Origin of the sequence: Serratia sp. LACPHL-BACT-2024-00286 (assembly GCF_043109535.1) — a bacterium.
In the GTDB taxonomy this organism is placed as follows: domain Bacteria; phylum Pseudomonadota; class Gammaproteobacteria; order Enterobacterales; family Enterobacteriaceae; genus Serratia; species Serratia sarumanii.
In genome coordinates this window covers 1-50,718 of record NZ_JBICNA010000014.1, presented here as the reverse complement: position 1 = coordinate 50,718, position 50,718 = coordinate 1, and the positions used below count along the sequence as shown (strand labels likewise).

Here is a 50,718-nt window from a genome sequence, read left to right as displayed (position 1 = left end):
CTCTGATTCGGGGTCATCCGAGTCGAGAGAGCGCCTGAAAGGAAAAACTATGGAATGGTATGTTTTGCAATTCACCACTACGAGATTTGCAGCAGTTTTTGCTCATCTCGAACGCCTGAACTTCTCTTACTTCTGTCCTATGGAGACTGAAAGGTATCGTCGCCCGGATAAGATAATTTCATATCGAGAAAGACGTTTGCCGCTTTTTCCCGGTTATCTTTTTATCCAGGCAGATTTTGAAGAGGTTCATTCCACTACAATAACTGCTATCCCTTACGTACAACGCTTTATCTCATTTGGCGGTGAGCCTTTACCTGTACCAGAAGATGTGATGGCGGAGCTTTTGTACAGACAATCACATACAACAGCTCAGGCAAATCTTTTAAGGAAATCAATTCCACACGATTTTGCTGAAATTCTACTCATGGATAATCCGCAGCAAAGAAGTATGGCTTTCATCCACTACATCACAGAGAGAAGCTTAACCCACAAAATGAAACGGAAGAAAAATGACTGCTACCCGAAAAAAAACCGCAACGAGACGCAAGCCCCAACGTAATACACTCTACCTGCCCTCAGCTTCTCGTGAGGAACTGGATAAAATTGCTCTGGAGATTGGCTATCGCAGGGGGCGACGTATTTCAAGCTCTGGTGTTGTCCAGTACCTCATAAAAAAATATTCCAGCCAGGCTATTGAGGAGCTGATAAACGAAGACGATGAAGACGATGACGACTTCGATGACTAACCATTCAGTCTAAACTTTCCGCGCTGTTCTGGCCGGGAGAAAATCATGTTATCTACTACTGCTTTTGCGGCGCTTGCTTTGCAATGCGCGGCCAGCGTTCATCCCGATACTGCGCATGAAGTTGCAAGGGTTGAATCTGGTTTTAACCCATATGCTATTGCCGAGATAATACCGAAGGTTGAACGTAAGCCCGGTGACAAAGGCGTAGTGTCCTACTTTCCCAAAACTAAGGAGGCTGCACTCCAGATCGTAAATCAAATTGAATCACGAAATCATCGTTACTCAGTCGGTCTTATGCAAATAACGAGTACGAATTTTGCAAACTTCAATACAACCGCTGAGAAAATGTTTGACCCCTGCGAAAATCTCAAGGTTTCAGAGCAAATTTTGGTGGATTGTTATAAACGTGGTGGCGATATTTTACGTGGCCTGAGTTGCTATTATTCCGGCAATCCAGAAACAGGAACTAAACCTGAATCAGATTTTAATAACACCAGTTATATACAGCGCATAGGGTTTAATCCGCCTGATAACAAAAAAAACTGGGTGGTTCCTTCAGTTAAAGATGCAATCAGAAAGGAGAATGTAACACAGAGTATCAAACCTAAAGAAGTTACCGTATATCCCCAATATGCCATGCGTGGCACTGTTTTAGATGAAAAGGAAACAAACGATGTTAAAACTCAATAAACGTTATTTAACTCTTTCTGTATTTATGGCTGCATTGATGCTTTGTGTAGCAGAACCCGCCTTTGCTGATGATGTATCCACTAAAACAACTGGCTTCTTGCAGAAGATTATCGATTTTCTGACGGATATCCGTAAGCCAGCAATCACCATCATTGCGCTGGTAATTGGTTATATCGCTATCTTCTCACGCCAGCATGCAGCGTGGATTACGCCTTTAATTATCGGGATTATCATCTTTATTGTTGCGCCATATCTGCCTGACTGGTTAGCGTAATATGTAATAAAAGGGGGCGTAAAAATGAGTACCGTTTTTAAAGGGCTGACACGCCCCGCTTTGATTAGGGGGCTGGGCGTTCCGCTCTACCCCTTTCTTGGAATGTGCGTTATCTGCGTTTTGCTTGGTGTCTGGATTCATGAGGCTATGTATGCCCTCATCCTCCCTGGCTGGTATGCCATCAAGCGAGTTACGAAGATAGATGAACGCTTTTTTGACCTGCTTTATCTGCGAATGCAAATCAAAGGTAATCCTCTGGCAAACAAGCGCTTCAATGCCGTCCATTATGCGGGGAGTTCGTACGACGCAGTCGATATATCGAAAGTGGACAATTTTATGAAGCTTAAAGACCAGTCTTCTCTTGAAGAGTTAATCCCGTATTCATCACACATCACTGATAACCTCATTGTTACCAGAAACCATGATCTACTGGCGACCTGGCAGATTGACGGAGCTTATTTTGAATGTGTAGATGAAGCGGATCTAGCCTTGCTTACTGACCAGCTCAATACGCTGATACGTAGTTTTGATGGGAAACCCGTTACCTTTTATACGCATCGTATTCGGGTTAGAAAAGAAGTGCGACCTGTATTTGACAGCAAGATCCCATTCGTCAACAGAGTGATGAACGATTATTACGAATCGCTTTCGGCGGCTGAGTATTTTGAAAACAAATTATACTTAACCGTATGCTATAAACCGTTCAGCGCTGAAGATAAAGTGACGCATTTTCTTTCAAGGAAAAAGGGTAATAAAAATATCTTCGAAGAACCCATTAATGATATGAATGAAATATGTGGCAGATTGAGCACCTATCTCTCCCGGTTTCATTCCCGTCGTCTTGGGTTATATGAAGAAAATAATATAGTTTATTCAGAACAGCTTACGCTGTTCCAGAAACTGCTATCCGGGCGCTGGCAGAAAGTCAGAGTCACCAATAGTCCGTTTTATACATACCTGGGTGGTAAAGACCTGTTCTTTGGTAACGATGCTGGACAAATCACTGCCTCTGACCATGCCCGGTACTTTCGTTGCATCGAGATCAAGGACTACTTTCAGGAAACGGATGCCGGAATTTTTGATGCACTGATGTATCTCCCGGTTGAGTATGTACAGACTTCCTCTTTTACTCCGATAGACAAGCAGTCTGCAATCAAGGCGCTGGATGATCAGATCGACAAACTCGAAATGACCGATGATGCCGCTAAATCCTTGCTCGCTGATTTGAAAGTTGGTCTCGATATGGTCTCCAGCGGCTATATTTCTTTCGGGAAAAGTCACCAGACACTGATTGTTTACGCAGATTCGCCGGAGCGTCTGGTGAAGGACACCAATATTGTAACGACGACCCTGGAGGATTTAGGGCTGATCGTAACCTATTCAACCTTGAGTCTTGGCGCAGCGTATTTTGCTCAGTTACCTGGTAACTACACGTTACGGCCACGCCTGAGTTCTATCAGCAGTCTGAACTTTGCCGAAATGGAAAGCTTCCATAATTTCTTTACGGGCAAGGAGAAAGGAAATACCTGGGGTAACAACCTTATCACCCTGGGCGGCTCAGGAAATGATATTTATAACCTGAACTATCACATGACTACCGAGCATCAAAATTACTTCGGTAAAAACCCCACGCTGGGGCATACCGAAATTCTTGGTACGTCAAACGTGGGTAAAACGGTAGTGATGATGACTAAGGCTTTCGCCGCCCAGCAGTTCGGAACGCCGGAGTCTTTTCCACCTGAGAGGAAATTAAAGAAGTTAACTACAGTATTTTTCGACAAAGATCGGGCAGCGGAACCCGGTATACGTTCAATGGGAGGTGCTTACTTTCGGGTGAAAGAAGGAGAGCCGACTGGCTGGAACCCTGCGGCTTTGCCACCAACCAAACGAAATATTTCCTTTATGAAAGACCTGGTGAGGCTACTTTGTACGCTTAACAGTGAGCCGCTTGATGATTACCAGAACCGCCTGATTTCTGATGCCGTTGAGCGCCTGATGCAGAGGTCAAACCGCTCTTATCCGATCAGTAAGTTGCGACCACTCATTCTGGAGCCTGATGATACTGAAACCCGGCGGCATGGGCTTAAAGCACGCCTGAATGCCTGGGTGCAGGGAGGGGAATTTGGCTGGGTGTTTGATAACCCGGACGATACGTTTGATGTGGACAACCTGGACGTTTTCGGTATAGACGGAACGGAGTTTCTGGATAACAAAGTACTTTCCAGCGCCGCTTCATTCTATCTCATCTACCGTGTCACCATGCTGGCTGATGGCCGCCGACTCCTTATCTACATGGATGAGTTCTGGCAATGGATTAACAACGAAGCGTTCAGAGATTTTGTTTATAACAAACTCAAAACCGCGCGTAAGCTGGATATGGTGCTTGTCGTAGCGACACAATCGCCGGATGAACTAATTAAATCACCTATCGCGGCTGCCGTTCGTGAGCAGTGCGCAACACATATTTATCTGGCGAACCCCAAAGCGAAACGTAGTGAGTACGTAGACGAGTTGGAAGTGAGAGAACTTTATTTTGACAAAATTAAAGCCATTGACCCGTTATCTCGTCAGTTCCTGGTCGTCAAAAACCCACAGAGGAAGGGGGAAAGTGATGATTTTGCGGCTTTCGCAAGACTGGATTTGGGAAAAGCGGCGTATTACCTACCGGTTCTCAGCGCATCGAAACCCCAGCTTGAACTGTTCGATGAAATCTGGAAAGAGGGTATGAAGCCGGAAGAGTGGCTTGATACCTATCTGGAACGTGCAAACCTGATTTAAGGAATCCCTATGAAAAAGCATATCGTTGCGGCACTTATCGCCTCTGTTACGGTTATTTCTGGTGCTCAGGCTGGTGTTCCCGTTGCCATTGATGCAAACCCTGAATGGGCTGTCGAAGCGCAGCGCTGGACAGAACGCCTCAAACAGTGGCAGGACACCGTGAACCACTACCAGAAACAGATTAATGCCTATAAGCAGGAGCTGCTGACCAAAACGGGCATTCGTGATGTTCAGGGACTGGTGCAGTCTGCGCAATCTGTCAGTAAGGAGCTGGAGAATATTTACGACCAGGGGAACTCCTTCATTGATGATTACATTAAGAACCCGGAAGCCACCCTGTCTGAGCAAGCCAGATCACTACTGGCCGATTATAAGGTGACAAACACCTGTAAGGGGCTGGGATATACGGGCGACCTGGTGCGGGGCTGTGAAGCCTCGTTCCTGTCCCAACTGGCGGGGATCGAGTACGGCAATAAGCTGGAAAGTAAACTGCGTGAAGATAATCAGGAAATGGCCGACCTTATCGACCAGGTGAAGAACGCCCAGGACACGAAAGCCACGCAGGACGCGACAAACGCTGTATCTCTGGCAAGCCTGAAATTTAACAAGCTCAAATTTCAGTATGAAATGTATCGCGATAAGCAGCGCGATCTTGCAGAATACAAGGAGAAAATGTTACAGGCTGCTTTCCAGGAGAAACAATTAGGGGCTGTTAATAAAGAAACTCCAGTTGTTGATTATAAGGCAGCATTTGAGCAGCAGAGTTATGAAATGAACTGAGGGGGCATTTTGAAAAAATATGGATTAGTTGCGGCGTTGGGGCTTACATTCTTTCTTACCGGGTGTGAAGAGGTTAAATCTGTAGACTGGTGGCAGTCTCACGTAGACGATGCAACGAAAAAAGTAGCTGAATGCAAAAAGTCTGGGAGTGATAGCGAAAATTGTAAAAACGCTAAGGAAGGTTTGTTTAGGTATAAGCAATTACATCCTAAGCATGTTGACTATAAAGATGCATTCAAAAATGTATTGGGTAAAGATGGAAGTTAAAAGGAGCCACTATGGCAACTTCTAGGTATTTCCAGGCCGCTCATGACGTTATTGTTAAAACTCTTGACCAGTCTTTGACTGGTCAGTTAGATAACTTTTCTTCAATAGCGTCTCAGTTGGGTAAGTATGGTATTTCCATTTATATATTGTGGTATGCTTATACCACAATAGTTGGGAAGCAAAAAACCGCAGTGCAGGATTTTTTATGGAATCTATGTCGATTCTGGTTAATTCTTGTTTTTGTCAAAAATATGGGGGGGTGGTTAGATAGTGCAACTCAGGCCATTGATGGGCTGAAGGAAACATTTGCAGGAGGTGATCCTTGGAAATGGGTTGACGAGCTTTGGGAGAAAGTTCAGCAGGTAGCTGCATATCTTATGTCCAAAGATACTTCGAAGTATGTGAAAACAGATGGGGCAATCGCATCTTTATTAACATATGCTGGAGGGATAATTGCATTATTGCTAACTTCAATAGTTTATCTCGCCGCCGAAGTTACTATTAAGATACTTACTATTACCGCGCCGTTGTTTATTATTTGTCTTTCATTTGGTTTTTTAAGGCAGATGTTTAATAGCTGGCTTCAGTTAATATTTAGCTCATGCTTCATATTCTTGTTTTGTGGACTGGCAATTAAAGCGGGAATGACGTTCCTTAATGGCATTCTGACAATCTCGATAGCTAACGCAGATGAATTAAATCTGATATCAACAGGTGCTCAGGCCGGGGTTGCAGGTGCATTTATGGCCTGGATTATCTGGCAAGCCAAAACCTATGCTTCCCAGCTCGCAGGGGTAGGTGTTGAAGGCGCGATGCAAGGGGCAGCCGCAATGGGGATTGGTGCTGGCGTGTTCGGCGCTTCCCGTATGGGGCGTAATCTGCTTGGTATGGGTAAAAATGCAGGGATTGGCGCATGGAAAGGCGTTCGCCGTCAGGATGGAGGGTTCAACCAGTCTCCTGGTGTATCCGGTAAGTTGGGGAATCTGACCGGGCAGGGCGTTAATATTGGCGCTAAGAGGCTTCGCCAGGCTGCGATAGATGCGGCGAAAAAGAAATATGGAGGTTAACCGATTTATTATTTAAATCTGTCAACTCTGAGTATTCCGCAGTAAATATTCACTCCTCTATTTAGGTTCTCACATTATGAAACTACTTATCACGGCTATCGTGACGCTTTGCCTTGTCGGATGCCAGGCGTCACATAAACAACCTCCGGTATCCGGAAAAAGCGAACCTGTTAATTCAGCAGAGGTAATGCGCAATGGGGTTTAAACTCTCAGGATTAAAACTTCCCGGTTTTAACAAGAAAAAAGAAGTAACAGACTCTTCAACTACTTTTGAAGAGAAAAATGTATTGATGCAGGAGAAAATGAACCGCATTTATAAATTCGGTGGTATTGCAGGAATTGCCGTAGGTGTGTTGTCTCTGCTGGCACTGAATGGAGCGCTACCGTTAAAGAGTACGGTTGTCGAAGCTTATCTTATTAATGGTGTCACTGGCGTTGCTGAAAGACTGACTTCTGTTAAAAAAGAAAACCTCTCTGAAAATGAAGCGCTGGCGAAATACTTCATTACTCAGTATGTGAAGCGTCGTGAAGGGTATAACTATTTCAGTCTCCAGCATGATTATGATTATGTTCTGTTATACAGCGCTGAGAATGTGGCGACGGATTACAACGCTTTAATCAACGGCAACCAGTCACCAAAGGTTATTTATAATAAAGCGGAAAAAACCGCATCTGTTCAGGATAATCCGTCCGTGATTATCAGTCCGTCATCCCGGCGCGATGATAAGGATATGGGAGCATATATCCGGTTTAAATTAACCATTCGAAATGTCGCGACAGGCCAGGATGATTATGAATACTGGAACGTCCGGTTGACCTACCGTATTGAACCACAGGTCGAAATGGCATCGGGTGACCGAAACAATAACCCGCTTAAATTCGTTGTAACGAGCTATGTACGCGATAAAGAAGTGAAAGGGTGAAAACTATGAAAATGAATAAAGGAGCGCTAATTGTGGCGCTTCTGTTGGTGTCGCACGTCTGCCATGCAGCCGTTACGCCAGCAGCCAGCCGTTTTGATCCCCGTAATCAGATTGTCAGTTATAACCCGCAAAACACGACAGTCATAAACAGTGCGGTTGGCTATACAACCACACTGGTATTTGACGAGGATGAAACGGTCATCAGTGCCAGAACCGGCTTTCCCCAGGGCTGGGAAGTGAACAAAGAAGATAACCTGGTGTATCTCGAAGTGAAGCCCGTCAAACAGACCGTACAGAAGAACAGTACCGATGACAATGGCAACCAGTCTTCAGAGGTGGTCAGTGTAGCCCTTGATCCTGAAAACGACCTGGAACGCTGGCGAACAAACCTGTTTGTTCGCACAACAAAACGTAATTACAGCATGGAGCTGAACGCCCGAACGTTCCGGCAGCCGGATAAGATCGCGTTTGTTGTTAATTACCAGTACCCGCAGGAACGCCGGAAGGAGCAAGCCGAAATCGAGAAGAAACGGATTGAGGCTCTTAACAAGCGGCAGGAGGAGCAGGCAATCAACCGTTCTCTTGAAAATGCGAAGTCGCCCAAGAACTGGGATTACTGGAAGCGGGTAGCTGACGGCAGCCAGTCAATCAGCCCGGATTATGCGTATGACGATGGCCGCTATACCTGGTTTGGCTTCAGCCCCCTGAAGAAAATCCCCAGCGTCTTTGTTATGAGCGGCGAACAGGAAACGCTGACTAACCCGGTAGTCAAAAACAGCGGTAGTTTCACCGTTGTTGGTGTTCCTGTAGACCAGCGCTTTGTTTTGCGTATGGGAAATCAGGTTGTTGGGGTTGAAAACCGGGGCTTTGGCAAAGTCCGTCTTCCGGCAGGAGATACCGTTTCCCCGAACGTTGAGAAAGAGGTGATCCAGTGAGCGAACAGGAAAATAAAATCCCGACCGCTGTAGAAATTGAACAGGCACTACGGGAACGGCATCAGAAAGAAATTGAGCAAAACGATAAAACGGATAAGGGAGATGAAGATGACGGTAAATCAGTAAAACGCCTGGGTATCGAGAAGCTTAAAAAATCGCGTAAGGGGCTGGTGATTATTGTGGCCGCTTTCCTTCTGCTGGCCGCCGGGGTGTCTGTCTACTATATCCCGTCGATTATTCGTGCAATGTCCAGCGGTGATGATAAGCCTGCCAGTAATGCGGTATCTACTGGTTCAGTAAAACGCGCGACAGGACTCAGCGATGATGTTGATCCATTCAACACCAGGGAAGAACCGGCTAAGACGGAAGAACGGAAGGAAAGCAGCGGCAAAGCGGAAACGCCACCGGAAAAAGTACAACAAAACTTCAGTCGTGCGCTGGATGTGGCCTATGGGGGGAGCAGCTCTGCTTCCTCAAATTCCGGTGGTAGCTCATCAACGGCCAGCAATACCAGGAACGAGGGGGACGGCAGTGACAAACAGGCAGAGGTTCAGCCTGTTAATGCAGGGCAACCCGCGCAGCTTTCTAAAATTACGCGCGTTCCTTATGACCCTAACCTTTTCATTCCTGAAAATACCGCGATTAAGTGCTCGCTGGACAGACGATTTATTTCTGATCTGGCTGGCAAGCTGGTCTGTACGATTAATGAGGACGTATACAGTGCAAACAGGAATGTAAAGCTAATTGAAAAGGGAACAGCCGCATATCTGATGTATAAAACGGGCACGTTCAATCATGGTCAGGGAGCCGTGTTTATCGCTGCTACGAAGCTTAGAACACGTAAGGAACCTTTCATTGATATTCCGCTGATTGATACACAGGCGGCGGGAGCGCTGGGTGAGGCCGGGGCTTCAGGCTGGATTGACACACATTTTGCAGATCGCTTTATGGGCGCGATGATGGTTGGCATGATCCCCGATGTGGCACAGGCCGCAAGTGGAGCGGCTAAAAGTAATAAAGACAATCAGACCGACTATACAGCTAACAGTCGCCAGGCTTTTGCTGATATAGCACGCGAAGCGTTTGCAAACAGCGTAAATATCCCTCCAACGCTTTATAAAAACCAGGGGGAAATCATTACTCTGATCGTTGGTCAGGATTTGGATTTCTCCAGCATCTACAAATTAAAAATGGTGGGTACCCGGAGGTAATTTGATAACGCTGGATATCAAAGAGTTTTCAATGCTGTTAGGAATAAGGGAAAGCGAAATATACCATCATATTCGTAAGGGCATACCAATAAATGGCGTTCCTTTCCCCAAACCACTGAAACAAATCAAAACGCATCGATTTAATTACGAAGAAGTCATGCGTTTTATTGAAGATCTTAAAGGAAAAGGTGAATTATGAAGGATGCAGAGAACAGACATATTGTTTATGAAATAATAGATGAATACTTCCACCACTGGCTTAATGAAGTCGATGGTTTAACTGAAATCGCGGTAAATCGGCCTGATGAACTGTTTGTTAAAGTGAGTGGGAAATGGCAGCAGCATGAATTAAAAATGGATTTTAAAGATTGTATGTCATTTGCAGGGGCAATTTCTGATTATCATGATGGTGGGTCGGTTACGCCAGAATATCCCTTACGTTCTGTTACGCTCCCCGGAGGGGAGCGTGTACAAATAGTTATTCCCCCGGCAACGGAACGGGAAACGGTGTCTATTACAATCCGTAAGCCGTCCAGTGTGTTTATCGACCATGATACCTTTGTTAAACAAGGGTTTTACTCAAGGCTAAATCAAGGGGGGAAATTCAGGGATAAAGAAGATGAATTATCTTCAATGTTTAAAGATAATTGTTTTGAACAATTTGTCCCTGAATGCCTGGTTAAGGGTAAAACGATGGTATTTTGTGCCGGAACGGGGGCGGGTAAAACCACCTTTGCAAATGCCTGTCTTCAGTACATACCCCATCATTTACGATGTATTTCAATTGAAGATACAGATGAAGCAAAGTTCAGGTTCCACAAAAATCATGTGAAATTGTATTACCCGTCAGAAGGGGAAAGTAGCACTGTCAGTTCCGCTTCTCTTTTACGTTCTGGTTTTCGTATGAACCCGGACAGAATCCTCATGACTGAGGTTCGCGGCGCGGAAGCCTGGGATTTTCTCAAAGGCTCAAGTTCCGGCCATGCAGGGAACCTTACAACCGTCCATGAGAGCACCCCTGAAGATGCTGTGCTTGGACTGGTTCAACGGTGCTATATGAACCCTGAATGTCAGAATTTGCCTTATAACATTATATTGCGGAGGGTGTTAAGCAACGTCGATGTGATTATGAGTATTAAGTACATCGATGAGGAAGATAACCGATTTGCATCGGGTATTTACTATCGTGATATTCATTTTCAGGAATACTTTGAAAAGCTGAAGGAGTGATTATGTCTCTGAAACTACCCGATAAAGGCCAGTGGGCTTTTATCGGTCTGGTTATGTGTCTTGTGACGTATTATACTGGCTCAGTTGCTGTTTACTTCCTGAACGGAAAAACGCCGCTTTATATATGGAAGAATTTTGATTCCATGCTGCTGTGGCGGATAATAACAGAGAGTAATATACGGACAGATATCAGGTTAACCGCAATCCCCTCTCTTTTATCAGGTATGGTTTCGTCTCTCATTGTGCCTGTTTTTATTATCTGGCAACTGAATAAAACGGATGTTGCTCTTTATGGTGACGCGAAGTTTGCCAGTGATAATGATTTAAGAAAATCGAAACTTCTGAAATGGGAGAAAGAAAACGATACTGATATTCTTGTAGGTGCATATAAAGGTAAATACCTGTGGTATACCGCACCAGATTTTGTATCACTTGGCGCAGGAACCCGCGCAGGTAAAGGGGCTGCAATAGGTATTCCAAACCTGCTGGTCAGGAAACATTCCCTGATTGCATTAGATCCAAAACAGGAACTGTGGAAAATCACCAGTAAGGTACGTGAAAAACTGCTGGGTAATAAGGTCTATCTTCTTGACCCTTTCAACAGTAAAACGCATCAGTTTAACCCGCTTTTCTATATTGATTTAAAAGAAGAGAGCGGGGCTAAAGACCTGCTGAAGCTGATTGAGATCCTGTTCCCGTCTTACGGTCTGACCGGAGCGGAAGCACACTTTAATAACCTCGCGGGGCAGTACTGGACGGGGCTGGCAAAATTGCTTCATTTCTTTATTAACTACGACCCCTCCTGGCTTGGTGAGTTCGGGCTTAAACCTGTTTTCTCAATTGGTTCTGTAGTCGATTTGTACAGCAACATCGACCGGGAGCTGATACTCAGTAAGCGAGAAGACCTGGAGGGAACAAAAGGACTTGATGAAAACGCGCTGTATCATCTGCGCGATGCCCTGACCAAAATCAGGGAGTATCACGAAACCGAAGACGAACAACGTTCGAGTATTGATGGTTCGTTTCGTAAGAAAATGAGTCTGTTTTATCTTCCGACTGTTCGCAAATGTACAGACGGCAATGATTTCGACCTTCGCCAGTTGCGCCGGGAAGATATCACTGTTTATGTTGGCGTTAATGCTGAAGATATGTCCCTGGCCTATGACTTCCTCAACCTGTTCTTTAACTTCGTTGTGGAAGTCACGTTACGAGAAAACCCTGACTTTGACCCGACACTGAAACATGACTGTCTGATGTTCCTGGATGAGTTTCCGTCTATTGGTTACATGCCAATCATTAAAAAAGGTTCGGGTTATATTGCCGGGTTTAAACTCAAACTTCTGACGATTTACCAGAATATCAGTCAGCTTAATGAAATCTATGGTGTTGAAGGTGCCAAAACGCTGATGAGTGCGCATCCCTGCCGGATTATCTACGCTGTCAGTGAAGAAGATGACGCTAAAAAGATTTCGGAAAAGCTGGGCTATATCACCACCAAATCGACAGGTTCAAGCAAGACAAGCGGACGCTCAACGTCGAAAAGCAGTTCAGAAAGTGAGGCGCAGCGCGCCCTTGTGCTCCCGCAGGAGCTGGGAACGCTGGATTTTAAAGAAGAATTTATCATTCTTAAAGGTGAAAACCCGGTTAAAGCTGAGAAAGCCCTCTACTTCCTCGACCCGTATTTTATGGACAGGCTGATGATGGTAAGCCCCAAACTTACCGAGTTAACCGCCTCTCTGAATAAGACTAAAAAAGTATTGGGTGTTAAAGGGCTTAAATATCCTTCTAAAGAAAAAATGCTCTCCGTCGGTGAGCTGGAGTCAGAGGTTTTACTATGAAAAAAATGTTAATGGTCAGTGTCCTTTTTCTCTCTGCCTGTTCCTCTCCGCCTGAACCACCACAGGTTGACTGGGAACAGAATCCTGAAACGGTGAATACACAATTAATGGACTGGCAACCGACATACTCAGTTATTAAATCAGACAAGGTTAATTCATCGTGGGTTAAGGTTATCCATAATTTCAGGCCTGAAAACCGCCTTTACGATGATGCTGTTTTTTATTCTGTTGCACATTCTGATTCAGTGATTGTTGAAACCAGTAACGGAACAGACTTTTTCACAGCTAAAAACTGGTTGAGGGCGAACGGTGCAAACGGTGTCATACAGTATCGTTATAAAATGAACTGTTTTTCTTGCCGGACTACCAGTGTTTATTTATCACGATAACGCCGGATTAATAAAATTCTTGTAATTTTATTGAGCCGGGGTTGAACAACCGCAGGGCGTTAGTTGCCCGTTATCCATGAGGTGTATATGAAAAAGACCGTAACCACGGCAGTGCTGCTTTGTGCGTTCGCTGCCGGAACTGCTCATGCTGAGGAAAAGGCCGACCCGAACGATCCATGTGCAATGGTGTTATGCCTTGCCGGAAAACTTGACGGAAGTAGTCCGGCAGAATGTGACCCGATGTATAAAAGTTTTATGTCAATCAGGAAAAAGAATAAACATGGTTTTTTACCCGATCACACGGCAGATGCCAGAAAGAAAAAACTAAATGAATGTCCTGCGGCTGATGCAGGTACAGTAAGTAAAATTATTTCAAGCTTTGGCCGATTGAAAAACTTTTAATTCTGTTTGATTTAATTCTGATGTGAATACGCAAGTTTCAGGTTTGAGACTGGAACTTGCGAACATTTTTTACAGGGGTGGGAGGATGAAAATTATTAACGTACCTGATGCAAGAAGTGTGAGAATTGCCGGAATTGAAATTATCGATAGTGTCAAATCGGTCGCTTCTGTTTTTACTGAAATTTTGTTGTTTATGGTCTGGTTTCCGGCAATTGTCTATGGGCTTTATCGTTTTGTTATCGTTTTGTGGGATGCTTCCTTAAAGCCGCAATCGCTCATTGAGTTTATTAATTTCATGGTTGAGTTATACAGCTATGTACTTCCTTCGTTGGCTGTTATCGCAGTGGCTTTAGTCGTCGTTTTATCCATTTTTAAAAGACTCTCAGCAATATGGGAGGGAAGAAAGCAATGAGACATTTTTTTAATGTTCTTTCCTTTGCTGTTGCCCTGTTGCCAGCTACATTGTGTGCTGCTCAGATTCAGGGGAAAGTTATTCGCGTTCTCGATGGAGATACCATCGAAGTTAAAACACTACCCGCGAAAATTGTTGTGTATGAAGTTCCGATTCGAGTCCGATTGATAAATATCGATGCACCGGAAAAAAAACAACCCTTTGGTCGCTGGTCAACCAATCAACTTAAAGCCCTGCTGGCAGGGCAATCAGTTACCGTCTCTTATACGCAAACAGATCGCTACGGGCGAGTCCTGGGACGAGTGGTGACAGCGAACGGCACTGAGGCTAACCGCCAGCAAGTGCTAAAAGGGGCTGCATGGGTTTATGACAGGTACAACACCGATAACTCATTACCGGCTCTGCAACGGGAAGCTCAGACACAGAAGCGCGGCCTGTGGGCTGACAGTAATCCCGTTCCTCCGTGGGAGTGGCGTCATAAACAAAACTGACGCGCTTCGCTTGTCCAACCCCTCCTCTGCCTGAAGAAAATCTTCAGGCAACGTCACGGTTTTTAATATACATGGTGCGCATATGGGTAAATTAACTCTGGTAGAGCAGGCTTTACGGCTCCATAAAGAATATTACGGTGAAGATAATTTTGGTACTGTCGTAAAGGATTGTGATTACTATCCTAAAGTGGCAGAGATTTTTATAAACAGAAAGAATCGTAAAATTTATTCGAATCTTGATATCGAACCCGTTGCTTCAACCGTCGTTCATACGGGAAGTAGCCCTGTTATGGCTAAAGCCGGGAGGATTAAAAAGCTTATGTTTAAAGATGGTTCGGGAGCATACCGGATTCATCTTGGTCAAAATGAAGTGGTTCATATTATTCGCTTCATTCTTAACTCTAAAGTCAGAATGGAGTACGCAGTTGGCACAACCAAAAGTATGTCGATGCTTCATAATCTTTGCGAAGCTGGACGCGCTAAATTAAACCGCTCTTTACCCCGTAAAGGTATCTGGAAAATCGGGTGTTACGACGGCGTTTATTATCACGGTAAGGCAAGGAAGGAAGAAATAGAAAACGCTTTACGTTTTTCTGTTCATCCAAAGTTTAATGAGCTGGAGAATGACTTTAATCAGTTCTTTTCGGATATTGATTTCTACACCCGTTATGGTCAGTCAGGAATGCGAAAAGTGCTTTTTACTGGTCCTCCGGGCACAGGGAAAACGACTATCGCAAAAGCTTTGGGGGCAAAATATCAGGATAAATATGTATTTGTTTATGCTGATGATTACTTTAAAGATGTTTGCTATGCCGCAGCTCAAAAGAAAATACCCGTTATCATAATAGCTGAAGAGGTTGATGAACTTTATCGGGCTGATGCCGGAACGTTAAGTTTTCTTGATGGGGCTGATACACCGCGAAATCTTGCCGGGACATATGTTATTTTTTCAACGAACTATCCTAACCGGATTGATCCGCGCATCAGAAAACGCCCTGGCAGAATTGACAGAATCATATCTGTAGGTGCTTTTCGGACTAAAGCCGCTGCCGCTTGTGCCAAAATGTACTTACCAGACGATATAAATATTGACCTTAAAGAACTTGGCGCGGTGCTGGACAGAACGACTCCTGCTGAAATAAAGGAGATAATAAATATTGCTATTGGCATGATTCGCGGAACAAAAAACGAATTAACAGTAGATGTAATCAAGAATGCGCGTGCCTTTTTGAAAGGAACCCTTGACCTTAGTGTGCAGGAGGCAGAAGAAGACATAGAGGAAAGGGAAGAAATCTTTAAAAAGAATGGTGCGCAGCCTGACTATTCAAGTTACCTTGAGGATTGATTAATGAGACTTTTTATTGCAGAAAAACCGTCTTTAGCAAAGGCTATTTTTGAAGGACTGGGCGGAAATCCCAATACAGAAAAGAAAAACGGCTATTTTGAACACGGTTCTGATGTCGTTACCTGGTGTTATGGTCATATGCTGGAGCTTTACGACCCACAGGATTATGACGACAAATATTCCAACTGGCGTTATAGTGATTTACCCATTAAAGCGGTTTATCCGCCAAAATATAAAATCAAGCCTGAATCAGAAGCACAGACCCGCATTATTTTGTCTCTTATCGATAAAGCCGACAGCATCGTTCATTCAGGCGACCCCGATGATGAAGGATGTTTGCTGGTTGATGAGATTCTGGGTTATGCCGGAAACAAGAAACCCGTCCAGCGACTGCTTGTTGCCGACCTCAACCTTGCGCCAGTGCAAAAATCACTGTCGAATTTACAACCTAACGATAAATTTCGCGGTATGACGTTAAGCGCCCTGGCGCGTTCCCTGTGCGATCAGGGTTTTGGCTATAACATGACGCGGGGATGTACATTAAAAGGCCGTGAGAAGGGCTATGACGGCGTTCTGAACGTTGGCCGGGTACAAAGTGCCGTTCTTGGTCTGGTGAACATGCGCACGCTGGCGAACCAGAATCACACAGAAAGCTTTTATTACGATGTATTCGCCAGTCTGTCGATGAACGGGCATCAGATTAAGGCGAAATATCAGACAACAGACGACGATCAGATAGACGAGAAAAAACGCCTGATCTCCGAAGCTCAGGCCGCGCATATTGCCGGACGTGTTACGGGTAAGGATGCTATTGTTACTATCGCGACGACAAAGCCGGAAAATAGCAAGCCTCCGCTTCCGCTTAACCTTTCCACGCTTCAGCAGCTCTGCGCAAAGCGATTTGGTTATTCTGCAAAAGATACGCTCGATGTGATGCAGGGGCTGTATGAAACTCACAAGCTTCTGACCTATCCACGTTCTGACAATCGCTATCTTTCAGATGAGCATTATTACCAGGCCGGAGATATTGCCACTGCTATAGCGGCCACCGTACCCGAACTGGCGTCTGCGATCGTAGATATGGATAAAGGCCAGAAACACAAAGCCTTTAATGCCAGTAAGATTGAGGCGCACCACGCCATCATCCCGACGACAAAAAGCGGAGCCGGTATTCAGCTTAATGAAAAAGAGCGGAACGTTTATAACCTGGTGTCCGTCTACTTTATCGGGCTGTTCTACCCGGATGCGATCCGCAACAAGACGAAAATCCACTTTGATATTAAGGGGGATACCTTTACGGCCACACAGAGCGTTCTGGTACAAAAGGGCTGGGAAGCGCTGGGTAAGGATAGTGATGACGAGGACGAAACCGAAGATGCCGGAACGGACGGTTTTGACCTTTCATTGCTGAAATTTAATGACAGCGGCCTGTGTGAATCGGCAGACGTGGACAAGAAAAAGACTACACCACCTCGCTATTTCACAGAGTCAACGTTACTGGCCGCCATGACGAGTGCGGCAAAATTCATTGATGATCCGGCTCTCAGAAAGGCGCTGGAAGCGAAAGACGAGGGCAGCAGTGATCGTGGCAGTATCGGAACGGAAGCCACCCGCGCGGGTATTCTTGAGAAACTGGCGGCAAATACCGGGCTTATCTCCATCGAAAAAGAAAAGGGGTATTCGGAGCTGGTATGGAAAACCACAAAACAAGGCCAGGAGTTTTGCGCTGCACTGCCTCCTGAAATCACTAAACCGGATATCTCCGCTCTGTGGGCTGAAAAGCAGTCTCAGATCAAAGCCGGAGAGCTGACAGTTGAGGAGTTTATTAAGGAAAATGATGAGTACGTCCAGGGGTTAATCGACGAGCTGGACAGGAACGGAATTTCGATTTCTTCAAATGCCACGCCCTGCCCGGTTTGTAACAACGGTTTCCTGCGTAAGCGTAAGGGGCAAAATGGCTTTTTCTGGGGATGCTCCTGCTACCCTGAATGCAAGACAACATTCCCGGACAAAGACGGCAAACCGGATATGGAAGCAAAATCCAGATCAGAAGGTTCCATGTCCCGGCTCGAAGCCCCCTGCCCTTCATGCAGTAAAGAAATTATTATCCGGCCTAAAGGCTTTTTCTGTTCCGGGTGCGAGTTTAAAATCTGGTCTGAAGTGTCAGGAAAAAAACTGACACAAAATCAGGTTGAGACATTAATCAAAAAAGGTAAAACCGGAGAGATTAAAGGCTTTACCAGTAATAAAACCGGGAAAAAGTTTGACGCTGCAATTGTTTTGCAGGATAAAACTACGGGTAAACTTGGGTTTCAGTTCAGTAAAAAATAAGGATTAACTCGATGAGTGAAAATGAAACGTTTGACGCAACAAAAAAGCTACTCCTGAATATTCGCTCTGTTCGTGTTTTTGCGCGAGAAACCAGCTTTGAACAACTGCTGGAAATGCAGGAAAAGCTTAACGCCGTGATCGAAGAACGTCGTGAAGAAGCAGAGCGTGAGGCAGCAGAACGCGCAGAGCGCGAAAGAAAGCGCCAGGAACTGCTCCAGTTGATTGCCGGAGAAGGTTTTTCACCGGAAGAACTGCTTGGCCTGTCCGAAGATGCGCAAAAAATACGCAAAAAGACGTTGCCAAAAGCGCCGCCTAAATATCAGTTTGATGAAAACGGCGAAACGAAATACTGGTCTGGTCGTGGCCGGACACCAAAACCAATCGACGAAGCGTTAAAAGCTGGCCGTTCTCTTGATGAGTTTCTCATCAAAAAAGATGCTTCCAGCACTGCTGGTGACGAACAGTAATCTAACAAGCCTCTGACACTGCGTCAGAGGCTTTTTTTTAGCAAAAAGGGCGCGGGGGGTTATGGTGAAGAAATCTTTGGATATCTTCGCGGGGATAAGGGAAGTAGTCTCTGATATCTTTGGTTTCTAACTTACCAGTGCAGTGATACGTCTGAAAATAGATCCACTCTGCTATTGTTTTGTAGATGTGATTTCCCATGTTCGCGCTTTGAGAACCATACTGCATGACTTGTGCATCCAGGTCATTACACATCTCCGGCGGAGTGAGTACATGATATGTCCTGCATAACAGCGGGCGGTAATTGTAGATTGAGCATGTTCCCTTCTCAGACAAAAACGGACATTTTGACTCATGCCCGGTCGTAAGCGGGTTGTCTCTGGCAGTAAGTTTACTTGCTTGTGCAATATGTGTTGCCTCAAGCGCGGTTAAATGAACATCCATTTTACAGCACGAAGAGCACCCCTTTTGACAGGAGGTAAACGTGCTCACAAATTCTTTGTTAAAACGATCCAAAAAGGCGTACATCTGTTTTAACTTGAGGTAAATATTACCGGATTGAGTATTGAGTTTATTTATGAGTGCCTTTAACTCATCGAAATACTTATCAGGTACGGGTTTCAGATTGGTATAGCCGGGTAATGTTTCGCCTGGCTCCAGGTGGATCACTGAGTTAGGTTTGATATCCATTGCTTTTGCTTCCTATATTCTTCTCGCGCTGGTTGTTCATTTGACACTAAAACAAGCGTCATACAATGGCAAGGTGTCAAGCCCAGCAGTAAATCACGCTTGCCAGCAAACCAGTTTCCTGCAGCCGGTTTGGCCGTTGATTTTTGCCAGCAATATTACCCGCTCGATGCCCGCCCTGGGCGTGAAATTGCCAGCAAAAAAGATTGCCGCTATCAAAGGTGTGGTTTATATTATCTGTATCGTACGATACAGATAATGGAGAAGCTTAATAGATGACTGAAAAAATCACTGACGAGGAACTGGCAGATTTGTTGGAGGCGCTCAAAAGAGCACATGGTATGGGCGTTTGTTCAAAGGCGGTTAAGCTGGCACAGCGTTGCGCTGATGTGTTCCCTGCTATTGTTGCAGAGTTACAGGAATATCGGAACGCCGCTAAGCGAACTTCAGCATGACAAGAGCCACGGAACGCGCTTACAGCGAGCTACAACAGGCGTTTGATTTCTATAACCAGCGCCTTTTTGACGGCGAACTCCCTGACTGTCTGATTACGTTCCAGCGCGGCAAGAACACAATGGGCTATTTCAGTTACAGGCGCTTTGTTGCTGCTGACGGCAGCGGCAGGATGATTGATGAAATCGCCCTCAATCCTGAATACTTCCCGGTGTACCCGCTTATTGAAGTCATGCAAACGCTGGTTCATGAGCAGTGCCATATGTGGCAGTACCACTACGGCAACCCGTCGCGTAAGACGTACCACAATGCGCAGTGGGCGGCAAAAATGGAAAGTATCGGACTTATGCCCTCCTCCACCGGGAGACCTGGTGGTGCGAAAGTCGGCCAGAAGATTAATGACTATCCGATCCCTGGTGGCCGCTTCCAGCGCGTCACACTGGAACTGTTCCAGGGGCAATTTGCTTTGAGCTGGTTTGATCGCTTCCCTGTCCAGGTCGAACAACAAAAAGATATGACCGCCGTAATAGAGCAATGGCGCGAAACGCTTGCTCTGGCGCATCAAAATGCTGAGGCCGGGATTGATATAGAAGCGGTGCTTTCTATGGCTCTGCTGCCGTCAGTGTCACCGCAGAACGGGAGCCATTCAGATGATATGGCCGGGAGCAATGACAATGATTTGTCAGTTGCAGCATTTGAGGACAAGCCAAAACGAAATAAAGTTAAATATCAGTGTCGCGGGTGTGGCGCTGCCGTGTGGGGCAAAGCCGGACTGAATATTGAATGCGGCGATTGCGAGCTGGCTTTCATCGAAAATTAATTGCCAGCAAATTTTCCCGGTCACATCTGTTGGCCAGTGTTTTTTGCCAGCAAAGTTTCTTCCCGGGTTCGCGCCGGCAGCGCAAAAATGACAGCAAAAGAGGGGTATCATGGGGCATTACACAATCAGAACGAATGACGACGAAGATCAGGCCATTAAAAAGGCGCAGGAAGCGACCGGACAGGCATCAGCCAGCAAAACCTTTATGACGGCTATCCTTGAGCTTCAGCGTAACAGAGACGAGATGGCGCAGCTACGGCGTGAACTGGCGCAGGAAAAAGCGCGGAGTCAGGAGCTGGTATCATCGGTAAAACAATTCCGTTCCAGCCTGAACAATCTGTTTGATCTGGCTGACAACCCTTAAATAACAAGGAGCGAAACGTGCATACCACAAATGCGATTATCCTGTGCCTGGTGTCATATCCCTGCATCGTTGCATGGGTTATCTATAAAAACAGATTTGTCGATTACTTGTTTTTAACTCTGCTTGCTTGTTTGGGGAGCATTTTTTCAGTCGTATTGTATAAACAGCCCGACTACTCATTGACCATATATCAGGCCGTTGCTGTCGGCTATGCTGCCGTGATCATGCCAACGGTGTTAGTTTTGAGTGTCGTTAATATCTTCATGGGAAAAGCAGAGAGAACGTGCAAATGAATACACTGGCTGCACTGGAAAATACGTTTCGTGATATGAGAAAGCATGGCTGCCAAACAGTCATGGTCACGCAGTCTTTAGCTGATTTTGGCCGCTACAGCTATAAACCGCGCCCTGCATTTCAGGACTGGATCGAACGGCTGAAGACTGGCGAACGTCTGCCGCGAGGCCGTTACTTTGTTGGCAAGAAGCCTGGTGGCCGCCTGGTGCTCATTGATGAATTGGGGGGAACATGGACAGAAAAAGTAACAGTGATTCATACCAACGCTGGATGATAGAGAAGGCTGACAAAAGGGAAAGGACGCAAATCAGTATGTCGTTCGTAAAGATGAAGGACGTACTTTTTAACGTGCTGGCTATCGGTACTGTTTTAGCAGCCCTGGTGGTGATCTTTTATGAAGTGCAAAGCAGCTTATAAATTGATGGCCGTTGACAATGAATGTCATACTACCTGACCGGGCAATGCCGGAAGATTTCTTTCACGGGTGATGGTTTGTGATCCCGGCATTGTTCCGGCGCTCTCTCGTAAATTCTCGCGCCCAATCCCCCTCGCAAAACCTCAGAATTCACGTAACGCACCGCGATTTCGGCAACCATCAACCCTAACGTCCTTATGTTGTTGGGTTTGCCGCAGAACAATTTATTCATTTAAAATAGATTTAAACGAAGCGGGAAACCGCAGACGTAAAAAAACCGACTGGTGAGGTCGGCTTTTTTACGGTTCCGGTGCGAGCTGGTAACTCAGCCCGGAAGGGAAACTCTCTACAACTGACAATAGTATGATAATCCGTGAAGCCTGATTATGCAATATGACGGGCAGTGACTGTGCGTTAACGGTTTGCCTGAACGTTAGATAAACGTATAATCAGAGGGTTAGCTCTGTGGTGAGTCTCTCCCTGCATTCCGCTAAATGCGGCATGAACAGGTTCAAAGTCCTGACAGGTAATACAGGTGGTGCTGGTTATCTGTGCTCTGGCAGGAGTGAGACTCTCTACAACTGACAAGACGAAGAGAAGCCGTGGTGACAGGCAGTGTAAGAGCAAGCCACGGTGTCTTTACTCCATTTATGGAGAAAACGGATGATTAACCTGTTAATCATCGTTCTGAGGGCGGTAGCGGCGCTTGCAAACGCGCTGATTGCCATTCTGGAACTGATCCGCCAGTTCATCGACTAATGAACACGGAAACGTAATTAAGGCCGGAGGAACACCACCTCCGGCCTTTAATAAAAATATAGTTTAGTTACAACATTCACTAGTCTGTACTAACCACCACACACCTGACCTTCTGCGCACAAGTTACCTTTAATCACTCCTAAACAGGCATTTCATGAAACTCCCCTGTTCTTGCATCGGTAACAGGGGTCTGACGCTCAGTGGAACGAAAACTCACGTTAAGCAACGTTTTCTGCCTCTGACGCCTCTTTTAATGGTCTCAGATGTCCTTTGGTCACCAGTTCTGCCAGCGTGAAGGAATAATGGCCGAGCATATTGATATGTCCGTGGCAAAGCGGGGAGAGGCGTGCGATATCTTCATCATTCAGTGTTTCACCCTGCGCCCGGAGATGATCCAGGGCTGCCTGCATATAAATAGTGTTCCATAACACGACGGCGTTAGTGACCAGCCCCAGTGTGCCCAGTTGATCTTCCTGACCGTCGGTATATCGTTTTCTTATCTCACCTTTTTGACCGTGACAGATGGCTCTGGCAACGGCATGGCGACTTTCTCCCCGATTAAGCTGGGTCAGAATGCGCCGGCGGTAATCTTCATCATCAATATAATTAAGCAGATACAGCGTTTTGTTGATGCGCCCCACTTCAATGATTGCCTGAGTCAGTCCGGAAGGACGTTCACTTTTCAGCAATGAACGGACCAGCACTGAAACCTGTACTTTGCCCAGCTTCAGGGAGCCAGCGGTCCGGATCATTTCGTCCCACTGAGGGGTTCTAGGGATTTTCCGTCCAAAAACGACAAAGTGCTCTGGAGGCCCCGCCGTCTGTGGCCTCCAGAGGGGTATTACTTTTTTCGAGATCCCTATTTGGGCTCTGTTTGAGTAAGATTTAGTCTTTTTGGGCTAAATCCATGGCATTCGAAGAACGTGTCCAAATCTTGTCCGAGGCAGAACAAGATGAGTTATATGGACCCCCCGCTTTCACCTCCGCCGACCAACGCTTCTTTTTCTCGCTGAACGATAAGGAACTGGCGATCGCTAAAAGCCTCCGTCATCGGGGCCAGCGTTACATGCTGGTGGTACTGCTGGGCTATTTCAAAGCCAAGCCGGTGGTGCTGAATCCCGGCTTTCATCAGATCAAGCAGGACCTCAAATACGTTTATCAAACCGTTCTACCAGGCCCAGGCTGTAGACCCTTTAATCTCACGCCAAAAGAGAACGAACGGATTTACCAACGTGTTTTCCAGCTCTGCAACTACCAGCGCTGGAATGTCAAAGACCATGGAGCGGCGTTGAGAGATTACTTATCCCAGCAAGCCAGAGCCTGGACAGCGCCTAGGCACCTCTTCGATGCGGCCAATGAATATTGTTCGGGGCAGAAGATCGCAATCCCTGCCTACAGCACGCTGCAAAAGATCATCAGTCAGGTGGTGGGAGACGAACAGGAACACATGGCCGCGCACCTTGAGCGTGCAATGTCACGCGGTCTTAAGCAAGCACTGGCGGAGCTCGTGAACGGCACAGGTCCACTGCCGTTCCGACAGTTGCGACAATCGGCTCGTAACTTCACCGGAACCGAGTTGGAGAAAGAACTGATTGTCTATCGCCATATCCAGCATTGGATGCCGGAAGTGGATCTGCTGTTGAGCACGCTATCACTGTCGCAGAAAAATCTGCAACACCTGGCAGAGAAAGTCGACTACTACGGTGCCAAACTGAAACGTCAAACCGTAGGCAGCCAATGGCTGTATTTATTGTGCTATCTTCAAACGCGATGGCAGCAAGCGCTGGAACGTATTGCCGATGGCTTTGTGCATCATGTCAGACAGACCAAACAGAAGGCAAAGGATTATGCGCAGGAAGCGGTGTTTAAGGATTGGCAAAAAGCAGCTAAAAATGTCAGCAAGGCAGCTGAAGTACTGCACCTGTTCATTGATGACAGCATTGATCTGCAACTACCGTTTGCAACAGTAAGACAGCAAGCACTGAGCCTGCTGACCAAAAGGGATCTGGAATCTGTATGTCTCTTCCTGAACGAGCAGCGACGATCGGTCGATGAAGCCATGTGGCAGTACTGCGACGAGAAAGAAAGTCTGCGGAAAGGTTTGCTGCGAGAGTTGTTCCTATGTCTGCGCTTCGAAGGCTGCGACGGCACCCAGCACTTAGCGGCCGCCTTGGCGAAAACACAAAACGAACTCAACGGCCAGGACGCTCAGTTGCAAACTGCCGACACCAGACTCCTTTCCAAAAAATCACGTGAATTCCTGCTGGATGGTGAAGGGAATATCCTGATCGATCGTTATGAGTGGTTCCTCTATCAACAGATTCCTGATCGCCTGAATGGCCAGCTGACGCTGCCTGATATCACTAAATACCGGGCACTCGACGCCGACCTGATCGACGGGGAACATTGGCGAAAAAACAAATATACGCTGCTTCAACAGAGCCATTTTACAAAATTAGCGGAGGAGCCTGAAAAGCTGATCAAACAGATGGCCATGGAATTGGATACCCGTTTGTACGAAGTCGGCGAATATCTTGAACAGGAAGACAACCGGAATATCATCTTGCGTAATCCGCAGGGTAAACGCTTCTGGCGCCTGCCTTCGGCCAGCAAACATCATCTGGTCAACAATCCCTTCTTCCAGCAAATTGGGGGGGTAAGCGGGAACCCCAGAAAATTCCGCCATTCCGCATTGTGGAATTTTTTGGGGGGGTGGTCCGCGGCATGACGACCCGCCAAAGGCTACCGCATCTATCTGAGGCGCTGTGGCGCGACGCTGAAACCCCGGGGAATTCCGCTACTCCAGTTCCAGGTCCGCAATAGTTCGTCCAGGTCGGGTGGCGTACGCCGGAAACGCCGATTTTTCCGCAACCGTTTCTGCGTTGTCGGCAAGGTGGTCTCAGAGAGCGCTCAAGAAGCGGTTTTTCTCGTATGTTTAGCTACGGTGGCCTAGGAGCCTGCGCGGCAGAAGCCAAATCGGCGGAAGATCGAGGACGATACGGGGATGGCTGCCAGTTACCTTCCTTACCGACCCGACCAATCCTATCTGCTGCCCCCTTCTCTGGGAGAGTGGCTACCTGAAGGGCATCTTGCCTACTTCATCAGCGAGACTGTCGATACGCTGGACTTGAGCGCATTCCACGCCCGGTATGCCGGCGGTGGTCCGGGCAATCAGCCGTTTCATCCGGCGATGATGGTCAAAGTGCTGATCTATGGTTACGCGAGCGGCGTCTTCTCTTCGCGCAAACTAGCCAGGAAGCTGTACGAGGATGTCGCGTTGCGTGTGCTGGCCGCTGGAAACTTCCCGGCCCACCGCACGCTGAGTGACTTCCGTGCCCTACACCTGACCGAGCTTGAGAATTTGTTCGTTCAGGTGGTGCAACTGGCGCGCGAATGTGGGCTGGTGAAGCTTGGCACGATCGCGGTCGACGGCACCAAGGTAAAAGCCAACGCCAGCCGCCACAAGGCGATGAGCTATAAGCGCATGAAGCCGGCCGAGGACGAATTGCATTGCGAGATCAAGGCGCTGCTTGATCGCGCCAAGGCTACCGACGACCAGGAGCGTAACGAGCCGGAGCTGGACATTCCTGCCGAGATTTCTCGCCGCGAGAAGCGCCTGGAGGCGATCCAGGCGGCAAAGGCGCGCCTGGAAGCGCGCCAGCGTGAAGCGGACCAGGCCCGGGGGCGCAGCGAAGACGATGGCCGCCGGCCTCGCCATCCGGATGGCTCGGACAAGGGCGGTGGCTCGTACAAACGCGAGTTTGGTGTGCCGGATGACCGTGATCAGGAAAGCTTCACCGATCCGGACAGCCGGATCATGAAACACGCCGGTGGTGGCTCCGAGCAGAGCTACAACGGGTACACAGCGGTCGATGCCGAGCACCAGATCATCGTGGCGGCGGAGTTGACCAACTGCGCCGCGGACAGTCAGGCGCTGCTGGGCATGCTGGCAGCAGTTCAGGCCAACACCGGAGAAATGCCGGCCCAGACGCTGGCGGATGCGGGATTCCGTAGTGAGGCTGTTCTGGCAAAGGTCGCCGATCACCACGGCGATGTCATCGTTGCCCTCGGCCGCGAGGGACGTGAAGATGCCAAGGTCAATGCCAAGACCCATCCGCATACGGCGGCGATTGCGGCGAAATTGAAAACGGAGCAAGGCGATGCAGCTTACCGCCGGCGCAAGTCGATCGTGGAGGCTCCGAATGGTTGGATCAAGGCGGTGATGGGATTGCGTCAGTTCAGCATGAGGGGCCTGGACAAGGTGCAAGCCGAGTGGAAGCTCGTCTGCATGGCGCTAAATCTGAGGCGAATGGCGTATCTGTGAGGGCGAAGGTTAAATGGGGCGGCTCAAATGCACCCCAGTCGTCATAACACGCCGCGCGCCGCAAGATTGGTATCCTTGGCGCCGACGCCTTGCCAATTGCAGAGAGCGCCGCCGCCATCGTCAGTGCTCTACAGAAAACCGGTCACACGGCTCTGCCGCGCAGACTCCTAGCCTAAATGTGACAGTGGTTGGTAATCCATGCCGCCCGCAAGGGCGGCGGTGGTGGGCCAATAGATGATTTTCAGAGCCTTACTGCCCGTTGACGCCCAATCCCTCGAGCGCGAGTCTAGCCGCAGCGGCGATGACGGCCTCGCTGTACTTGTCATCCTTGTTAGGCGCCCGGGTGTAGACGGCCAACACAATAGGTGCGCGCCCAGTGGGCCAGACGACGGCATAGTCATTTGCCGTGCCATACACTCCGCAGGTTCCGGTTTTGTCTCCGACTGCCCAGTCTGCCGGCACCGCCGCGCGGATGCGGTGGTTGCCGGTCGTGTTTCCCTTTAGCCAATCAACAAACTGCTGCCGCTGCGGCGCAGCCAGTGCAGAGCCCAGTGTCAGTTTTTGTAAGCTTTCCGTCACGGCGCGCGGCGATGAGGTATCGCGCGCATCGCCTGGGATGGCGGAGTTCAGCTCCAGCTCCCAGCGGTCCAGACGGAACGTGGTATCGCCGATAGAGCGCATGAAGGCCGTCAGCCCGGCCGGGCCGCCCAACTCCTTCAGCAACAAATTGGCGGCGGCGTTATCACTGTATTGCACGGCGGCCGCGGACAGCTCCGCCACCGTCATGCCTGTTGTCAGATATTTTTCCGAGATGGGTGACCACGGAACCAGCGCATTTTTGCCGTAACGGATGGGTGTGTCCAGCAAGCCGGCCTGCTGCTGGCTGCGAGCCAGCACAGCGGCAGCAAGAAAGCCCTTGAATGAGCTGCACAGTGGGAAGCGCTCCTCAGCGCGGTAACTTACAGTTGCGCCTGAGCCGGTATCCATCGCGTACACACCGATGGAGCCGCCAAAGTCCTGTTCGAGTTTAGCGAATGGTTCCGCGACGAGGTTGGTCAGCGCGGTGGCAGAAAAGCCAGCCAGCGGCCATGAGAGACAAGACAGCAGAACTAGACGGCGATACAGTGACATCAACGATATTCCTTGTTTGAAGGTGGAGCTAGGTGTAGCGGCCGGATGTAATCAGGCCGCTACAGCTGGGATTATCACCGAGCGGCAAGCCGCTCCCTCTCCAGAGGCTGTAACGGCTGTAACTGCCCCGGATGGGCACACATCGGGTTGGTAAGTCCCTGGCACCACAACGTCCAGCGCTATTGAAAAACGAATCAGGTCGGCGTTCATGGGTCGGCCACCTCGCCTGACCTCGGCATCCACGTTACGGACGGCCTCAGGAAGTCCTGGCCAAGCCCCGACTATTGGGGCGCGAAGATAGCACCGAGGGTACGCCGGTGTCAACACCAACTGAAAACTGACCCACTTTACCCCTGAATCACCAAAGTAATACTGACCCACCTGGATCATTCGGGTTTGGAATTTTTCCTGACCACTCCCGCCTTCCTCTTGTCCTTCAAGCGGTAGCTTTCGCCGCTCAGGGTCAGGATATGGGCATGGTGCAGCAGCCGATCCAGCATCGCGGCTGTCAGGGTGGTATCGCCGGCAAACGCGTCGGCCCACTGGCTGAACGGCAGGTTCGAGGTCAGGATCATCGCCCCTTTCTCATAGCGCTTCGCCACCACCTGAAAGAACAGGTTCGCTTCCTCGCGTCCGAAAGGCAGGTAGCCGATCTCATCGATCACCAGCAGCCGTGGACCGAGGATGGCGCGGTTGAAGTATTCCTTCAGCCGCCCTTGTCGCTGCGCCGTGCTCAGTTGCAGCATCAGGTCGGCTGCCGTGATGAAGCGTGTCTTGACCCCGGCTTGCGCGGCCTTGTAACCCAAGGCGATGGCGAGGTGGGTCTTGCCGATGCCAGAGGGTCCGATCAGCACCACGTTCTCGGCCCGTTCGACAAACGCCAGACTGCCCAGCTCCTGCACCAGTGCCTTGGGCACGCCGGGGTTGAAGCTGAAGTCATAGTCCTCCAGGGTCTTGATGCCCGGGAAGCAAGCCATCCGCGTCAGCAGTTCGCGGCTGCGCTGCTGGCGACACCCCGCTTCATGCCGCAACAGGTGTTCCAGGAAGTCGGTGAAGCTGAAGTCCTCGCGCACCGCCTGCTGCGCCAGGACGGGGTAATGCGTTGCCACCCGTTCGAGTTTGAGTTGCTGGCACAGGGCGTCGATCCGCTCATGCTGGAGGTTCATCGGCAGGCCTCCCCAATTGCGTCATAGACAGACAGTGGGTGCTGGAGAGATTCCAGTGGTACCGGGCGGAGACTGTTATCCAGCAGGGGGGCCTCGTCGCGCCGCACACGGGATGGCAAGGGTTGCAGGTGTTCCCGCTCCTGCCGCCAACGGTCGATGGGGCGCTCGTTCAGGGTGGCGTGGACCCGCACATTCGCCTCGTCTGCCAACCAGTCACGGACGCGTCGGTTGGCAGCAGCACAATCGAGCAGCAGCCCCGTGCCCTTCATCCGGGTCAGCAACGGGTTGTAGAAGCTCTCGCGGAAGTAGCGATTGAAGCGCTCGACCTTGCCTTTGGTCTGGGCCCGATACGGGCGACACAGCCGGATCCGGAACCCCAGGTCATCGGCCAGTTGAAGCAAGCCGGGGTGAAAACGGTGCTTGCCGTCACCGTAGGCATCGCGTTCCAGCACCACGGTCTTCATGTTGTCGAACAACACCTCGCGGGGCACACCGCCCAGATAGTCAAAAGCCAGCAACAGGGAGTCCCGCACGGACTCGAAGGATTCGTCCGGTACGAAGGTGACAAACGTCATGCGGCTGTATCCCAGCGTGGCGACGAAGGCCGACATGGGGGATCTGGCCCGGCGCAAGACCACGAAATCAGCCTGCAACTGCCGTCCGGGCTCGGTCTCGAAACGGACGGCCGGACCTGCTTCGCGGCGGGCGGGCTTGAGCGTGGCGAGGAAGGCGCGCAATAACGAGAGACCGCCGCCATACCCTTGAGCGCGGATTTCCCGATTCAGGACGGTGGCAGGCAGCCAGATGGGGTGGGCCTGCTCGACCCGTTGCCGCAGATAAGATTCAAATGGCCCCAGTTTGGTGGGGCGTGGTTCACGGGGCTGGTATCGCGCTACCGACGGATCGCGGAGGTAGCGGCGCACGGTATTGCGCGAGACCCCCAACGTGCGGGCGATGTGCCGGATGGAGTGGCCCTGTCGGGCAAGAACTCTGATTTCCACGGTTTGCTCCTGGGTCAACATCGACGGCCTCGAAAAGGCCGCCAAACTAGCCCAGGTGGATCAGTTTTACTTCGCTGGGGTGGGTCAGTTTTACACTGCTGCTAACACGGAACCGCTGAAAATTCCGTCACTCCAGTTCCAGGCCTGCGACGATCGCATCGAGATCGATCGTCTTGCCGCTGCTTTGAAAGGTGTAGTGCCCGTTGAGCAGGATGTGCCGCCATGCCGCAGGCGAAATTTTTGTGATGAGTGCCAGCGCCTTGCTGTTGCCGGCCGCCTCGTACTTGGTCACCAGCCGCGACAAGATTGCCGAGTTGTAGAAAATGATCGTGTTGGCGATCAGCCGTGCGCACTGGTTGCTGATCTCGATTTCAATGTCGGTGCGACCGGTCAGTTCCTTCTTACCGCCGACCTGGGCAATGGCCGAGCGTAGCTGATGGTAGGACTCGAGGCGATTTTGCGAGCGGTGCACGTTGCGTTCCAGTTGCGGATCGCGCAGGTAGCGAAGCGTGTAGATGCTGCGGATGAGCTTGTCGAACTCGAAGATCGCGCGCCGCGTCGGGTTCGTCGTGGTGTAGGTGCACAGCTTGCGGATCAGCGTGCCCTGCGTCATTTCCTTCAGCCCGAGTGTGGCGACGATCCGGTCGATGTTCGGCTTCTCGCGATGGATGAGATCGCAGTCGATTTTCCCGACTGGCCGAATCAGGCACGCCTGATACTGTGCTGGATCGTCAGCGCAGTAGAGTTCTTTCAATTGCGCGTTGAGGTCGGTGAAGCGCGGCTCGAACCGCCGGCCAAACCAATGCAGGATGGCGAAGTTGGCCTTGTTGACGCTGTGCATGTCGCCGGTGATCGCGGTCGGCATGATGTCCGACGTGTTGCGATACCAGATGTCGAACACGTGGTGGGCCTCGTAGTCGTGCGCGCCGATCAGGTAGCCGTTGAGCGGGATGTGGTTGCACAGCAGCGTGTAGGCGACCACGCCCTTGCCGCGCCCGAAGTACTTGCGCGAATAGCGCGCCTTCACGGTCGGCCGTTCGACGCTGAATTTCTGCCCGTCGACGGCACCGTACAGCGTTTCGAGGTCGAACGAGTAGTATGGGAAGATCGGTAGCGTGGCGATGGCGTTGCTGATGCAGTCGTTGGCCGCGTGCAGCGTTGCCTGGCGCAGGTACTGCTGGTAGCCGCTATCCAGCACGTGGTACGGGATGTCGCTGGTGCGCGCCATGACGTGGTTGCCGTGGTTCATCGCTTGCGCGATGATGACCGCCATCAGGCTGTCAGCGTCGGCGACCTTCTTCGCGTAGCGCGGCTGCATGGGCGTGAACGCCGACAGAAACTTGCACTCGTCGTTGACGAAGCGAAACACGTCGGCCACGTCGCAGAACGGAAGCTTCTCGTAGAATGCCTTTTCGCGCGCTTTCTCATTCTCGCTCTTGGGCTTGCGCCAGGTCAGTTTCTGCGTGTCCTTGTTGTATTCGAGGTGCGTCAGCTTGCCCTGTTTCAGCTCGCGGTTGAACGCCAGCCACTGCGTGCGCAGTTCGGCAGTCAGCGCATCGAGTTGGGCATGGACGGGTTGCTGCAGGAAGGGGATCTCCATTTTTGCGAGCACATCGATCTTCCTGTCCATCTCAACCAGTTCATCTGAGAAGTGCCGGTGTTGCAGGCTGTCGTCGAGGTAGAGTTCACCCGATTGGAGACGCTTCCTGATCTGGCGGTACAGCCAGAACTCGTAGCGGTCAGCGTGCAGGCCGGTTGGTTTACCGTCGGCGTCGAAGGTCAGCAGGTACGGCCGCAAGCGTTTCGGAAGTGTCGCCGCGGGCCACTCGTCGAGTGGCCGTTGCGACAGCCGCTGCTGCTTGGCAAAAACACCTTTGGCCCAGGCCAGCGCGGCAAGCCATGGACTGTCTGGATTGGAGCCGGAGAGGTCGAGCGCAACGTACAGTGGACGAAGATGGCGGCGCATGCGGTCGGCCAGCCCGTCCACCGCCTGCCACTGCAAGGCCAGCTTGCTCGCCGGCTTCACGCTCATACGCTGCGCCGTGGTTTGCAGCGTATCGCGAGGCATGATCTTGTAGGCGCGCTGCCGCACCTCGCCGAAGGGCGTGGGATCGGCCACGCTATCATCAACGTAGAGTGACAGCAGGCGGCCTACCCGCGGCGTTTCCTGCTGACGGCGCACCTGCTCGTCGGCAAAGGATTGTTTGGCACCAGCGCTGCTTTCGTCCTCCAACTGCTTCATGTGGTACGCCATCGCATCGACCAGGTTGTCGGAGAGCTGCCGGTAGCGTACCCAGGCATAGCACAGCAGGTAGAGTTGGGTCTGATCGGCCTTCAGATTGCGCAGGTCGTGGACGGTGTAGAAGTTTGCCAGGCTCGCGTAGTACAGCAGGTTCTGCTGCGAGACGTCGAGTTTAGGCAGCAGTGTCTTGGCGATTGCGTGCAGCGGCTCCAGCGTGGCGCGCTTTTCGCGCTCGCGGACCATCTGGCGCCAGCCGAAATTCTTGGCGTCCTGCTTGAGCGCCGCCAGTTGCGACAGGGTGTCATCACGGACCAGAAGCTGGCTCAGCGCGGCCTTGGCAGATTCGTCCAACGCTTGCTCCAGCAGATTGCCCAGGCGCCGGCGCTCGGCGGATAGCGTTTCGCTGACCAACTCTTGCAAGGTCGTATAGCCGGGCCGGATAATCTTGTGCTCATTGAGCCAGACGATCAGCTCGGCGGCGACGAACCCCGGCGTTACGTCACGCCGCACGGTCCGTGCGGCCTGCTGCTCGAGCTGCGGCAGGAAGGCGGCCGACCACGGCCAGTAGCCGAATAGTTTGGCGATCTGCTCGCGCTGGGTGTAGCGTTCATGCTTGGTGATCGCCTTGGGTTCGAACACCTCGCCGTGGAAATAGCGGCTCAGCACGAAAGCGCAATCGTCCTCGACTTCGTCCCAGTCGAAACTGAAGAAGGCATGCTTGGCCTTGAAGTAGCCGATCTGCAAGAGGCAATAGACCTTGGCATGAAGACTGGGCCGGCTGTTGGCAAGCGCCAACTCGGTTTCTGTCACAGCCAGATATTCCAGCTGCTGCGCATCATCGAACTCCGGCAGGCCATACAAGGCCTCCTGTTCGGCGTCGGATAGGACGCTGAGTAGCTTGTTCTTCTTGCTCATGGCCCGTTCTTGCTATCTTGAGGTTTCGTAGAAACATGGGGCATTTTCGATTCTACTGAAATAATCGTTATTATCGCGTTACTCGCTTTTCGAATCGCAACCTGTCCATATGAAAACGGGCCAGACTACGGCTTCGAGTTCTACCCCAGTCGGCTTTCCCGATGCGGATTCGCTGGCTGCCTTGCGCGGCTGGTACGCGGGACTCAGCTCTCGCGCGGCCGTTGAACACTACCTGGCGGCACGCAAGGCCGCCGGTCAATCAGCGCGAGGGATGCTGGGGCATATCCGCCGCCAGCTCATCGTTTTCGCCAACAGCCGCCACCGGCCGGATCTGGCCGACGTGTTCCAGCACGCCCCCGAAGAGCGACAGGGGCGCGCGGGTGCCGTCGAACGCGCGATCCGGCTCTTGCCCACGCTGCCGGCGCCGAAGCCCCAGATCAGCGACAGCATCGACCAGTGGCTGTCTCCGAGGACCGTCAGGGCACTGCAGGCGTACGGTATCCACACCCTCTCGGCGCTGACCGTGCGCATTCCCCGCCGGCGTGGCTGGTGGAAAGCCATCGAGGGACTCGGCATGACAGGCGCCCGGCAGGTCGAGGCTTTCTTTGCCGCACATCCGCAGCTCACCGAGCGCGCCCGGGCCCTGATCCCGATTATTCAGCCCAGCGGCATCGTGCCGTGGGAGCTGTTGCGTCTGCCGAACGAAGTCGACGGCTCGCAGGGCAATTTCCGGGCCCCGCGCAACGCTTGCACGCTGAATGCGACCAACGACTACGAGGCCGTGCAGGCCTGGCTGGCGCTGCACGAGACTGTCGCCACACAGCGCGCCTATCGCAAGGAGGCTGCGCGGCTAATCCTGTGGGCCATCGTCGAACGCGGACGGGCGCTATCATCCCTGACCACGGACGATGCAATCGCGTACCGGGCCTTTGTCCGGCACCCGACCCCGCGCGAGCGTTGGGTGGGGCCACCTCGACCACGCGATTCGGTGGAATGGCGCCCCTTCTCGGGCGGCTTGTCCGCACGCTCGGCAGCGTATGCGCTGACGGTGCTCTCGGCGCTGTTCCGGTGGCTCATCGAGCAGCGCTATGTGCTGGCCAACCCTTTCGCCGGCGTCAAGGTACGCGGTCACGCCTTGCGGCCCGCACTGGATACGGCGCGAGGCTTTACCGAGGGAGAATGGCTACTGCTGCGCGCCATTGCAGACGGCCTGGAATGGTCCTACGGCTGGTCCGAGCCGGCAGCACAACGCCTGCGCTTCATGCTCGACTTCGGCTATGCCACGGGCCTGCGCGCTAGCGAACTGGTCGGCGCCGTCCTGGGTAATGTCCGCCTCGACGAGCACGGTGACCACTGGCTGCATTTGGTTGGCAAAGGTGGCAAACCAGGTAAGGTGGCCTTGCCGCCGCTCGCGTATACGGCGCTGGACCAATACTTGGCACAGCGTCAACTGCCAGTCAGCCGGGAACGGTGGAATCCGAAAACGCCCCTGGTGGGCAGTCTTGGGGAAGACGGTAATGCCGGCATCACCGGCCCTCACCTTTGGTGCGTGTTGCGAAGATTCTTTACGCAAGCCGCTGAGGCCATTGAGGCCGATCATCCGGTCGCCGCCGAAAAGCTGCGCCGTGCCACGCCTCATTGGATGCGTCACAGTCATGCCAGCCATGCGTTGGCCCGGGGAGCTCAGCTCACCGCGGTGCGCGACAACCTACGCCATGCGTCGATCGCCACGACGTCGATGTATTTGCATGGCGATGAGCTCGAGCGCGCCAGGCAGATGCGGCAGGCTTTTGGCGCTCGTCACGTCAAGCGAGGAGTCGACTGAATTTTCATCATACGGAATGACGGAATTTTCTGGGATTCCCGCTTAGAACCCCAGAACGTCCAATGCATCATCCAGCGCCAGCGTTTCCCATGCAAGGACAAAGGCAACCAGAACCGCCATCCTTTTCTGCGGTGACATCCTGGCAATATTGAACACCGAAGTCATACCAGCATAACGTGCGAGATTTTTCAGGCGCACAGCCGGGAGTGTACTCAGGTTTTCAGCATGCAGGCCAAAATCGTTCAGAGTTTTCCAGCGTTCAATTGCTTCATTAAACGCCGGACCACTGATGGTCACAGGGCCCTTTTTCAGTGATTCCAGTAAAGACAGGCGGCTGCAATCAGTTGGCCCCAGCAGCATCTCCAGCTGTGAACGCTGTTCGGCTGACGGTATCAGTGCCAGTTTGTTCCACAGGCGCAACGTCGCCTTTTCCCTTACCTCTGAAATCAACCGGGTCAGCGTAGTGGCTCCGGGGAGAATAATACGATGTTGCATAAGCCACCCTGTCGCCAGATCGAAAAGCAGGCCAGGACGTTCGTTGCTTATCCAGCTCCGGGTATATAAAAGACGGGTAAGGCGAAATGTCCAGGGCCAGGCAAATTCACGATACTGATAGTGCTGACGTATCAGCGCTGCATGCTCACGGCGGGTATTTTCCCTCTGACCGTATTCTGCAAGAACGGTGATATCACGAATCCCGAGCTGTCTGGCGGTAAAATGCCGGACGCCGGAAGGAATATGATTCATATCGGTGAGGAAGGTGCCCAGAAAACGGACACATCCAATTTGCAGGGCAATGCCCAGACGGTTGTGATCACCTCTGCTTTTTCCGATAAATTCCTTGTCTGCTTCATCAAGGTGAAAATATCGTGCCAGCTGAAGCTCATCCGGTTCACCGGTGAATCTGCCATAGCTTTCAGTCTGCTCAGTGGTCAGAAAGTCAACGGGCATATCGGCCTCCCTGCCTGACGGGCATTTAGTAACATTTTTCCAACCGTACGAAATGTTATAAATTATCAGACATAGTAAAACGGCTTCGTTTGAGTGTCCATTAAATCGTCATTTTGGCATAATAGACACATCGTGTCTGATATTCGATTTAAGGTACATTTTTATGCGAATTTTTGGTTATGCGCGGGTCTCAACCAGCCAGCAGTCCCTCGATATTCAGATCAGAGCGCTCAAAGATGCAGGGGTAAAAGCTAACCGCATCTTTACCGACAAGGCATCCGGCAGTTCAACAGATCGGGAAGGGCTGGATTTGCTGAGGATGAAGGTGGAGGAAGGTGATGTCATTCTGGTGAAGAAGCTCGACCGTCTTGGCCGCGACACCGCCGACATGATCCAACTGATAAAAGAGTTTGATGCTCAGGGTGTAGCGGTTCGGTTTATTGACGACGGGATCAGTACCGACGGTGATATGGGGCAAATGGTGGTCACCATCCTGTCGGCTGTGGCACAGGCTGAACGCCGGAGGATCCTAGAGCGCACGAATGAGGGCCGACAGGAAGCAAAGCTGAAAGGAATCAAATTTGGCCGCAGGCGTACCGTGGACAGGAACGTCGTGCTGACGCTTCATCAGAAGGGCACTGGTGCAACGGAAATTGCTCATCAGCTCAGTATTGCCCGCTCCACGGTTTATAAAATTCTTGAAGACGAAAGGGCCTCGTGATACGCCTATTTTTATAGGTTAATGTCATGATAATAATGGTTTCTTAGACGTCAGGTGGCACTTTTCGGGGAAAAGTGCGCGGAACCCCTATTTGTTTATTTTTCTAAATACATTCAAATATGTATCCGCTCATGAGACAATAACCCTGATAAATGCTTCAATAATATTGAAAAAGGAAGAGTATGAGTATTCAACATTTCCAAACAAAGTTAGGCATCACAAAGTACAGCATCGTGACCAACAGCAACGATTCCGTCACACTGCGCCTCATGACTGAGCATGACCTTGCGATGCTCTATGAGTGGCTAAATCGATCTCATATCGTCGAGTGGTGGGGCGGAGAAGAAGCACGCCCGACACTTGCTGACGTACAGGAACAGTACTTGCCAAGCGTTTTAGCGCAAGAGTCCGTCACTCCATACATTGCAATGCTGAATGGAGAGCCGATTGGGTATGCCCAGTCGTACGTTGCTCTTGGAAGCGGGGACGGATGGTGGGAAGAAGAAACCGATCCAGGAGTACGCGGAATAGACCAGTTACTGGCGAATGCATCACAACTGGGCAAAGGCTTGGGAACCAAGCTGGTTCGAGCTCTGGTTGAGTTGCTGTTCAATGATCCCGAGGTCACCAAGATCCAAACGGACCCGTCGCCGAGCAACTTGCGAGCGATCCGATGCTACGAGAAAGCGGGGTTTGAGAGGCAAGGTACCGTAACCACCCCAGATGGTCCAGCCGTGTACATGGTTCAAACACGCCAGGCATTCGAGCGAACACGCAGTGTTGCCTAACCCTTCCATCGAGGGGGACGTCCAAGGGCTGGCGCCCTTGGCCGCCCCTCATGTCAAACGTTAAACATCATGAGGGAAGCGGTGATCGCCGAAGTATCGACTCAACTATCAGAGGTAGTTGGCGTCATCGAGCGCCATCTCGAACCGACGTTGCTGGCCGTACATTTGTACGGCTCCGCAGTGGATGGCGGCCTGAAGCCACACAGTGATATTGATTTGCTGGTTACGGTGACCGTAAGGCTTGATGAAACAACGCGGCGAGCTTTGATCAACGACCTTTTGGAAACGGCACTGTTGCAAATAGTCGGTGGTGATAAACTTATCATCCCCTTTTGCTGATGGAGCTGCACATGAACCCATTCAAAGGCCGGCATTTTCAGCGTGACATCATTCTGTGGGCCGTACGCTGGTACTGCAAATACGGCATCAGTTACCGTGAGCTGCAGGAGATGCTGGCTGAACGCGGAGTGAATGTCGATCACTCCACGATTTACCGCTGGGTTCAGCGTTATGCGCCTGAAATGGAAAAACGGCTGCGCTGGTACTGGCGTAACCCTTCCGATCTTTGCCCGTGGCACATGGATGAAACCTACGTGAAGGTCAATGGCCGCTGGGCGTATCTGTACCGGGCCGTCGACAGCCGGGGCCGCACTGTCGATTTTTATCTCTCCTCCCGTCGTAACAGCAAAGCTGCATACCGGTTTCTGGGTAAAATCCTCAACAACGTGAAGAAGTGGCAGATCCCGCGATTCATCAACACGGATAAAGCGCCCGCCTATGGTCGCGCGCTTGCTCTGCTCAAACGCGAAGGCCGGTGCCCGTCTGACGTTGAACACCGACAGATTAAGTACCGGAACAACGTGATTGAATGCGATCATGGCAAACTGAAACGGATAATCGGCGCCACGCTGGGATTTAAATCCATGAAGACGGCTTACGCCACCATCAAAGGTATTGAGGTGATGCGTGCACTACGCAAAGGCCAGGCCTCAGCATTTTATTATGGTGATCCCCTGGGCGAAATGCGCCTGGTAAGCAGAGTTTTTGAAATGTAAGGCCTTTGAATAAGACAAAAGGCTGCCTCATCGCTAACTTTGCAACAGTGCCACAATGTGCGTAATGACCCCCCTGACCTCCAACCCGTCCTCATCGTCATCAGGTATAGCCCTGAAGTTATCCAGCTTATCGAGTTCCTGGAGACACCGCTTGGGGTGTAGTCGCAATCGCATGATCCTGAATTCTTGTTCCAGGACACAGAGCACCAAAGACCCGTCAACGGGCGTGCCCCCAAAATCTACTATGAGCAGCGCACCAGGCTTTATCCCTTCCCGGAAAGAGTAGGTATCACTTCGAAAAAAGAATACTCCCGGCGCTCCTGTATTACAGTGCTGATCGAGTGACAGCCTGTTTTCCTGGTAGTCGGTTGCTGGCGATGGAAAACCCATTTTTAACGGCCTCCGTTGGGGTTAAAAAGCATGAATGTCCGGTTCTCTCCTTCCTGAGTGGAAATGTCTTTAAAAACGGTCACGTAGGTTTCAATCCACTGATTTGCTTGGCGACAACTCCAGTGAAAATTAATCAGCGCAAGCTGGCTGACAAAGGCTTCTGTCGTAACTGTCTGACGACCGTTCGGCTCACGCTTAATGCTCGCACGCCAGGCTGAGTCAATTTCATAGTGTCTAGGCATGAAAAACCTCCGATCAATATAGCTGTATGCATATACAGTATAAAGAATCAGTTTTATTCTTCAACACACTGTTTATTATGTTGTAACTACTCCCTACCTTCAGGTTCATGGTTCATTTTGTTAACGGTCTGTTGCTTCACAGCTTTGCTGATAGTCGCCCGGCTACAACCCAGCACTTTTTGAATCTGGCTCCAGGAGCTGCCGCTCGCAATCAGCCTGTTTATGGCGTCATAGCGAGACTGATTAACCTGGCGGCCTTTATACTTCCCTTCCCTTTTCGCCCTGGCGATCCCCTGCTGCTGCCGTTCCCGGCGCTGTTCATAGTCTCGCCTGGCGACGGCGGCCAGCATATCCAGCAACATATCGTTTATGGCCGAAAACATTCGGCTGTCAAAATCATTGTGACCCGATGCGAGCCAGGTTGTCGGAACGTTGACGGCCACAACCCGGATATCTTTCTGCCGGATCATTTTCTTCAGTGTGTTCCAGTCCTCCCCTACCAGGCGTGAAAGCCTGTCCACATCCTCTACCAGCAAGATATCGTTTTGCTGACAATCTTTCAGGAGCCGGAACAACTCAGGGCGTTCAAGCTTAGAACCTGATTCATTTTCAATGTAGTAGTTACAGATGCTCAGGCCGCGCTCGATGGCGAAGGTATTTATCGTGTCCAGGGCGCGTGTTGCATCCTGTTCAGTCGTGGATGCGCGTAAGTAAGCTCTGACAAAGCCTTTCGGTACTGTTTGAGTCATTATAGGGAACCAGTTCATTTTGAGTTAACCAGACACACCCATACAGTACCCATTTCAGTTGGTTCAGGGAAGGCACACTCAAAAAGAACCAGCAAACAGACCCCAGCCCTATAGTGACAACGTCACACTAAAAATTTACAACATAAAGATGATGTAAAGACACACCAAGATTTACACCATAAAGCGCACATAAAGACACAGCAACATTTACCATGTAAAGACACCATAAAGATAAATATATCTTTATTTGTGCTTTACATGGTAAAGCCATTGCATTATAAAGACACTGTAAAGACAAAAGTATCTTTACGAAAAACACACCATGTAAAGACATTCATATCTTTACATGAGCTTTACAACATAAAGAGAGGGATTCTGAAATGGGTAAAATCTTGCTTGTCGTATCAGATAAAGGTGGGGTAGGCAAAAGCACCTACGTGGCTAACACAGGCTCAATGCTGGTCAACAAAGGTAAGTCGGTAATTATCCTGAAGACAGATAAAAACCACGATCTGTTGAGCTGGAACGAAAAGCGGACAGATAACGGCTTACTCACTATCCCGGTTCACGCAGCTTACGGAAACGTCAGCAACGAAATTAAGCGCCTTAGTAAGCTGTGTGAAGTTCTCATTGTCGATTGCCCCGGCCACGACAGCCAGGAGTTCCGTAGCGCCCTGACAGTATCAGATATCGTGGTGACACTGGTTAAGCCGTCCTCTGATTTCGAAAGCGAAACACTGACCAGTGTTACAGAGAAAATCCGCACCGCTCAGAAAGCTAACGCAGCTCTGGAACCGTGGGTGCTGTTCACCAGAATCAACTCAGCGAAACCCCGCCACAGAAAAGCGGCCATTGATCTGGATAAATTACTGCGTTCGGACAACATCTGGATTCAACCTCTGAAAACCCGGATATCCGAGCTGGATGTGTATGAAAGCGCCTGTAATGAAGGGGCAGGGGTACATGACGTTAGCCGGGCATCGAGCCTTTCAACAGCGAAAGCACAGATTGAACTTGTGGCACAGGAAATTGGCATTTTATAGAAATATCAACAATATTCATCGAAATCTTTACATTGTAAATACACCATAAAGATACTATGATATTTACAATTAATGCATACCGTACAAGGGGAAATTTTCATGGCTTTAAAACTAAACCGCCCGAACATCGATGAATCTCAGCAACCAGCAACAAACGCAGAAACCGCGCGTTTTATCTCCGGCGCTACCAGAGCGCCTGTAGCGGGTAAACCAAAGTTGATGAACTTCAGACTGCCAGCGTACTTTGAGGAGATCCTGGAAGCGGAGGCGCAGAGAACAGGCCAGAGCAAGACAACCGTTCTAAAGGCAGCGCTGGCCGCATTCGATAACCTGGACGAGAACCTGAAAAACCACTGGCTGCTTGAATCTGCAAAATTAGGGTAGCGTTATGGCTAAGAAAAAGAGATATGTTGTGATGGTTAGAGATAAACCAAATACAGCGGCAATCAGCGATTATTAGCCTGGTTAGTATGGTTCGCTAACAGGCATAATAAGGCCGTTGCCTATGACTGCGGAGAATGGATTGTCGAACCATCACATTGGTTAAGAATTGGAAATCCAAAATAGAAAGAAACCTAAGGAAAGAAAAATGTTCATATTCAGATATATTAAAACTCTTATTAATATCTACTTGTTATACATCCAACCGATATTGGGGATGTTCCTTATAGGTATAGGCTTATGGGGGTTCTATGCACCTGATGAGGGAACTTGTACTAATCTCAATATTGAGTTATGCGCTGTATCAGCTATTGATGTTCTGAAGCCTGCTATTTTTGTATTTTTAGGCATTATTACCGTTGCCGGATGGTACTTTACCGAACTTCAGCCGAAGCTAAGGGGGGAGGGCAAGTATATGAAGGTAAAAACAGGTGTAAAACCGGAAGATTTCGTTAAGTAAAAACCGAGCCTAAAGACGTTAACCGTGGGGGATTTATGAATAAATCATGGCTTGAACAACAGGTGCAAAATGAAAAATTAAAAAAAGTACAGGAAGAGAAAAAAGATGGCACTATCCAAAAAGGATTGTACAGGGTTCGTATAAAAGACAAATACAGGTGGGATTTGTGGGAAAATGATTTCAGAGTTGTTATTGCTTATTCGAAAGATGATGCAGAGCTAAAATTTACAGAAATGACAGGTTTTAATGAGCATTACTATATAGAAAGCATTGAAAAAATAGTGCTTTCAGATATAGAAAAAATCTTACTGGAAAACTGAAAAGATAGTTATCCAGAGGTTTAGTTAAATAATGGCGTCAGTTTTTCAACCAGTAGCAGATCGCTTAAACCGTCTAAAGAAACAACTTCTATACCAGAATCAACAAGTGAATCAACTCCACATACTTCACCGAAGCCGATAACCATAATCGGCTTTCGGTCTATCAAATCAAAAATCACCAAAGGCAATATTACACTGTTAATCGCTTCAAACTCCTGAAAAAACATTTCAGAGCCGTATTCGCTGGCAGGAAAAAGAATCTCACTTAATCTCAAACCATAAAAAATATGGTAGTGTTCTTTAAGGTTATCCTTTAAAATATTAACAGCCTTAGAATATTTTTCGTTAATAAACTCTTTAACCTGATATTTCATAACTCTCTCCAACAAGAACCGACTGTAGGTCACCGGGCAAACGTTGCGGAATGGCGTCAGAGACGTCATTTTGCGGCGTTTGCCCTATCCTGCATCGCAGTGAAAAGAACTCGCCTCGTGCGCTATGATTAACCGATGATAAAAGGCTGAAAGAAGCACTGCAAGCCGACTGGATAACATTGTTGCTTCACGGCTGATCATCATTGGTTGCCTCAGTGCTAGTGTGCTTTGCATCAGGAACCAGAAGACGATACCACGGCATTTTTTTGTTAAGCAGCTCCATCAGGGGAGTGGCAAACAAACTCAATCCCCACAGCGTTACGATTACTGGAATCGTGAAATTTTGCGGCGTCCAGAACTGGCGCTCAAGGTGGAACCATGTAACAACACAGAGCATTCCACCAATCCAGAAAATAGCTTTACTGAAAGCCCCCAGGACTGCCAGAGAAATAACAGAGACTAAATGCAGTGCGCCAGCCGTAGCAAGACGTAGATAAAACCAGAACCATTTAGCGTGCCGGATAACCGGGTTACCGTTCGTTTCTCGCAATCGTTTTTTACGTTCCCGGATGATTTCTTTTTTCAGCTTACTTCGTTCGGCTCCCTGCGGAAACTCATATATTTTAGCCATGTTTTGCCTCACTTATTCTTTTTTGGTGGAACGACTTTGTCAAACTCCTCTAAAAATGCCATATCATCTTCCGAAAAGGATGAGGATTTTTCATTTATACTAAACTCAAATCTAAGCATGTGAGCCATTCTCCCTTTTTTCCCAACAACAGAGAAAGATAACTGATTTATTTCCGTTTTCTCAATTATCTCATTAATGCTTTTATTGATAACATCACGAACAAAAAATGAGTATTTAGGATACTTATATTTCTTCTCCCCTTCCTCAATAGTATAAAGTCCCATTTCCTCTTTTAAATCATCCACGGATATATCAAAAGATTTTTTTGAACTATTCTGACTGTAATATTTCCTAATGACTTGATAAAGGTTTGTTGAGTTTACACTGTTCAACAACACAACTGATTTCAATACCTGAGTGGTATATCTATTTTCAGAACCAATCAACTTAGAAAAATATCGCTTAGCTGTATTTGTGAATTTTATCCGTACAGTTGCAAGATGATCGTAATAGGCACAGAATTCTGTTAAGTTTAAATCCAAGCGATCAGGTATTTTATTCTTAGATGATAGTATCCCAAGTTCATCAGCCAAATTTTTTAAATCATCTCTGTTTAAAACTAACGTAGTTGAAGAAAGAACTTTAGCTCCCTCTTTCAGAGCTGCATAAGAGGCATATTTATCTAAAGAAGTAGCTTTTGAAAAAAAGTCAGCATCAACCTCCAAAATATCATCATCTAACATTTCCTTTGTATCAATCTGGCAAAGAGCCAGAAAAAGCACTCTTTTTGCTGAAAGGGAAAGGGATGCAAGAGTTACCCCAACTTCATTTCTATGTCTAACTTTCGTTAATCCCGTTACTGTCTTCACGATAAGCCTCATATAACCTTTCCTATGTAGGCAAATCATAACCCCACAAAGGTTGTAATTCAAGACAACAATACAACCTTTAATTAAAAAACCTCTCACCTTTAGATATGAAGATCTGAGGATCTTCATATCTAAAGATAGCAACAACCGCATGTTTCACTTGATGTTCAGTCAAACTGTGGAAACCGTTAAAAATCTTCTCACCTTACGTGAAAAATCCTCTCATCTTTAGTGAAAAATCTAACTACCTTAACTTAAAAATCTTCTCACCTTACGTGAAAAATCCTCTCACCTTACGTGAAAAATCCTCTCACCTTTAGCAATTTTTTTCCATAATTTTCAGGTAATTGAAGCGAGCTAAGTTTTTAAGTTTTTAAGATCAAGAAGAAAATATAAGGCTTTTAATGCACAGCGTCTGTGGATAACTCAGCATAAATCCAGAGGATAGATCCGTCTGGCCTCCCTGAGCACTGCACCACCAAAAATTGAGCAAATATTAACCTTAGCGCGTAAGTGCTCTATTGAAACCCCGTGGAAATTCCGCTTCCTCGCTCACTCGCGGGCTTCGCCCTGTCGTTCGGCTGCGGCGAGCGGTGTAATCTCTCTAAAAGATCCAGACGGGATCCTTTTCCGATCCAATTCTTAAATGCTCTCAAAAGCCCTCAGAGGCGTTTTAACCGCTTTAACCCGGTCATGGTTCAACGGAGCGGGTAAAATGCGCTTAGAACGTCATACAGCTCGTTTTTAACCTGATCCCTAATCAGGGGGTATAACAGAGGCGGCCAAAAAATCCGGCCTTGCTCGTCAGAGTATCTACCGCGCATTATCCCCGAACGGAAACCCGACCATCACAACACTTGCACAGCTTGCAGCAGTAGCCGGGTTACAGTTCACTCTCAGTAAGCCCAACCACTAACCTTTCAGACAAGCCCCTCATACCGGGGGGATTATTTCTTATGCCAGCAAAATTTCACGACCGGCGAGGATGGCCAAGTGTTTTTTGCTGGCAATTTTCGTGCAGCAGCTGGCGCCCGGATTCATTTTTTGCTGTCAGGCATCAATCGGTTTCAGCAACCCGCCCCGTAATTCGCTGCTAACGCATCTCATAACGCGCAGATACAGCGCCCCGCGCCAGTGTTTCACACTGACCCGGCGTACCGTTCGCAAGCTCACGCGCTAACTGCGACAGGCTAAACATCGTCTGATAGTCAGAAATTGGCCTGGCAGGGGTGAGGGGGGTTATCGCTCTCATTCGGGCTTGTTGGTTCGCCAGTCCTGGCGAACGTCTCCGGCGCGATGTTACGACAGCGCATTATGTAACTACAGTTCGCGCCTCTTTCGGAAATCCCTTCATGCGCGGTAAAGCAATATACATCTTTATGTAATCTTTACAATGTAAAGCATTAAAAATGATTCCATAACCATCATTTGATGGTATAATGAATTTGTTGGTTGGGAATGGTTCCCTGCCAGATTCCAGAAGCCCACACGGGCGGGAGCGAAAAATGAATATTCAGGAAGCATTAAACGTTTTTGGTTTATCCGGTGATCTGACTGAAAAGGACATCAAGGCGGCATACAAAAAAGCGGCTTTAAAATATCATCCAGACCGCAATCCATTGGGTGCCGAGCTGATGAAAGCAGTAAATGCTGCGTTTGATTTTCTCATGGCTAACATTGATAAAATCAATCAGTTTCAAAGCACTGATGAAAACGCACGTTACAACTACGGTGAAGATCTGGAAAAAGTTCTGAATACGCTTTCCGGCCTTACAGGGATTGTCTATGAAGTTATTGGTAATTGGGTCTGGATTAGCGGAGAAACTAAAGAACACAAAGACATTTTAAAGGAAATGGGCTGTAAGTGGGCATCTAAGAAAAAACAATGGTTTTACCGTCCTGAAGAACACAAAAGCCGCTGGAACCGTAAAGAACACAGCATTGAAGAAATTCGTGAAATGTATGGTACAGCGGGTAAACGTAAGGCGTCAGGCTGGACACGTGTAGAAGCAAGCGCATAACCGGAATGGGGGCGAAAGCCCCCTAGAACATGGCAAAGATTGATTCGGAGACACGTTGATGAAAAACAAGACCATAACGGAAGCGGAGCTGATAAACATTTTTGAAAGTTACGGAGCCTACATTTGCCCGGATGAGATCGAAGTTACAGCCAAAGAATGCAATGAAAATGGTTCAGTCTTGCACCGTGGCTTAAACGCAGAAGGATGGGCGCATCTTTTTGCGAAGGAAGAAGCATATCAGCAGGAATGCGAAGCCCAGGAAGCTGCAAGTGATGATGGACACTTTGATGAATAGTCTTAAAACTGCCGTAATTCGATTTACGGCTTTTTTATTGAGTTCAAAAGGCTGAATCGATGAAAGAACAGAAAAATTTCTTTGAACGGTATAAACCGGTGTTTGAAATCGTTTGTCGAATCCTGGGGAACGGCTGGCGTGTAAATCTGCTCGATGATTGCCAGTACAGGATTAAGCTAACCTCACCTGATTTTAAAAATTACTCTATACATATTCGAATGGAGAAAGGAAGGTTAGTTATCATTGGAAGCGTAGATAGTCGCAGCTGGAGAAGTCCTTACCATACTTGCACAGTATCGCCAGAGCGTAACCCTGTAGAAATCGCCGCCGATATTGAAAAGAAAATCCTGTCGGATGCTTTAGATAATGTAGATATGGCGCGAGAGTATGAACAACAGTTACAGCAAAAACGCGAGAAAAAACTGATCCTGAAAGGAATGCTATCTCGTTTAGTGCATCTTGAAAGCTGGCATGGGACATTGACCGGGTTTAAAGTTGAGAATGGGTTAGATGGTAACGTATCAGAACGGGGCGACGGATATGAAATGGTAATTCGTGGCCTGAGTGTAGATCAGCTCATAAAGGTAGCGGGGTTTATTAAACAGCTATGAGGCAAAAAATGAATGAAGTCCTGAGCGACAGGAAAAACAAAGGTAATGTAACATACAGGATTGTTGTGTCTGAAGATGCAACACGTTTGTTTATTGAACTTGAAAAACTGATGAAGGTACGCTCTAAAGAAGCGGATAAAAAAACAACTAAAAAGATTGTTTTCCAAAAATCATTTTATTACGAAGAATTCTCGAACGTTAAAGATGAAATTGATGATCCAATTTTATTGAAATTCTATACAGATACTATTGTGAAGGTACAAAATCATGAGTTTTAAGCCAACACCTGAAGAGGTGAAACAAGCACGTATTAAAGCTGGCTTTACGCAGCAGGAAGCCGCTGAACGGTTTGGTTTTACGTTATCAGCCTGGCAAGCCAAAGAAACATCCGGTAAAACGTCTCGTGGTTTAGCCGCTGGTACGTATGAATTACTTTTGCTCCTGGCTGATGAACATCCAGATTACCAGCTCGTTAAGAGAGAAAAAAATCAGGATAAAGTGACTAAATAAATTGCATTACCATCATATGATGGTATAATTTATTTGTAGGTCGGGAATAGTTCCTTACCATGATCCAGTAGCCCAAACGGGCGGGAGACTAAAATGAACACGTATGTTATCACTTTCCAGGCTTTAAACACTAAGAAAGAAAAAATCACCTGCTCTGCTTTTGTCCATTCAGAAACTCTCTTCCTTGCCGTTCATTCTTTCGAAGATAAAAATCGCGGTCGTGGTTATGTTATCACGTCTGTTAGTGAATTGTTGTCCGAGGAACTGACGGCGAAAAATTCCCTCAAGAAAAATATTAACTTTTGGTTTAATGAGTGTGGTTTAAGTAAATCTGAGGTTATAAACGAAGTAATTAACTGGAAGAATTTCGCATATACCCTTAAAGAACTGGAGGAAGCCAAAAATGAAGCGATAAGAGAACTGCGGAGTTAATCAATTAGGGGTGGTATCAGGTTGTGGAGGCAACCTGATACCGTGACACTCAATTCCCTCGCGAGGAATATAAAATGTCGGAACGCATGTTATCAGCAATACAGACTGTTGAAAAGGGTGGGCGTCCGGTTTTTCCCTTGATGCCATTCTCTGCTTTTCCTGAGTACATGGCATTACTCAGAAAAGCCCTGGAAAAGAAAGAAACAAAAGCACTGATAGAAAAACAGGAGGTGCTATGAAAAAACAGGAGTTTTTAGATTTTATCAGTGCAGAACAGAGGCGGGGAGCTGTCCGGTTTTCGCTGGGATTTAACAGCAAAGGGGAAATTGTATTGCACTGGACTAACGAGGCCGGGTTAAGAGTCTGGAGTATACTAAGCGGTAACAGGGGAAAAAGTCCCAGCCGGGCAAACCGGGAAAGAATGAGTAACCTCCGCCGCTGGCTCCATGATGCCCGGCAGGGCATGGAAGGCGACACACCAGAGGCAGAATAAAATTCCCGTTCCTGAATCGCCGAAGCCCTCCCGTTTACGGGAGGTGCTTTTTTTGTATATTCCGTAAAACAGCGCTCGCGCCCCCTGCCAGGCCATTCGCGTAGCGAATTTATTTCCGCCCAAGTTAGCCGCGAATCCGTTGTCTCCGGTCGCAGACGCACCAGATCACAGCCACGATAGCCTTTCATTTTTTGCATTTCGATGGACGCTGAAGCACAATTTATGTGTGGAGGTAGTTCACTGCGATGCAGGATAGGGCAAACGCCGCAAAATGACGTCTCTGACGCCATTCCGCAACGTTTGCCCGGTGACCTACAGTCGGTTCTTGTTGGAGAGTTTTATGAAAAAAGTTCAATTCAGGATTGAAGAAAGCCAACATGATGATCTACTTGATTGTCTTAAAACACTTTATCCAGATGAACCGGGTTTAACCGTGGCAAAAGGAATGAAGCTGCTTGCCAATGCTTTACTGAAAAGCAAGGTTAAAAATGAAGATGTTAATGTGTCAAAAGACAATGATGATTTTATCAAAACCACAATGTATTTGACAGGGAAACAAAGAACTTTAATAGAGAAAGCGGCTCATCGTCATGGCTGGAATTTATCCAGAGAATGTCGTTATCGAATCCAGACGACACTTGAAAATGAACTTGATTTTTTCGATCAGGAACTTCTGGTGATGAATCGTTGCCGTAATGCAATAGATAAAATAGGGCGAAACTTTCATTATATTATCGTTAATGATAATGCCAGAGTACTTGATAAAGATGGGTTCTATCAGGACGCTGAGCGGTTGAGTTCAGAGATAATGAGTCTCAAAAGTGAGTTTGAAAACTACATTATGTTATGCAAAGGGCGAACTGTTTCTAACAAGGTTGAGGTGTAATCATGGGCGTTTATGTTGACAAGGAATTCAGGGTTAAGCGTAAGTCCTCTGAAGCTGGCCGCAAGTCTGCTTTCGCCCATAAAGTTAAAAATGGTGGTAAAAACTATCAACGCAACGTTCAGGAACGTATCAACCGCAAGGGTGCCAGTAAGGAGGTTGTTGTCAAAATCTCAGGAGGTGCGATTACCCGGCAGGGAGTTCGAAACAGTATTGACTATATGAGCCGGGAGTCAGAGCTGCCAGTGATGAGTGAAAGCGGTCAGGTATGGAAAGGTGATGAGATTCAGGAGGCTAAAGAGCACATGATAGATCGTGCTAATGACCCTCAAAATGTTTTCGATGATAAAGGTAAGGAAAATAAAAAAGTAACCCAAAATATTGTGTTTTCACCGCCTGTATCAGCAAAGGTAAAACCTGAAGATCTGCTTGAGTCTGTCAGGAAAACGATGAACAAGAAGTACCCAAATCATCGTTTTGTGCTTGGCTATCATAACGACAAAAAAGAACATCCACACGTGCATGTCGTTTTTCGTATTCGTGATAATGACGGTAAACGAGCTGATATCAGGAAAAAAGATTTACGGGAAATTCGTACAGGTTTTTGTGAAGAGCTGAAGATGAAGGGCTATGACGTTAAAGCCACTCATAAGCAGCAGCATGGACTTAACCAGTCTATTAAAGATGCGCACAAAACAGCGCCAAAACGACAGAAGGGCGTTTATGAGGTTGTTGATGTTGGCTACGACCATTATCAGAACGATAAAACCAAACCAAAGCAGCATTTCATAAAGCTTAAGACACTGAACAAGGGCGTGGAGAAAACATATTGGGGGGCTGATTTTGGTGAGTTAACCACTCGCGAGAACGTTAAGAAAGGTGATCTTGTTAAGCTGAAGAAGTTAGGACAAAAGGAGGTGAAAATCCCTGCACTTGATAAGAACGGTGTACAGCATGGCTGGAAGACTGCACACAGGAATGAGTGGCAGCTAGAGAACCTGGGGGTTAAGGGCATAGACAGAATCTCTTCATCCAGTAAAGAGCTGGTGCTGAACAGCGCGGAGATGATTAAGAAACAGCAACTCCAGATGAGAAATTTCTCGCAAATAAAACAGTCGATGATTCAAAGCGAACAGAAAGTGAAAATCGGAATTCGTTTAGGATAATTCATACTCTCCGGTAACTTATTGATTAAGATCGATTTATTTATCTTGTTAGCAGAGTTTTTGTAAAAAGTAACTAGCGGTAAAAAATTTAGTTAACTTGACTATAAAATAAGCGCATGGTGATCAATCGATCTGCTTTTTTGTTATCAAATAGCATATGTATCTAGATATAAATAAAATACAAGCACAAACAAAATGAAATGTGTCGTAAATGCGATCTAAAGATCTGCTTGTGTGGTTGAACGCAGCACATGTAGCTGATAAAGTTTTTATGAGATGTAAATTTGTCCTTTTGTTTTTTTT

General features: G+C 48.6%; 57 protein-coding genes and 5 pseudogenes. 49 read left to right on the top strand and 13 right to left on the bottom strand.

Annotated features, from left to right (window positions below; genetic code table 11):
- The 20 genes from ACF8MC_RS25135 to ACF8MC_RS25040 all read left to right on the top strand — a co-directional run.
- Nucleotides 1-559, top strand: a 559-nt coding sequence (locus ACF8MC_RS25135; protein ID WP_244341093.1) for a transcription termination/antitermination NusG family protein, incomplete at its 5' end; no start/stop codon positions are given.
- Between the two features lie 232 nt (nucleotides 560-791).
- On the top strand, nucleotides 792-1,436 hold the full coding sequence (locus ACF8MC_RS25130) for a lytic transglycosylase domain-containing protein (RefSeq protein WP_000953538.1): 645 nt from the start codon (nucleotides 792-794) through the stop codon (nucleotides 1,434-1,436).
- On the top strand, nucleotides 1,420-1,710 hold the full coding sequence (locus tag ACF8MC_RS25125) for a TrbC/VirB2 family protein (RefSeq protein WP_000916156.1): 291 nt from the start codon (nucleotides 1,420-1,422) through the stop codon (nucleotides 1,708-1,710). Before ACF8MC_RS25130 ends, ACF8MC_RS25125 begins: the two co-directional genes overlap by 17 nt.
- Before the next feature lie 24 nt (nucleotides 1,711-1,734).
- Nucleotides 1,735-4,488 carry a VirB3 family type IV secretion system protein gene (locus ACF8MC_RS25120; protein WP_000108726.1) on the top strand — a complete coding sequence of 918 codons (2,754 nt, stop codon included), beginning with the start codon at nucleotides 1,735-1,737 and terminating at the stop codon, nucleotides 4,486-4,488.
- Between the two features lie 9 nt (nucleotides 4,489-4,497).
- Nucleotides 4,498-5,268, top strand: a complete 771-nt coding sequence (locus tag ACF8MC_RS25115) for a type IV secretion system protein (RefSeq protein ID WP_000716326.1) — start codon at nucleotides 4,498-4,500, stop codon at nucleotides 5,266-5,268.
- 9 nt (nucleotides 5,269-5,277) lie between these two features.
- Complete coding sequence (locus tag ACF8MC_RS25110) at nucleotides 5,278-5,535, top strand: EexN family lipoprotein (RefSeq protein WP_000759841.1); 258 nt, start codon at nucleotides 5,278-5,280, stop codon at nucleotides 5,533-5,535.
- Nucleotides 5,536-5,546: 11 nt separating this feature from the next.
- Entirely contained in the window at nucleotides 5,547-6,602 is a 1,056-nt protein-coding gene (locus ACF8MC_RS25105; RefSeq protein WP_000235886.1) for a type IV secretion system protein, read from the top strand.
- A 194-nt stretch (nucleotides 6,603-6,796) separates the two neighbouring features.
- Nucleotides 6,797-7,525, top strand: coding sequence for a virB8 family protein (locus ACF8MC_RS25100; RefSeq protein WP_004199085.1), 729 nt, complete (start codon nucleotides 6,797-6,799; stop codon nucleotides 7,523-7,525).
- A gap of 5 nt (nucleotides 7,526-7,530) precedes the next feature.
- Nucleotides 7,531-8,460, top strand: a complete 930-nt coding sequence (locus tag ACF8MC_RS25095; protein WP_000783386.1) for a TrbG/VirB9 family P-type conjugative transfer protein — start codon at nucleotides 7,531-7,533, stop codon at nucleotides 8,458-8,460.
- Nucleotides 8,457-9,671 carry a VirB10/TraB/TrbI family type IV secretion system protein gene (virB10, locus tag ACF8MC_RS25090; RefSeq protein WP_001295060.1) on the top strand — a complete coding sequence of 405 codons (1,215 nt, stop codon included), beginning with the start codon at nucleotides 8,457-8,459 and terminating at the stop codon, nucleotides 9,669-9,671. Before ACF8MC_RS25095 ends, virB10 begins: the two co-directional genes overlap by 4 nt.
- Nucleotide 9,672: 1 nt before the next feature.
- Nucleotides 9,673-9,870, top strand: a complete 198-nt coding sequence (locus tag ACF8MC_RS25085) for a DNA-binding protein (RefSeq protein ID WP_000629109.1) — start codon at nucleotides 9,673-9,675, stop codon at nucleotides 9,868-9,870.
- Nucleotides 9,867-10,901: a P-type DNA transfer ATPase VirB11 gene (gene virB11, locus ACF8MC_RS25080; RefSeq protein ID WP_000650512.1), complete on the top strand. Its 1,035-nt coding sequence runs from the start codon at nucleotides 9,867-9,869 to the stop codon at nucleotides 10,899-10,901. Before ACF8MC_RS25085 ends, virB11 begins: the two co-directional genes overlap by 4 nt.
- A gap of 2 nt (nucleotides 10,902-10,903) precedes the next feature.
- Nucleotides 10,904-12,739 carry a type IV secretory system conjugative DNA transfer family protein gene (locus tag ACF8MC_RS25075; protein WP_000053822.1) on the top strand — a complete coding sequence of 612 codons (1,836 nt, stop codon included), beginning with the start codon at nucleotides 10,904-10,906 and terminating at the stop codon, nucleotides 12,737-12,739.
- Nucleotides 12,736-13,128 carry a cag pathogenicity island Cag12 family protein gene (locus ACF8MC_RS25070; protein ID WP_000738524.1) on the top strand — a complete coding sequence of 131 codons (393 nt, stop codon included), beginning with the start codon at nucleotides 12,736-12,738 and terminating at the stop codon, nucleotides 13,126-13,128. The genes ACF8MC_RS25075 and ACF8MC_RS25070 overlap by 4 nt, the downstream gene beginning before the upstream one ends.
- 87 nt (nucleotides 13,129-13,215) lie before the next feature.
- On the top strand, nucleotides 13,216-13,530 hold the full coding sequence (locus tag ACF8MC_RS25065) for a TrbM/KikA/MpfK family conjugal transfer protein (protein ID WP_000754496.1): 315 nt from the start codon (nucleotides 13,216-13,218) through the stop codon (nucleotides 13,528-13,530).
- A gap of 85 nt (nucleotides 13,531-13,615) precedes the next feature.
- Nucleotides 13,616-13,942, top strand: a complete 327-nt coding sequence (locus ACF8MC_RS25060) for a hypothetical protein (RefSeq protein ID WP_004208538.1) — start codon at nucleotides 13,616-13,618, stop codon at nucleotides 13,940-13,942.
- Nucleotides 13,939-14,433: a thermonuclease family protein gene (locus tag ACF8MC_RS25055; RefSeq protein ID WP_001215543.1), complete on the top strand. Its 495-nt coding sequence runs from the start codon at nucleotides 13,939-13,941 to the stop codon at nucleotides 14,431-14,433. The genes ACF8MC_RS25060 and ACF8MC_RS25055 overlap by 4 nt, the downstream gene beginning before the upstream one ends.
- Before the next feature lie 82 nt (nucleotides 14,434-14,515).
- Nucleotides 14,516-15,778 carry an ATP-binding protein gene (locus ACF8MC_RS25050; RefSeq protein WP_000517490.1) on the top strand — a complete coding sequence of 421 codons (1,263 nt, stop codon included), beginning with the start codon at nucleotides 14,516-14,518 and terminating at the stop codon, nucleotides 15,776-15,778.
- Nucleotides 15,779-15,781: 3 nt separating this feature from the next.
- The gene (topB, locus tag ACF8MC_RS25045; RefSeq protein WP_004199098.1) at nucleotides 15,782-18,109 is read left to right on the top strand and encodes a type IA DNA topoisomerase; all 2,328 of its coding nucleotides are present in this window, start codon (nucleotides 15,782-15,784) and stop codon (nucleotides 18,107-18,109) included.
- 11 nt (nucleotides 18,110-18,120) lie between these two features.
- Nucleotides 18,121-18,576 (top strand): H-NS family nucleoid-associated regulatory protein, encoded by a 456-nt coding sequence (locus tag ACF8MC_RS25040; RefSeq protein ID WP_191686686.1) that lies wholly within the window; start codon nucleotides 18,121-18,123, stop codon nucleotides 18,574-18,576.
- Nucleotides 18,577-18,613: 37 nt separating this feature from the next.
- On the opposite strand, the gene ACF8MC_RS25035 is transcribed toward ACF8MC_RS25040, so the two are convergent.
- Nucleotides 18,614-19,264 (bottom strand): YkgJ family cysteine cluster protein, encoded by a 651-nt coding sequence (locus ACF8MC_RS25035; RefSeq protein WP_000351937.1) that lies wholly within the window; start codon nucleotides 19,262-19,264, stop codon nucleotides 18,614-18,616.
- On the opposite strand from ACF8MC_RS25035, the gene ACF8MC_RS25030 reads away from it, so the two are divergent.
- The 7 genes from ACF8MC_RS25030 (at nucleotide 19,254) to dqlB (ending at nucleotide 22,366) form a co-directional block, all read left to right on the top strand.
- Nucleotides 19,254-19,520 carry a hypothetical protein gene (locus tag ACF8MC_RS25030; protein WP_032072053.1) on the top strand — a complete coding sequence of 89 codons (267 nt, stop codon included), beginning with the start codon at nucleotides 19,254-19,256 and terminating at the stop codon, nucleotides 19,518-19,520. The two genes, ACF8MC_RS25035 and ACF8MC_RS25030, sit on opposite strands and share 11 nt — an antisense overlap.
- A 16-nt stretch (nucleotides 19,521-19,536) precedes the next feature.
- Complete coding sequence (locus ACF8MC_RS25025; RefSeq protein ID WP_000136657.1) at nucleotides 19,537-19,716, top strand: hypothetical protein; 180 nt, start codon at nucleotides 19,537-19,539, stop codon at nucleotides 19,714-19,716.
- Complete coding sequence (locus ACF8MC_RS25020) at nucleotides 19,713-20,534, top strand: SprT-like domain-containing protein (RefSeq protein ID WP_000196235.1); 822 nt, start codon at nucleotides 19,713-19,715, stop codon at nucleotides 20,532-20,534. Before ACF8MC_RS25025 ends, ACF8MC_RS25020 begins: the two co-directional genes overlap by 4 nt.
- A 109-nt stretch (nucleotides 20,535-20,643) precedes the next feature.
- Complete coding sequence (locus ACF8MC_RS25015) at nucleotides 20,644-20,898, top strand: hypothetical protein (protein WP_000510385.1); 255 nt, start codon at nucleotides 20,644-20,646, stop codon at nucleotides 20,896-20,898.
- Between the two features lie 17 nt (nucleotides 20,899-20,915).
- Complete coding sequence (locus ACF8MC_RS25010; protein WP_000557557.1) at nucleotides 20,916-21,191, top strand: hypothetical protein; 276 nt, start codon at nucleotides 20,916-20,918, stop codon at nucleotides 21,189-21,191.
- Nucleotides 21,188-21,466 (top strand): hypothetical protein, encoded by a 279-nt coding sequence (locus tag ACF8MC_RS25005; protein WP_001093608.1) that lies wholly within the window; start codon nucleotides 21,188-21,190, stop codon nucleotides 21,464-21,466. Before ACF8MC_RS25010 ends, ACF8MC_RS25005 begins: the two co-directional genes overlap by 4 nt.
- A gap of 804 nt (nucleotides 21,467-22,270) precedes the next feature.
- A complete protein-coding gene (gene dqlB, locus ACF8MC_RS25000) occupies nucleotides 22,271-22,366 on the top strand; it encodes a DinQ-like type I toxin DqlB (protein WP_000609145.1) in 96 nt (31 codons plus the stop codon).
- A 251-nt stretch (nucleotides 22,367-22,617) separates the two neighbouring features.
- On the opposite strand, the pseudogene ACF8MC_RS24995 reads toward dqlB, so the two are convergent.
- Nucleotides 22,618-23,130: pseudogene (locus ACF8MC_RS24995) on the bottom strand (Tn3 family transposase); the annotation flags it as partial.
- A gap of 143 nt (nucleotides 23,131-23,273) precedes the next feature.
- Between ACF8MC_RS24995 and ACF8MC_RS24990 the strand changes: the two are divergent.
- Nucleotides 23,274-25,016 (top strand): annotated as a pseudogene (locus tag ACF8MC_RS24990) (Tn3-like element IS3000 family transposase); the annotation flags it as partial.
- Between the two features lie 354 nt (nucleotides 25,017-25,370).
- On the top strand, nucleotides 25,371-26,690 hold the full coding sequence (locus ACF8MC_RS24985; protein ID WP_004152397.1) for an IS1182-like element ISKpn6 family transposase: 1,320 nt from the start codon (nucleotides 25,371-25,373) through the stop codon (nucleotides 26,688-26,690).
- A gap of 249 nt (nucleotides 26,691-26,939) precedes the next feature.
- On the opposite strand, the gene ACF8MC_RS24980 is transcribed toward ACF8MC_RS24985, so the two are convergent.
- The 4 genes from ACF8MC_RS24980 to tnpA form a co-directional block, all read right to left on the bottom strand.
- The gene (locus ACF8MC_RS24980) at nucleotides 26,940-27,821 is read right to left on the bottom strand and encodes a carbapenem-hydrolyzing class A beta-lactamase KPC-3 (protein WP_004152396.1); all 882 of its coding nucleotides are present in this window, start codon (nucleotides 27,819-27,821) and stop codon (nucleotides 26,940-26,942) included.
- Nucleotides 27,822-28,207: 386 nt separating this feature from the next.
- The gene (gene istB / locus ACF8MC_RS24975) at nucleotides 28,208-28,987 is read right to left on the bottom strand and encodes an IS21-like element ISKpn7 family helper ATPase IstB (RefSeq protein WP_004152394.1); all 780 of its coding nucleotides are present in this window, start codon (nucleotides 28,985-28,987) and stop codon (nucleotides 28,208-28,210) included.
- On the bottom strand, nucleotides 28,984-30,009 hold the full coding sequence (istA, locus tag ACF8MC_RS24970) for an IS21 family transposase (protein WP_004199214.1): 1,026 nt from the start codon (nucleotides 30,007-30,009) through the stop codon (nucleotides 28,984-28,986). The genes istB and istA overlap by 4 nt, the downstream gene beginning before the upstream one ends.
- A 106-nt stretch (nucleotides 30,010-30,115) precedes the next feature.
- Nucleotides 30,116-33,145, bottom strand: a complete 3,030-nt coding sequence (tnpA, locus tag ACF8MC_RS24965; protein ID WP_004152392.1) for a Tn3-like element Tn4401 family transposase — start codon at nucleotides 33,143-33,145, stop codon at nucleotides 30,116-30,118.
- A 109-nt stretch (nucleotides 33,146-33,254) separates the two neighbouring features.
- On the opposite strand from tnpA, the gene tnpR reads away from it, so the two are divergent.
- On the top strand, nucleotides 33,255-34,970 hold the full coding sequence (gene tnpR, locus ACF8MC_RS24960; protein ID WP_321220366.1) for a Tn3-like element Tn4401 family resolvase TnpR: 1,716 nt from the start codon (nucleotides 33,255-33,257) through the stop codon (nucleotides 34,968-34,970).
- Between the two features lie 51 nt (nucleotides 34,971-35,021).
- Here the strand turns inward: tnpR and ACF8MC_RS24955 are convergent.
- Nucleotides 35,022-35,921: pseudogene (locus ACF8MC_RS24955) on the bottom strand (DUF4158 domain-containing protein); the annotation flags it as partial.
- 163 nt (nucleotides 35,922-36,084) lie between these two features.
- Here ACF8MC_RS24955 and ACF8MC_RS24950 point away from each other — a divergent pair.
- From ACF8MC_RS24950 to ACF8MC_RS24935, 4 genes and pseudogenes are all read left to right on the top strand, one after another.
- Nucleotides 36,085-36,642, top strand: a complete 558-nt coding sequence (locus tag ACF8MC_RS24950; protein WP_001217881.1) for a recombinase family protein — start codon at nucleotides 36,085-36,087, stop codon at nucleotides 36,640-36,642.
- A gap of 233 nt (nucleotides 36,643-36,875) precedes the next feature.
- Nucleotides 36,876-37,430: an AAC(6')-Ib family aminoglycoside 6'-N-acetyltransferase gene (gene aac(6')-Ib / locus ACF8MC_RS24945; protein WP_063840280.1), complete on the top strand. Its 555-nt coding sequence runs from the start codon at nucleotides 36,876-36,878 to the stop codon at nucleotides 37,428-37,430.
- Nucleotides 37,431-37,499: 69 nt separating this feature from the next.
- Nucleotides 37,500-37,715 (top strand): annotated as a pseudogene (locus tag ACF8MC_RS24940) (nucleotidyltransferase domain-containing protein); the annotation flags it as partial.
- A 65-nt stretch (nucleotides 37,716-37,780) separates the two neighbouring features.
- Complete coding sequence (locus ACF8MC_RS24935; RefSeq protein WP_001067855.1) at nucleotides 37,781-38,485, top strand: IS6-like element IS26 family transposase; 705 nt, start codon at nucleotides 37,781-37,783, stop codon at nucleotides 38,483-38,485.
- Between the two features lie 33 nt (nucleotides 38,486-38,518).
- Here the strand turns inward: ACF8MC_RS24935 and ACF8MC_RS24930 are convergent, their stop codons facing one another.
- The 3 genes from ACF8MC_RS24930 to ACF8MC_RS24920 all read right to left on the bottom strand — a co-directional run bounded on the left by ACF8MC_RS24930 (nucleotide 38,519) and on the right by ACF8MC_RS24920 (nucleotide 39,866).
- Nucleotides 38,519-38,875 (bottom strand): S24 family peptidase, encoded by a 357-nt coding sequence (locus ACF8MC_RS24930; protein ID WP_004199403.1) that lies wholly within the window; start codon nucleotides 38,873-38,875, stop codon nucleotides 38,519-38,521.
- Nucleotides 38,876-38,877: 2 nt separating this feature from the next.
- A complete protein-coding gene (locus tag ACF8MC_RS24925; protein ID WP_001549892.1) occupies nucleotides 38,878-39,117 on the bottom strand; it encodes a hypothetical protein in 240 nt (79 codons plus the stop codon).
- A gap of 86 nt (nucleotides 39,118-39,203) precedes the next feature.
- Nucleotides 39,204-39,866 (bottom strand): recombinase family protein, encoded by a 663-nt coding sequence (locus ACF8MC_RS24920; protein ID WP_001549893.1) that lies wholly within the window; start codon nucleotides 39,864-39,866, stop codon nucleotides 39,204-39,206.
- A gap of 380 nt (nucleotides 39,867-40,246) precedes the next feature.
- On the opposite strand from ACF8MC_RS24920, the gene ACF8MC_RS24915 reads away from it, so the two are divergent.
- The 4 genes from ACF8MC_RS24915 (at nucleotide 40,247) to ACF8MC_RS24900 (ending at nucleotide 42,130) form a co-directional block, all read left to right on the top strand.
- Nucleotides 40,247-40,909 carry a division plane positioning ATPase MipZ gene (locus tag ACF8MC_RS24915; protein WP_000516402.1) on the top strand — a complete coding sequence of 221 codons (663 nt, stop codon included), beginning with the start codon at nucleotides 40,247-40,249 and terminating at the stop codon, nucleotides 40,907-40,909.
- Nucleotides 40,910-41,008: 99 nt separating this feature from the next.
- Complete coding sequence (locus tag ACF8MC_RS24910) at nucleotides 41,009-41,293, top strand: hypothetical protein (protein ID WP_001185481.1); 285 nt, start codon at nucleotides 41,009-41,011, stop codon at nucleotides 41,291-41,293.
- A gap of 205 nt (nucleotides 41,294-41,498) precedes the next feature.
- Nucleotides 41,499-41,810 (top strand): hypothetical protein, encoded by a 312-nt coding sequence (locus tag ACF8MC_RS24905; RefSeq protein WP_000469598.1) that lies wholly within the window; start codon nucleotides 41,499-41,501, stop codon nucleotides 41,808-41,810.
- A gap of 35 nt (nucleotides 41,811-41,845) precedes the next feature.
- A complete protein-coding gene (locus ACF8MC_RS24900; RefSeq protein ID WP_001043731.1) occupies nucleotides 41,846-42,130 on the top strand; it encodes a hypothetical protein in 285 nt (94 codons plus the stop codon).
- Between the two features lie 20 nt (nucleotides 42,131-42,150).
- Here the strand turns inward: ACF8MC_RS24900 and ddp1 (ACF8MC_RS24895) are convergent, their stop codons facing one another.
- The 3 genes from ddp1 (ACF8MC_RS24895) to ACF8MC_RS24885 form a co-directional block, all read right to left on the bottom strand.
- Nucleotides 42,151-42,504 carry a DNA distortion polypeptide 3 gene (gene ddp1, locus ACF8MC_RS24895; protein ID WP_000877224.1) on the bottom strand — a complete coding sequence of 118 codons (354 nt, stop codon included), beginning with the start codon at nucleotides 42,502-42,504 and terminating at the stop codon, nucleotides 42,151-42,153.
- A 187-nt stretch (nucleotides 42,505-42,691) separates the two neighbouring features.
- Nucleotides 42,692-43,135, bottom strand: coding sequence for a hypothetical protein (locus ACF8MC_RS24890; protein WP_001074369.1), 444 nt, complete (start codon nucleotides 43,133-43,135; stop codon nucleotides 42,692-42,694).
- Nucleotides 43,136-43,143: 8 nt separating this feature from the next.
- Nucleotides 43,144-44,157 (bottom strand): replication initiation protein, encoded by a 1,014-nt coding sequence (locus tag ACF8MC_RS24885; RefSeq protein WP_001348704.1) that lies wholly within the window; start codon nucleotides 44,155-44,157, stop codon nucleotides 43,144-43,146.
- Nucleotides 44,158-44,767: 610 nt separating this feature from the next.
- Here ACF8MC_RS24885 and ACF8MC_RS24880 point away from each other — a divergent pair.
- From ACF8MC_RS24880 to mobP1, 11 genes and pseudogenes are all read left to right on the top strand, one after another.
- Nucleotides 44,768-44,920, top strand: a pseudogene (locus ACF8MC_RS24880) (DNA-binding protein); the annotation flags it as partial.
- A gap of 589 nt (nucleotides 44,921-45,509) precedes the next feature.
- The gene (locus ACF8MC_RS24875) at nucleotides 45,510-46,025 is read left to right on the top strand and encodes a DnaJ domain-containing protein (protein WP_001025390.1); all 516 of its coding nucleotides are present in this window, start codon (nucleotides 45,510-45,512) and stop codon (nucleotides 46,023-46,025) included.
- 58 nt (nucleotides 46,026-46,083) lie between these two features.
- A complete protein-coding gene (locus tag ACF8MC_RS24870; RefSeq protein WP_000792381.1) occupies nucleotides 46,084-46,320 on the top strand; it encodes a hypothetical protein in 237 nt (78 codons plus the stop codon).
- A 59-nt stretch (nucleotides 46,321-46,379) separates the two neighbouring features.
- Complete coding sequence (locus ACF8MC_RS24865; RefSeq protein ID WP_000662998.1) at nucleotides 46,380-46,931, top strand: hypothetical protein; 552 nt, start codon at nucleotides 46,380-46,382, stop codon at nucleotides 46,929-46,931.
- Nucleotides 46,932-46,939: 8 nt separating this feature from the next.
- On the top strand, nucleotides 46,940-47,209 hold the full coding sequence (locus ACF8MC_RS24860; RefSeq protein ID WP_001006717.1) for a hypothetical protein: 270 nt from the start codon (nucleotides 46,940-46,942) through the stop codon (nucleotides 47,207-47,209).
- Nucleotides 47,199-47,441 carry a hypothetical protein gene (locus ACF8MC_RS24855; RefSeq protein ID WP_000008707.1) on the top strand — a complete coding sequence of 81 codons (243 nt, stop codon included), beginning with the start codon at nucleotides 47,199-47,201 and terminating at the stop codon, nucleotides 47,439-47,441. Before ACF8MC_RS24860 ends, ACF8MC_RS24855 begins: the two co-directional genes overlap by 11 nt.
- A 93-nt stretch (nucleotides 47,442-47,534) precedes the next feature.
- Entirely contained in the window at nucleotides 47,535-47,873 is a 339-nt protein-coding gene (locus ACF8MC_RS24850) for a hypothetical protein (protein ID WP_001099725.1), read from the top strand.
- A gap of 74 nt (nucleotides 47,874-47,947) precedes the next feature.
- On the top strand, nucleotides 47,948-48,112 hold the full coding sequence (locus ACF8MC_RS24845; RefSeq protein ID WP_000004083.1) for a hypothetical protein: 165 nt from the start codon (nucleotides 47,948-47,950) through the stop codon (nucleotides 48,110-48,112).
- Nucleotides 48,109-48,366 carry a hypothetical protein gene (locus ACF8MC_RS24840; protein ID WP_004199355.1) on the top strand — a complete coding sequence of 86 codons (258 nt, stop codon included), beginning with the start codon at nucleotides 48,109-48,111 and terminating at the stop codon, nucleotides 48,364-48,366. Before ACF8MC_RS24845 ends, ACF8MC_RS24840 begins: the two co-directional genes overlap by 4 nt.
- 340 nt (nucleotides 48,367-48,706) lie before the next feature.
- Nucleotides 48,707-49,252 carry a DNA distortion polypeptide 1 gene (ddp1, locus tag ACF8MC_RS24835; protein WP_001348698.1) on the top strand — a complete coding sequence of 182 codons (546 nt, stop codon included), beginning with the start codon at nucleotides 48,707-48,709 and terminating at the stop codon, nucleotides 49,250-49,252.
- 2 nt (nucleotides 49,253-49,254) lie between these two features.
- The gene (gene mobP1 / locus ACF8MC_RS24830; protein WP_004199101.1) at nucleotides 49,255-50,415 is read left to right on the top strand and encodes a MobP1 family relaxase; all 1,161 of its coding nucleotides are present in this window, start codon (nucleotides 49,255-49,257) and stop codon (nucleotides 50,413-50,415) included.
- Nucleotides 50,416-50,718: the final 303 nt, after the last annotated feature.

What these genes read in the sequence shown, in the direction of transcription:
- ACF8MC_RS25130 (WP_000953538.1), top strand. Translation starts at nt 792, where the DNA reads ATGTTATCTACTACTGCTTTTGCGGCGCTTGCTTTGCAATGCGCGGCC.
- ACF8MC_RS25125 (WP_000916156.1), top strand. Translation starts at nt 1,420, where the DNA reads ATGTTAAAACTCAATAAACGTTATTTAACTCTTTCTGTATTTATGGCT.
- ACF8MC_RS25120 (WP_000108726.1), top strand. Translation starts at nt 1,735, where the DNA reads ATGAGTACCGTTTTTAAAGGGCTGACACGCCCCGCTTTGATTAGGGGG.
- ACF8MC_RS25115 (WP_000716326.1), top strand. Translation starts at nt 4,498, where the DNA reads ATGAAAAAGCATATCGTTGCGGCACTTATCGCCTCTGTTACGGTTATT.
- ACF8MC_RS25105 (WP_000235886.1), top strand. Translation starts at nt 5,547, where the DNA reads ATGGCAACTTCTAGGTATTTCCAGGCCGCTCATGACGTTATTGTTAAA.
- ACF8MC_RS25100 (WP_004199085.1), top strand. Translation starts at nt 6,797, where the DNA reads ATGGGGTTTAAACTCTCAGGATTAAAACTTCCCGGTTTTAACAAGAAA.
- ACF8MC_RS25095 (WP_000783386.1), top strand. Translation starts at nt 7,531, where the DNA reads ATGAAAATGAATAAAGGAGCGCTAATTGTGGCGCTTCTGTTGGTGTCG.
- virB11 (WP_000650512.1), top strand. Translation starts at nt 9,867, where the DNA reads ATGAAGGATGCAGAGAACAGACATATTGTTTATGAAATAATAGATGAA.
- ACF8MC_RS25075 (WP_000053822.1), top strand. Translation starts at nt 10,904, where the DNA reads ATGTCTCTGAAACTACCCGATAAAGGCCAGTGGGCTTTTATCGGTCTG.
- ACF8MC_RS25070 (WP_000738524.1), top strand. Translation starts at nt 12,736, where the DNA reads ATGAAAAAAATGTTAATGGTCAGTGTCCTTTTTCTCTCTGCCTGTTCC.
- ACF8MC_RS25065 (WP_000754496.1), top strand. Translation starts at nt 13,216, where the DNA reads ATGAAAAAGACCGTAACCACGGCAGTGCTGCTTTGTGCGTTCGCTGCC.
- ACF8MC_RS25060 (WP_004208538.1), top strand. Translation starts at nt 13,616, where the DNA reads ATGAAAATTATTAACGTACCTGATGCAAGAAGTGTGAGAATTGCCGGA.
- ACF8MC_RS25055 (WP_001215543.1), top strand. Translation starts at nt 13,939, where the DNA reads ATGAGACATTTTTTTAATGTTCTTTCCTTTGCTGTTGCCCTGTTGCCA.
- ACF8MC_RS25050 (WP_000517490.1), top strand. Translation starts at nt 14,516, where the DNA reads ATGGGTAAATTAACTCTGGTAGAGCAGGCTTTACGGCTCCATAAAGAA.
- topB (WP_004199098.1), top strand. Translation starts at nt 15,782, where the DNA reads ATGAGACTTTTTATTGCAGAAAAACCGTCTTTAGCAAAGGCTATTTTT.
- ACF8MC_RS25040 (WP_191686686.1), top strand. Translation starts at nt 18,121, where the DNA reads ATGAGTGAAAATGAAACGTTTGACGCAACAAAAAAGCTACTCCTGAAT.
- ACF8MC_RS25035 (WP_000351937.1), bottom strand. Translation starts at nt 19,264, where the DNA reads ATGGATATCAAACCTAACTCAGTGATCCACCTGGAGCCAGGCGAAACA.
- ACF8MC_RS25025 (WP_000136657.1), top strand. Translation starts at nt 19,537, where the DNA reads ATGACTGAAAAAATCACTGACGAGGAACTGGCAGATTTGTTGGAGGCG.
- ACF8MC_RS25020 (WP_000196235.1), top strand. Translation starts at nt 19,713, where the DNA reads ATGACAAGAGCCACGGAACGCGCTTACAGCGAGCTACAACAGGCGTTT.
- ACF8MC_RS25015 (WP_000510385.1), top strand. Translation starts at nt 20,644, where the DNA reads ATGGGGCATTACACAATCAGAACGAATGACGACGAAGATCAGGCCATT.
- ACF8MC_RS25005 (WP_001093608.1), top strand. Translation starts at nt 21,188, where the DNA reads ATGAATACACTGGCTGCACTGGAAAATACGTTTCGTGATATGAGAAAG.
- dqlB (WP_000609145.1), top strand. Translation starts at nt 22,271, where the DNA reads ATGATTAACCTGTTAATCATCGTTCTGAGGGCGGTAGCGGCGCTTGCA.
- ACF8MC_RS24985 (WP_004152397.1), top strand. Translation starts at nt 25,371, where the DNA reads ATGGCTGCCAGTTACCTTCCTTACCGACCCGACCAATCCTATCTGCTG.
- ACF8MC_RS24980 (WP_004152396.1), bottom strand. Translation starts at nt 27,821, where the DNA reads ATGTCACTGTATCGCCGTCTAGTTCTGCTGTCTTGTCTCTCATGGCCG.
- istB (WP_004152394.1), bottom strand. Translation starts at nt 28,987, where the DNA reads ATGAACCTCCAGCATGAGCGGATCGACGCCCTGTGCCAGCAACTCAAA.
- istA (WP_004199214.1), bottom strand. Translation starts at nt 30,009, where the DNA reads ATGTTGACCCAGGAGCAAACCGTGGAAATCAGAGTTCTTGCCCGACAG.
- tnpA (WP_004152392.1), bottom strand. Translation starts at nt 33,145, where the DNA reads ATGAGCAAGAAGAACAAGCTACTCAGCGTCCTATCCGACGCCGAACAG.
- tnpR (WP_321220366.1), top strand. Translation starts at nt 33,255, where the DNA reads ATGAAAACGGGCCAGACTACGGCTTCGAGTTCTACCCCAGTCGGCTTT.
- ACF8MC_RS24950 (WP_001217881.1), top strand. Translation starts at nt 36,085, where the DNA reads ATGCGAATTTTTGGTTATGCGCGGGTCTCAACCAGCCAGCAGTCCCTC.
- ACF8MC_RS24935 (WP_001067855.1), top strand. Translation starts at nt 37,781, where the DNA reads ATGAACCCATTCAAAGGCCGGCATTTTCAGCGTGACATCATTCTGTGG.
- ACF8MC_RS24930 (WP_004199403.1), bottom strand. Translation starts at nt 38,875, where the DNA reads ATGGGTTTTCCATCGCCAGCAACCGACTACCAGGAAAACAGGCTGTCA.
- ACF8MC_RS24925 (WP_001549892.1), bottom strand. Translation starts at nt 39,117, where the DNA reads ATGCCTAGACACTATGAAATTGACTCAGCCTGGCGTGCGAGCATTAAG.
- ACF8MC_RS24920 (WP_001549893.1), bottom strand. Translation starts at nt 39,866, where the DNA reads ATGACTCAAACAGTACCGAAAGGCTTTGTCAGAGCTTACTTACGCGCA.
- ACF8MC_RS24915 (WP_000516402.1), top strand. Translation starts at nt 40,247, where the DNA reads ATGGGTAAAATCTTGCTTGTCGTATCAGATAAAGGTGGGGTAGGCAAA.
- ACF8MC_RS24910 (WP_001185481.1), top strand. Translation starts at nt 41,009, where the DNA reads ATGGCTTTAAAACTAAACCGCCCGAACATCGATGAATCTCAGCAACCA.
- ACF8MC_RS24905 (WP_000469598.1), top strand. Translation starts at nt 41,499, where the DNA reads ATGTTCATATTCAGATATATTAAAACTCTTATTAATATCTACTTGTTA.
- ACF8MC_RS24900 (WP_001043731.1), top strand. Translation starts at nt 41,846, where the DNA reads ATGAATAAATCATGGCTTGAACAACAGGTGCAAAATGAAAAATTAAAA.
- ddp1 (WP_000877224.1), bottom strand. Translation starts at nt 42,504, where the DNA reads ATGAAATATCAGGTTAAAGAGTTTATTAACGAAAAATATTCTAAGGCT.
- ACF8MC_RS24890 (WP_001074369.1), bottom strand. Translation starts at nt 43,135, where the DNA reads ATGGCTAAAATATATGAGTTTCCGCAGGGAGCCGAACGAAGTAAGCTG.
- ACF8MC_RS24885 (WP_001348704.1), bottom strand. Translation starts at nt 44,157, where the DNA reads ATGCGGTTGTTGCTATCTTTAGATATGAAGATCCTCAGATCTTCATAT.
- ACF8MC_RS24875 (WP_001025390.1), top strand. Translation starts at nt 45,510, where the DNA reads ATGAATATTCAGGAAGCATTAAACGTTTTTGGTTTATCCGGTGATCTG.
- ACF8MC_RS24870 (WP_000792381.1), top strand. Translation starts at nt 46,084, where the DNA reads ATGAAAAACAAGACCATAACGGAAGCGGAGCTGATAAACATTTTTGAA.
- ACF8MC_RS24865 (WP_000662998.1), top strand. Translation starts at nt 46,380, where the DNA reads ATGAAAGAACAGAAAAATTTCTTTGAACGGTATAAACCGGTGTTTGAA.
- ACF8MC_RS24860 (WP_001006717.1), top strand. Translation starts at nt 46,940, where the DNA reads ATGAATGAAGTCCTGAGCGACAGGAAAAACAAAGGTAATGTAACATAC.
- ACF8MC_RS24855 (WP_000008707.1), top strand. Translation starts at nt 47,199, where the DNA reads ATGAGTTTTAAGCCAACACCTGAAGAGGTGAAACAAGCACGTATTAAA.
- ACF8MC_RS24850 (WP_001099725.1), top strand. Translation starts at nt 47,535, where the DNA reads ATGAACACGTATGTTATCACTTTCCAGGCTTTAAACACTAAGAAAGAA.
- ACF8MC_RS24845 (WP_000004083.1), top strand. Translation starts at nt 47,948, where the DNA reads ATGTCGGAACGCATGTTATCAGCAATACAGACTGTTGAAAAGGGTGGG.
- ACF8MC_RS24840 (WP_004199355.1), top strand. Translation starts at nt 48,109, where the DNA reads ATGAAAAAACAGGAGTTTTTAGATTTTATCAGTGCAGAACAGAGGCGG.
- ddp1 (WP_001348698.1), top strand. Translation starts at nt 48,707, where the DNA reads ATGAAAAAAGTTCAATTCAGGATTGAAGAAAGCCAACATGATGATCTA.
- mobP1 (WP_004199101.1), top strand. Translation starts at nt 49,255, where the DNA reads ATGGGCGTTTATGTTGACAAGGAATTCAGGGTTAAGCGTAAGTCCTCT.